General features: G+C 67.5%; 61 protein-coding genes (1 of these 61 only partly in view). 26 read left to right on the top strand and 35 right to left on the bottom strand.

Features of this window, described 5'->3' with window-relative positions; genetic code table 11:
* The 10 genes from RX333_RS13255 to trpA all read left to right on the top strand — a co-directional run.
* Positions 1-370, top strand: a 370-nt coding sequence (locus tag RX333_RS13255; protein WP_316015429.1) for a (d)CMP kinase, incomplete at its 5' end; no start/stop codon positions are given.
* A 252-nt stretch (positions 371-622) separates the two neighbouring features.
* Positions 623-2,305: a 30S ribosomal protein S1 gene (gene rpsA, locus RX333_RS13260; protein WP_316015430.1), complete on the top strand. Its 1,683-nt coding sequence runs from the start codon at positions 623-625 to the stop codon at positions 2,303-2,305.
* Between the two features lie 244 nt (positions 2,306-2,549).
* Positions 2,550-2,855, top strand: coding sequence for an integration host factor subunit beta (gene ihfB / locus RX333_RS13265; RefSeq protein ID WP_316015490.1), 306 nt, complete (start codon positions 2,550-2,552; stop codon positions 2,853-2,855).
* A 26-nt stretch (positions 2,856-2,881) separates the two neighbouring features.
* Entirely contained in the window at positions 2,882-3,217 is a 336-nt protein-coding gene (locus RX333_RS13270) for a LapA family protein (RefSeq protein WP_316015431.1), read from the top strand.
* Complete coding sequence (locus tag RX333_RS13275; RefSeq protein WP_316015432.1) at positions 3,214-3,864, top strand: phosphoribosylanthranilate isomerase; 651 nt, start codon at positions 3,214-3,216, stop codon at positions 3,862-3,864. Before RX333_RS13270 ends, RX333_RS13275 begins: the two co-directional genes overlap by 4 nt.
* A 336-nt stretch (positions 3,865-4,200) precedes the next feature.
* Positions 4,201-5,421, top strand: a complete 1,221-nt coding sequence (gene trpB, locus RX333_RS13280; RefSeq protein WP_316015433.1) for a tryptophan synthase subunit beta — start codon at positions 4,201-4,203, stop codon at positions 5,419-5,421.
* A gap of 87 nt (positions 5,422-5,508) precedes the next feature.
* Positions 5,509-6,093, top strand: a complete 585-nt coding sequence (locus RX333_RS13285; protein ID WP_316015434.1) for a hypothetical protein — start codon at positions 5,509-5,511, stop codon at positions 6,091-6,093.
* Positions 6,094-6,199: 106 nt separating this feature from the next.
* The gene (locus RX333_RS13290) at positions 6,200-6,577 is read left to right on the top strand and encodes a hypothetical protein (RefSeq protein WP_316015435.1); all 378 of its coding nucleotides are present in this window, start codon (positions 6,200-6,202) and stop codon (positions 6,575-6,577) included.
* Positions 6,578-6,646: 69 nt separating this feature from the next.
* On the top strand, positions 6,647-6,973 hold the full coding sequence (locus tag RX333_RS13295; RefSeq protein ID WP_316015436.1) for a hypothetical protein: 327 nt from the start codon (positions 6,647-6,649) through the stop codon (positions 6,971-6,973).
* Between the two features lie 133 nt (positions 6,974-7,106).
* Complete coding sequence (trpA, locus tag RX333_RS13300; RefSeq protein ID WP_316015437.1) at positions 7,107-7,895, top strand: tryptophan synthase subunit alpha; 789 nt, start codon at positions 7,107-7,109, stop codon at positions 7,893-7,895.
* 75 nt (positions 7,896-7,970) lie between these two features.
* On the opposite strand, the gene lpdA is transcribed toward trpA, so the two are convergent.
* The 19 genes from lpdA to irr all read right to left on the bottom strand — a co-directional run bounded on the left by lpdA (position 7,971) and on the right by irr (position 25,543).
* The gene (lpdA, locus tag RX333_RS13305; RefSeq protein WP_316015438.1) at positions 7,971-9,356 is read right to left on the bottom strand and encodes a dihydrolipoyl dehydrogenase; all 1,386 of its coding nucleotides are present in this window, start codon (positions 9,354-9,356) and stop codon (positions 7,971-7,973) included.
* 110 nt (positions 9,357-9,466) lie between these two features.
* Complete coding sequence (locus RX333_RS13310; RefSeq protein WP_316015439.1) at positions 9,467-9,844, bottom strand: MAPEG family protein; 378 nt, start codon at positions 9,842-9,844, stop codon at positions 9,467-9,469.
* Entirely contained in the window at positions 9,841-10,221 is a 381-nt protein-coding gene (locus RX333_RS13315) for a hypothetical protein (RefSeq protein ID WP_316015440.1), read from the bottom strand. Before RX333_RS13315 ends, RX333_RS13310 begins: the two co-directional genes overlap by 4 nt.
* A 189-nt stretch (positions 10,222-10,410) precedes the next feature.
* Positions 10,411-11,958 (bottom strand): 2-oxoglutarate dehydrogenase complex dihydrolipoyllysine-residue succinyltransferase, encoded by a 1,548-nt coding sequence (gene odhB, locus RX333_RS13320; RefSeq protein ID WP_316015441.1) that lies wholly within the window; start codon positions 11,956-11,958, stop codon positions 10,411-10,413.
* 1 nt (position 11,959) lies between these two features.
* A complete protein-coding gene (locus RX333_RS13325; protein WP_316015442.1) occupies positions 11,960-14,914 on the bottom strand; it encodes a 2-oxoglutarate dehydrogenase E1 component in 2,955 nt (984 codons plus the stop codon).
* Positions 14,915-14,984: 70 nt separating this feature from the next.
* On the bottom strand, positions 14,985-15,680 hold the full coding sequence (locus RX333_RS13330; protein ID WP_316015443.1) for a hypothetical protein: 696 nt from the start codon (positions 15,678-15,680) through the stop codon (positions 14,985-14,987).
* An 83-nt stretch (positions 15,681-15,763) separates the two neighbouring features.
* On the bottom strand, positions 15,764-16,648 hold the full coding sequence (gene sucD / locus RX333_RS13335) for a succinate--CoA ligase subunit alpha (RefSeq protein ID WP_316015444.1): 885 nt from the start codon (positions 16,646-16,648) through the stop codon (positions 15,764-15,766).
* Positions 16,649-16,717: 69 nt separating this feature from the next.
* Positions 16,718-17,023, bottom strand: a complete 306-nt coding sequence (locus RX333_RS13340; protein WP_316015445.1) for a hypothetical protein — start codon at positions 17,021-17,023, stop codon at positions 16,718-16,720.
* 90 nt (positions 17,024-17,113) lie between these two features.
* Positions 17,114-17,665 (bottom strand): hypothetical protein, encoded by a 552-nt coding sequence (locus tag RX333_RS13345; RefSeq protein ID WP_316015446.1) that lies wholly within the window; start codon positions 17,663-17,665, stop codon positions 17,114-17,116.
* Between the two features lie 5 nt (positions 17,666-17,670).
* Positions 17,671-18,864: an ADP-forming succinate--CoA ligase subunit beta gene (sucC, locus tag RX333_RS13350; RefSeq protein WP_316015447.1), complete on the bottom strand. Its 1,194-nt coding sequence runs from the start codon at positions 18,862-18,864 to the stop codon at positions 17,671-17,673.
* Between the two features lie 205 nt (positions 18,865-19,069).
* Entirely contained in the window at positions 19,070-20,647 is a 1,578-nt protein-coding gene (gene lnt / locus RX333_RS13355) for an apolipoprotein N-acyltransferase (RefSeq protein WP_316015448.1), read from the bottom strand.
* On the bottom strand, positions 20,644-21,576 hold the full coding sequence (locus RX333_RS13360) for a hemolysin family protein (RefSeq protein WP_316015449.1): 933 nt from the start codon (positions 21,574-21,576) through the stop codon (positions 20,644-20,646). Before RX333_RS13360 ends, lnt begins: the two co-directional genes overlap by 4 nt.
* A 42-nt stretch (positions 21,577-21,618) precedes the next feature.
* On the bottom strand, positions 21,619-22,113 hold the full coding sequence (gene ybeY, locus RX333_RS13365; protein ID WP_316015450.1) for an rRNA maturation RNase YbeY: 495 nt from the start codon (positions 22,111-22,113) through the stop codon (positions 21,619-21,621).
* On the bottom strand, positions 22,110-22,265 hold the full coding sequence (locus RX333_RS13370; protein ID WP_316015451.1) for a hypothetical protein: 156 nt from the start codon (positions 22,263-22,265) through the stop codon (positions 22,110-22,112). Before RX333_RS13370 ends, ybeY begins: the two co-directional genes overlap by 4 nt.
* Before the next feature lie 72 nt (positions 22,266-22,337).
* Positions 22,338-22,652, bottom strand: a complete 315-nt coding sequence (locus RX333_RS13375) for a hypothetical protein (RefSeq protein WP_316015452.1) — start codon at positions 22,650-22,652, stop codon at positions 22,338-22,340.
* Positions 22,649-23,593, bottom strand: coding sequence for a PhoH family protein (locus RX333_RS13380; protein ID WP_316015491.1), 945 nt, complete (start codon positions 23,591-23,593; stop codon positions 22,649-22,651). Before RX333_RS13380 ends, RX333_RS13375 begins: the two co-directional genes overlap by 4 nt.
* 144 nt (positions 23,594-23,737) lie before the next feature.
* Positions 23,738-24,064 carry a P-II family nitrogen regulator gene (locus RX333_RS13385; RefSeq protein ID WP_316015453.1) on the bottom strand — a complete coding sequence of 109 codons (327 nt, stop codon included), beginning with the start codon at positions 24,062-24,064 and terminating at the stop codon, positions 23,738-23,740.
* 1 nt (position 24,065) lies between these two features.
* Positions 24,066-25,040 (bottom strand): sodium-dependent bicarbonate transport family permease, encoded by a 975-nt coding sequence (locus RX333_RS13390; protein WP_316015454.1) that lies wholly within the window; start codon positions 25,038-25,040, stop codon positions 24,066-24,068.
* A 71-nt stretch (positions 25,041-25,111) separates the two neighbouring features.
* The gene (gene irr, locus RX333_RS13395; protein ID WP_316015455.1) at positions 25,112-25,543 is read right to left on the bottom strand and encodes a Fur family transcriptional regulator Irr; all 432 of its coding nucleotides are present in this window, start codon (positions 25,541-25,543) and stop codon (positions 25,112-25,114) included.
* A gap of 94 nt (positions 25,544-25,637) precedes the next feature.
* Between irr and RX333_RS13400 the strand changes: the two genes are divergently transcribed.
* From RX333_RS13400 to fabB, 3 genes are all read left to right on the top strand, one after another.
* Entirely contained in the window at positions 25,638-26,690 is a 1,053-nt protein-coding gene (locus tag RX333_RS13400) for a DUF5671 domain-containing protein (protein WP_316015456.1), read from the top strand.
* Positions 26,691-26,773: 83 nt separating this feature from the next.
* Positions 26,774-27,283, top strand: a complete 510-nt coding sequence (gene fabA, locus RX333_RS13405; RefSeq protein WP_316015457.1) for a 3-hydroxyacyl-[acyl-carrier-protein] dehydratase FabA — start codon at positions 26,774-26,776, stop codon at positions 27,281-27,283.
* A 37-nt stretch (positions 27,284-27,320) separates the two neighbouring features.
* Complete coding sequence (gene fabB / locus RX333_RS13410; RefSeq protein ID WP_316015458.1) at positions 27,321-28,547, top strand: beta-ketoacyl-ACP synthase I; 1,227 nt, start codon at positions 27,321-27,323, stop codon at positions 28,545-28,547.
* Here fabB and RX333_RS13415 read toward each other — a convergent pair.
* Positions 28,544-29,116, bottom strand: a complete 573-nt coding sequence (locus RX333_RS13415) for a ferric reductase-like transmembrane domain-containing protein (protein ID WP_316015459.1) — start codon at positions 29,114-29,116, stop codon at positions 28,544-28,546. The genes fabB and RX333_RS13415 overlap by 4 nt on opposite strands.
* A 1-nt stretch (position 29,117) precedes the next feature.
* Positions 29,118-29,618, bottom strand: coding sequence for a twin-arginine translocation signal domain-containing protein (locus tag RX333_RS13420; RefSeq protein WP_316015460.1), 501 nt, complete (start codon positions 29,616-29,618; stop codon positions 29,118-29,120).
* Between the two features lie 151 nt (positions 29,619-29,769).
* Between RX333_RS13420 and RX333_RS13425 the strand changes: the two genes are divergently transcribed.
* From RX333_RS13425 to RX333_RS13440, 4 genes are all read left to right on the top strand, one after another.
* Entirely contained in the window at positions 29,770-30,558 is a 789-nt protein-coding gene (locus RX333_RS13425) for an enoyl-ACP reductase (RefSeq protein WP_316015492.1), read from the top strand.
* A gap of 83 nt (positions 30,559-30,641) precedes the next feature.
* Positions 30,642-31,322 carry a haloacid dehalogenase type II gene (locus tag RX333_RS13430; RefSeq protein ID WP_316015461.1) on the top strand — a complete coding sequence of 227 codons (681 nt, stop codon included), beginning with the start codon at positions 30,642-30,644 and terminating at the stop codon, positions 31,320-31,322.
* Complete coding sequence (locus RX333_RS13435) at positions 31,319-32,149, top strand: alpha/beta hydrolase (protein WP_316015462.1); 831 nt, start codon at positions 31,319-31,321, stop codon at positions 32,147-32,149. Before RX333_RS13430 ends, RX333_RS13435 begins: the two co-directional genes overlap by 4 nt.
* A complete protein-coding gene (locus tag RX333_RS13440; RefSeq protein ID WP_316015463.1) occupies positions 32,146-33,105 on the top strand; it encodes a threonine/serine dehydratase in 960 nt (319 codons plus the stop codon). Before RX333_RS13435 ends, RX333_RS13440 begins: the two co-directional genes overlap by 4 nt.
* Before the next feature lie 51 nt (positions 33,106-33,156).
* Here the strand turns inward: RX333_RS13440 and RX333_RS13445 are convergent, their stop codons facing one another.
* The 3 genes from RX333_RS13445 to RX333_RS13455 are packed head-to-tail and all read right to left on the bottom strand — an operon-like array spanning position 33,157 to position 34,863.
* The gene (locus tag RX333_RS13445) at positions 33,157-33,342 is read right to left on the bottom strand and encodes a hypothetical protein (protein ID WP_316015464.1); all 186 of its coding nucleotides are present in this window, start codon (positions 33,340-33,342) and stop codon (positions 33,157-33,159) included.
* Positions 33,339-33,854 carry a hypothetical protein gene (locus RX333_RS13450; protein ID WP_316015465.1) on the bottom strand — a complete coding sequence of 172 codons (516 nt, stop codon included), beginning with the start codon at positions 33,852-33,854 and terminating at the stop codon, positions 33,339-33,341. Before RX333_RS13450 ends, RX333_RS13445 begins: the two co-directional genes overlap by 4 nt.
* A gap of 22 nt (positions 33,855-33,876) precedes the next feature.
* The gene (locus RX333_RS13455; protein ID WP_316015466.1) at positions 33,877-34,863 is read right to left on the bottom strand and encodes a D-glycerate dehydrogenase; all 987 of its coding nucleotides are present in this window, start codon (positions 34,861-34,863) and stop codon (positions 33,877-33,879) included.
* Between the two features lie 125 nt (positions 34,864-34,988).
* Between RX333_RS13455 and RX333_RS13460 the strand changes: the two genes are divergently transcribed.
* Complete coding sequence (locus RX333_RS13460; RefSeq protein ID WP_316015467.1) at positions 34,989-35,435, top strand: SH3 domain-containing protein; 447 nt, start codon at positions 34,989-34,991, stop codon at positions 35,433-35,435.
* 3 nt (positions 35,436-35,438) lie between these two features.
* On the opposite strand, the gene miaB is transcribed toward RX333_RS13460, so the two are convergent.
* Entirely contained in the window at positions 35,439-36,770 is a 1,332-nt protein-coding gene (gene miaB / locus RX333_RS13465; RefSeq protein WP_316015468.1) for a tRNA (N6-isopentenyl adenosine(37)-C2)-methylthiotransferase MiaB, read from the bottom strand.
* A 91-nt stretch (positions 36,771-36,861) separates the two neighbouring features.
* Positions 36,862-37,275, bottom strand: a complete 414-nt coding sequence (locus RX333_RS13470) for a MucR family transcriptional regulator (RefSeq protein ID WP_316015469.1) — start codon at positions 37,273-37,275, stop codon at positions 36,862-36,864.
* 208 nt (positions 37,276-37,483) lie between these two features.
* Between RX333_RS13470 and RX333_RS13475 the strand changes: the two genes are divergently transcribed.
* Positions 37,484-38,332, top strand: coding sequence for a glycosyltransferase family 2 protein (locus tag RX333_RS13475; RefSeq protein ID WP_316015470.1), 849 nt, complete (start codon positions 37,484-37,486; stop codon positions 38,330-38,332).
* On the opposite strand, the gene RX333_RS13480 is transcribed toward RX333_RS13475, so the two are convergent.
* Positions 38,333-39,694 carry an MATE family efflux transporter gene (locus RX333_RS13480; RefSeq protein ID WP_316015471.1) on the bottom strand — a complete coding sequence of 454 codons (1,362 nt, stop codon included), beginning with the start codon at positions 39,692-39,694 and terminating at the stop codon, positions 38,333-38,335.
* Positions 39,691-41,682: a M3 family metallopeptidase gene (locus RX333_RS13485; RefSeq protein ID WP_316015472.1), complete on the bottom strand. Its 1,992-nt coding sequence runs from the start codon at positions 41,680-41,682 to the stop codon at positions 39,691-39,693. The genes RX333_RS13480 and RX333_RS13485 overlap by 4 nt, the downstream gene beginning before the upstream one ends.
* Before the next feature lie 175 nt (positions 41,683-41,857).
* On the opposite strand from RX333_RS13485, the gene RX333_RS13490 reads away from it, so the two are divergent.
* Positions 41,858-44,350 (top strand): FAD-dependent oxidoreductase, encoded by a 2,493-nt coding sequence (locus tag RX333_RS13490; protein WP_316015473.1) that lies wholly within the window; start codon positions 41,858-41,860, stop codon positions 44,348-44,350.
* 78 nt (positions 44,351-44,428) lie between these two features.
* On the opposite strand, the gene RX333_RS13495 is transcribed toward RX333_RS13490, so the two are convergent.
* The 6 genes from RX333_RS13495 to RX333_RS13520 form a co-directional block, all read right to left on the bottom strand.
* Positions 44,429-45,190 (bottom strand): HesA/MoeB/ThiF family protein, encoded by a 762-nt coding sequence (locus RX333_RS13495; protein ID WP_410056081.1) that lies wholly within the window; start codon positions 45,188-45,190, stop codon positions 44,429-44,431.
* A complete protein-coding gene (locus tag RX333_RS13500) occupies positions 45,187-45,894 on the bottom strand; it encodes a GNAT family N-acetyltransferase (protein WP_316015474.1) in 708 nt (235 codons plus the stop codon). Before RX333_RS13500 ends, RX333_RS13495 begins: the two co-directional genes overlap by 4 nt.
* Positions 45,891-46,394, bottom strand: coding sequence for a dUTP diphosphatase (dut, locus tag RX333_RS13505; RefSeq protein ID WP_316015475.1), 504 nt, complete (start codon positions 46,392-46,394; stop codon positions 45,891-45,893). Before dut ends, RX333_RS13500 begins: the two co-directional genes overlap by 4 nt.
* Complete coding sequence (coaBC, locus tag RX333_RS13510; protein WP_410056082.1) at positions 46,391-47,581, bottom strand: bifunctional phosphopantothenoylcysteine decarboxylase/phosphopantothenate--cysteine ligase CoaBC; 1,191 nt, start codon at positions 47,579-47,581, stop codon at positions 46,391-46,393. The genes dut and coaBC overlap by 4 nt, the downstream gene beginning before the upstream one ends.
* A 32-nt stretch (positions 47,582-47,613) precedes the next feature.
* Positions 47,614-48,417 carry a ChaN family lipoprotein gene (locus RX333_RS13515; RefSeq protein ID WP_316015477.1) on the bottom strand — a complete coding sequence of 268 codons (804 nt, stop codon included), beginning with the start codon at positions 48,415-48,417 and terminating at the stop codon, positions 47,614-47,616.
* An 85-nt stretch (positions 48,418-48,502) separates the two neighbouring features.
* The gene (locus tag RX333_RS13520) at positions 48,503-49,381 is read right to left on the bottom strand and encodes an RNA polymerase factor sigma-32 (protein ID WP_316015478.1); all 879 of its coding nucleotides are present in this window, start codon (positions 49,379-49,381) and stop codon (positions 48,503-48,505) included.
* Between the two features lie 91 nt (positions 49,382-49,472).
* On the opposite strand from RX333_RS13520, the gene cobU reads away from it, so the two are divergent.
* The 3 genes from cobU (at position 49,473) to RX333_RS13535 (ending at position 51,492) form a co-directional block, all read left to right on the top strand.
* Positions 49,473-50,009: a bifunctional adenosylcobinamide kinase/adenosylcobinamide-phosphate guanylyltransferase gene (gene cobU / locus RX333_RS13525; RefSeq protein ID WP_316015479.1), complete on the top strand. Its 537-nt coding sequence runs from the start codon at positions 49,473-49,475 to the stop codon at positions 50,007-50,009.
* Positions 50,006-50,569 carry a histidine phosphatase family protein gene (locus tag RX333_RS13530; protein WP_316015480.1) on the top strand — a complete coding sequence of 188 codons (564 nt, stop codon included), beginning with the start codon at positions 50,006-50,008 and terminating at the stop codon, positions 50,567-50,569. The genes cobU and RX333_RS13530 overlap by 4 nt, the downstream gene beginning before the upstream one ends.
* Before the next feature lie 77 nt (positions 50,570-50,646).
* Positions 50,647-51,492 carry a glutathione S-transferase gene (locus RX333_RS13535; RefSeq protein ID WP_316015481.1) on the top strand — a complete coding sequence of 282 codons (846 nt, stop codon included), beginning with the start codon at positions 50,647-50,649 and terminating at the stop codon, positions 51,490-51,492.
* Here the strand turns inward: RX333_RS13535 and truA are convergent.
* The gene (truA, locus tag RX333_RS13540) at positions 51,480-52,268 is read right to left on the bottom strand and encodes a tRNA pseudouridine(38-40) synthase TruA (RefSeq protein ID WP_316015482.1); all 789 of its coding nucleotides are present in this window, start codon (positions 52,266-52,268) and stop codon (positions 51,480-51,482) included. The two genes, RX333_RS13535 and truA, sit on opposite strands and share 13 nt — an antisense overlap.
* Positions 52,269-52,364: 96 nt before the next feature.
* Between truA and RX333_RS13545 the strand changes: the two genes are divergently transcribed.
* The 3 genes in view from RX333_RS13545 to RX333_RS13555 are tightly spaced (at most 56 nt apart) and all read left to right on the top strand, a layout consistent with a single transcriptional unit that may run on beyond the window.
* The gene (locus RX333_RS13545; protein WP_316015483.1) at positions 52,365-53,780 is read left to right on the top strand and encodes a YcjX family protein; all 1,416 of its coding nucleotides are present in this window, start codon (positions 52,365-52,367) and stop codon (positions 53,778-53,780) included.
* The gene (locus RX333_RS13550) at positions 53,777-54,757 is read left to right on the top strand and encodes a TIGR01620 family protein (protein WP_316015484.1); all 981 of its coding nucleotides are present in this window, start codon (positions 53,777-53,779) and stop codon (positions 54,755-54,757) included. The genes RX333_RS13545 and RX333_RS13550 overlap by 4 nt, the downstream gene beginning before the upstream one ends.
* Positions 54,758-54,813: 56 nt before the next feature.
* On the top strand, positions 54,814-55,038 hold the 5' portion of the coding sequence (locus RX333_RS13555; protein WP_316015485.1) for a GNAT family N-acetyltransferase. 201 nt of this gene lie beyond the right edge of the window; 225 of the gene's 426 nt are visible here — the first part of the coding sequence; its start codon is at positions 54,814-54,816; its stop codon lies off the right edge, out of view.

Below are 55,038 nucleotides of genomic sequence, written 5' to 3' on the forward strand. Positions count from 1 at the left end.
GGCGCTGCCGCGCGTGCGGGCGGCACTGCTCGACTGGCAGCGCGCCTTCGCGCGGCGCGGCGGCGGGGCCGTGCTGGACGGGCGCGATATCGGTACGGTGGTCTGTCCCGATGCGGAGGTGAAGCTGTTCGTCACCGCTTCGGACGACGAGCGCGCGCGGCGGCGCCATGCGGAACTGGTCAAGACCCGGCCCGATCTGACGGTGGACGAGGTGCTCGACGACCTCAAGGCGCGGGATCGGCGCGATGCCGGGCGCGACACCGCCCCGCTGCGCCCGGCCGAAGATGCCGTCCTGCTCGACACCACCCACATGAGCATCGAGGCCGCCGTCGCCAAGGCCATCCGCCGGGTCGGGATGGTGCGCCGCTGACGGCCTGGCGCCCCGGCTGCTCTTCTGCTTCGTCAAAATAGCCCCGCCGGAGGCTCCGTCAGCAGCGAAAGGCGGCTCGGGTTGCCTCCTCGCACCAAAGGGCGTATAGCCCCGCCTGTCGCCCGGACTCCGGCAAGCGGCGCGATTCCCTATGGCATCGTGCGGTGTCCGCCACCGGACGGCATCCAGCGAAAGACCGGCGGAGCCAACCGCCTGGCCAGTGAAATCGACCCCTTAGGAGAAACTGCCAGTATGGCTACTGAAACAAGCATGGAAGATTTCGAAGCCCTCCTGAACGAGAGCTTCGAGCTGACGACCCCCGAAGAGGGCACGGTCGTCAAGGGCACCGTCATCGCGATCGAAGCGGGACAGGCCATCATCGACATCGGCTACAAGATGGAAGGCCGCGTCGAACTCAAGGAATTCGCAAAGCCCGGTGAGGAAGCCGAGCTCGCCCCCGGCGACGAGGTCGAGGTCTATCTCGAGCGCGTCGAGAACGCGCGTGGCGAGGCCGTCATCTCCCGCGACAAGGCCCGCCGCGAAGAGGCATGGGACCGTCTGGAAAAGGCCTACGACAAGGAAGAGCGCGTCGAGGGCGCCATCTTCGGTCGCGTCAAGGGCGGCTTCACCGTCGATCTCGGCGGTGCCGTGGCCTTCCTGCCCGGCTCCCAGGTCGACGTGCGCCCCGTGCGCGATGCGGGCCCGCTGATGGGCCTGCCCCAGCCGTTCCAGATCCTCAAGATGGATCGCCGTCGCGGCAACATCGTCGTGTCCCGCCGCGCCGTTCTGGAAGAGAGCCGCGCCGAGCAGCGCGCCGAGATCGTCGGCAAGCTGACCGAGGGTGACGTCATCGAGGGCGTCGTCAAGAACATCACCGAGTACGGCGCCTTCGTCGATCTGGGCGGTGTGGACGGCCTGCTGCACGTGACCGACATGGCCTGGCGCCGCGTCAACCACCCCTCCGAGATCCTGTCGATCGGCGAGACCGTGAAGGTCCAGGTCGTCAAGATCAACAAGGAGACGCAGCGCATCAGCCTCGGCATGAAGCAGCTGCAGGCCGATCCGTGGGACGATGTCGAGAGCAAGTTCCCGATCGAGTCCAAGCACACGGGCCGCGTCACCAACATCACCGATTACGGTGCGTTCGTGGAGCTGGAGCCGGGTGTCGAGGGACTCGTCCACGTCTCCGAGATGTCCTGGACCAAGAAGAACGTCCATCCGGGCAAGATCGTCTCTACCTCCCAGGAGGTCGAGGTCATGGTGCTGGAGATCGACACCGCGAAACGTCGCGTGTCGCTCGGCCTCAAGCAGACCCAGGGCAACCCGTGGGAGAACTTCGAAGCCGCCTTCCCGCCGGGAACCGAGGTCGAGGGCGAGGTGAAGAACATCACCGAGTTCGGCCTGTTCATCGGTCTCGAAGGCGACATCGACGGCATGGTGCACCTCAGCGACATCGACTGGGACCGCCGTGGCGAGGATGCGATCGAGGACTACAAGAAGGGCGACATCGTCCGCGCGAAGGTCACCGAGATCGACCCGGACCGCGAGCGGATCTCCCTCTCGATCAAGGCGCTCGACGACAGCTTCGACGGTGCCGTGGACGGCATCAAGCGTGGCCAGGTCGTGACCGTGAATGTCACCTCGATCGAGGATGGCGGGATCGAGGTCGAGTATGACGGCATGAAGGCCTTCATCCGCCGCTCCGACCTCAGCCGCGACCGGTCCGAGCAGCGCCCCGAGCGTTTCTCGGTCGGCGACAAGGTCGATGCGCGCATCACCCAGATCGACAAGAACGCCCGCCGCCTGGGCCTGTCGATCAAGGCGCGCGAGATCGCAGAGGAGAAGGAAGCGGTCGAGCAGTACGGCTCCTCCGACTCCGGCGCGTCGCTCGGCGACATCCTCGGTGCAGCCCTGAAGGGCCGCGACGACGAATAAGTCGTCGCTTCGATGAACTGAACGGCGTCGCCAACCAACTGGCGGCGCCGTTTTTCATTCTGCGGGATAGGAGGCGGTCGACGGGTCGTTTCGGCCCGAAACCCCCTTGTTTTATTGCATTGGCAGCGTTCGAGCGGTCGTTTGCGGGTTGCCCTCGGCGCGCTGCGCCCTATCCTGCATTGCAAATTCGGTTTGCCACGCAGGTTCGTGACATGCCAAAAAGAGAGATCGGCTTAAAGCGGGCATCCGGCCCGAAGGAAATAAAACAGTGATCAAGTCCGAACTGATCCAGAAGATCGCCGACGAAAATCCCGAACTCAGCCACGCTGAGGCCGAGCGGATCGTCAACACGGTATTCGATATGATCACCGATGCATTGGCACAGGGGAAGCGGGTGGAGCTGCGCGGCTTCGGCGCCTTCTCGGTCAAGAAGCGGGACGCGCGCCTCGGTCGCAATCCGCGGACGGGCGAAGCGGTTGACGTTGACGAAAAACACGTACCTTTCTTCAAGACGGGCAAATTGCTGCGGGATCGCTTGAACGGCAAGTGAGCCCTGCCGAAGGAAAGGGTTCTTCCATGAGATTCGTGAAACTGGTGCTCCTCGTGCTGCTGGCGATCATCGTGATCTTGCTGGCCATCGCGAACGGTCAGCTGGTGACGGTGCAGCTGATGCCGAGCCAGTTTGCCTTCCTGACCGACTGGTCGATCCAGATGCCGCTCTTCGTCGTGATGATCGGGATGGCGACCGCGGGCTTCGTGATCGGCTATTTCCTGGAATATCTGCGCGAATACCGGGTCCGGGCGATCGCCCGCCGTCGCAAGCGCGAGATCGGCAAGCTGGAGCGTGAGGTCTCGACCCTGCGCTCCGAGACCGGGCGGGAGGAGGACGAGGTCCTCGCCCTGCTGAAGTGATCCGCACCAAGATCTGCGGTCTGAGCGACCGCGCCGGGTTGGATGCCGCCATCGCGGCCGGTGCGTCCTATGTCGGCTTCGTCTTCTTCGAGAAATCGCCGCGCAACGTGGATGTGGAGACGGCGCGCGAGCTCGCGGCGTCCGTCCCGCCGGGTATCTGCAAGGTGGCGCTGACCGTGGACGCCGACGACGCGACGCTGGACGCCATTACCGACCGCGTCCCGATCGACATGCTGCAACTGCATGGGAGCGAGACGCCCGAGAGGGTGTCCGAGGTTCGGACGCGCTACGGTTTGCCGGTGATGAAGGCCGTGGGTCTGTGTGATCGCGACGACCTGCCCCGGATCGACCTCTATGCCGGGGTAGCCGACCAGATCCTCGTCGACGCGAAGCCTCCGAAGGGGACGGACCTGCCCGGCGGCAACGGTCTGGCCTTCGACTGGTCGCTGCTGTCGGGCCGCCGCTGGCCGGTGCCGTGGATGCTGGCCGGGGGACTGATGCCCGAGAACGCCCTGCGCGCGGCGAACCTGACTGGGGCGACCCAGCTCGACGTGTCGAGCGGGGTGGAGAGCGAGCCGGGGCGAAAGGATCCCGAGCGCATCGCGGCCTTTTTGAAGGCGACCGAAAGCCGGCCGGTCAGTCTCTGAAGCCCGAATTGGGGTGGCATGGTGCGGAATACCGGGCCGACCAAAAAAAAACGCCGCTCATTCCCGTGGAATGAGCGGCGTAAGGGTCATGCAGATAATCTACACGCAGCAGGACGCACCACCGACCTGCCTGTCGAACGATGAGGGTTGTTTCAGGGACAGATTGAAACAAGCGTCATGTGCCGTTCGATGCTTAAATAACTAGTGACGCCGGAAATGGTTTCATCCCCGCCTCACTTTTTTTTGTCCCGTGGTTACGGGGCGGTAAATTCGCCGTATCGACGCGGGGATCGCGGGGCGATAGACAGGGCCAAACGCCAAGCAGGATTGACCGAAATGACCGATCACACGCCCAACGCCTTTTCCGCAGGTCCCGACGCGCAGGGTCGGTTCGGCCAGTTCGGCGGGCGCTTCGTGTCCGAAACCCTGATGCCGCTGATCCTCGATCTGGAGGCGGAATACGAGCGGGCCAAGACGGATGACGGCTTCTGGGCCGAGATGGACGATCTTTGGACGCATTATGTCGGCCGCCCCAGTCCACTCTATTTCGCCGAGCGACTGACCGAGCGGTTCGGCGGCGCGAAGATCTACCTCAAGCGCGACGAGCTGAACCATACCGGCGCGCACAAGATCAACAACGTGCTCGGCCAGATCCTGCTGGCACGCCGCATGGGCAAGAAGCGCATCATCGCAGAGACGGGCGCGGGCCAGCATGGTGTGGCGACCGCGACGGTCTGCGCGCGCTTCGGTCTGGAATGCATCGTCTTCATGGGCGCGACGGATGTGGAGCGGCAAAAGCCCAACGTGTTCCGCATGAACCTGCTGGGCGCCAAGGTCGTGCCCGTGACATCGGGTCGCGGCACGCTGAAGGACGCGATGAACGAGGCGCTGCGCGACTGGGTCACCAATGTGGACAGCACGTTCTACTGCATCGGCACGGTCGCCGGGCCGCATCCCTACCCGGCGATGGTCCGCGACTTTCAGTCGATCATCGGCAAGGAGGTGAAGGCCCAGATGCAGGAGCGGGAGGGCCGCCTCCCCGACAGCCTGGTCGCCTGCATCGGCGGCGGGTCGAACGCGATGGGCCTGTTCCACCCGTTCCTCGACGACGAGAGCGTGCGCATCATCGGGGTCGAGGCCGGGGGCCACGGCGTCGACGAGAAGATGGAGCACGCGGCCTCCCTGACCGGGGGGCGCCCCGGCGTGCTGCACGGCAACCGTACCTATCTGCTGCAGGATGCGGACGGGCAGATCATCGAGGGGCATTCCATCTCCGCCGGGCTCGATTACCCGGGCATCGGGCCCGAACATGCCTGGCTCAACGATATCGGTCGGGTCGAGTATGTCTCCGCCACCGATCGCGAGGCGCTCGACGCCTTCCAGATGTGCTGCGTGACCGAAGGGATCATTCCGGCGCTGGAGCCGTCGCACGCGCTGGCGCACGTGGCCAAGATCGCGGGCGATCTGCCCTCCGATCACCTGTTGGTGATGAACATGTGCGGGCGCGGCGACAAGGACATCTTCACCGTCGCCGATGCGCTGGGTGTCGATATCTGACCGGAAATTTGCTTCCGGAGACTGGTCATCCGGCGCCCGCGCGTTAACTATTCCTAATGTGAGGAAGTGTGGAACGTTCGGGGTCTCGTGGGAGTCGCGAAGAACATCGCAATTTGTCTGCTGCTTTGCATCGGATCCGGTGCGGTGCAGGCCGAGACGTCGCCTGACGTCGCGGCGGCATTCCTGCGTGGGCAGGGCTACGAGGTAGTCTCAGTCCAGCGCACCTGGCAGGGGCACACCGTCATCATCTCCACCGATGAACACGGCACGCGCGAGACGCTGTTCGGCGCGGGCTCGGGCATGATCCTGCGCGATCGCTACACCCGCTTCGGTGACGAGATCCGGCCCGTCGCGCGCCCCGACGAGATCGAGCCGGCCCCGCGCCGCCAGACCAGCAGCGCCGTTACACGCAGGCTCGACTCCGCGTCGCAGCGCCTCGGGGGCAGTTCGGCCCAGACTACCTCCCGCGGCAATGCTGGTTCGAGCGGAAACAGCAGCGATCGCGGTGCCGAGAACGGCAACCGTGGCGGCAACGGCGGCGGCAACGGCGGCGGCAATGGCAATGGCGGCGGGAACGGCAACGGCAACGGCGGCGGCAACGCCGCATCGTCCGCGCGGGACGCAGTCGACCGCGCCGCGGGTGCCGCCAGCGACGCCCTGTCGCGCGACTGACGCCGCGAAGCGATCCACGAAACAGCTTGCGCCCGGACGGAATTGAGCGCAAAGCACGCCCGATCCGGTGGAGACGCCACCGGCATGGATACAGGATTCTACCGATATGGCTGACTATTCGATTGGCGACATCGTCGTGCTCACCGCAGGCTCGATGCGCATGGCGGTCGAGGCGACCGACGGGGACATGATCTCTACCGTCTGGTGCAACGAGGGCGTAATCGGGCGCGACACGTTCGACGCGCGCCTGCTCAAGAAGTGGGAGCACCGCGAGGACAATCGCGGCGGCGACCGTGGCGGCTTCAAGGGCGGCGATCGCGGCGGCAAGGGCGGCTTCGACAAGCGTGGCGGCGGCGGTGATCGTGGTGACCGGGGCGATCGCGGTGGCTACCGCGGGGATCGCGGCGACCGTGACGACAAGCCTCGGGGCAAGCCCGGCTGGGACGGCAAGCCGCGCGAGAACAAGTTCTTCCGCAAGGACTGAGCCGGAACCGGCGTCTGCTCCGGATCGTTGGTCTCGCCAGAACGCGTAAACAACCTGATGGAGTCGAACATGCGTATCCTCATCGCTACCGCCATCGCGGCGACCGCTCTCGGCGGTGCCGCGACCGCCCAACCCGACCATTGCCCGCCGGGCCACGCCATGAAGGGCTGGTGCGAACTCGGGGAAGGACGGGTCGGCAACCGCGACCACGACCGCTATGACGATCATGACGGCGAGCGCGATGTCGTGATCCTCCAGAACCTGGAGGATTACCGCCTGCCGCCGCTGCCCGCGGGCGAGCGCTACGCGGTCGTCGACGACCGCATCGTGCGGGTGTCGAGCGATACCTACGCGACGATCGCCGTCGTCGGCGCGCTGTCCGACCTGCTGCGCTGAGGCGACGCATCGCGCGAACCATGACGGGCCGCATCCTCATCGGGTGCGGCCCGTTTGCTGTCCGGCACCCACGCCGACTGGTCAAAGCGACGGAGCTTCGCTAGACCGGGGCGAGCGCAAGACAGGACTTCCCATGACCCGCATCGACGCCAGATTCGCCGAGCTTTCGCGTGAGGGCCGCACGGCCTTCGTCTCCTTCATCATGGCGGGTGATCCCTCGCCCGAGGCCAGTGCCGAGGTGCTGGCGGGCCTGCCCGGCGCGGGCGTGGACGTGATCGAGATCGGGATGCCCTTCACGGACCCGATGGCCGACGGCCCGGCGATCCAGCTCGCCGGTCAGCGCGCGCTCGAGGCGGGCATGACGCTCGACAAGACGCTCGACATGGTGCGGACCTTCCGGCAGGGCGACGATACCACGCCGATCGTGCTGATGGGCTATTACAACCCGATCTTCTCCAAGGGGGTGGAGCGGTTCCTGGCCGAGGCGTCGGAGTCCGGTGCGGATGGGTTGATCGTCGTAGACCTGCCGCCCGAGGAGGATGCGGAGCTCTGCATCCCCGCGCAGGAAGCGGGGCTGAACTTCATCCGTCTGGCCACGCCGACCACCAACGACAAGCGCCTGCCGACGGTGCTGCAGAACACCTCTGGCTTCGTCTACTACGTCTCGATCACCGGGATTACCGGCTCGGCCGAGGCCAATGCGGCCAGCGTCGGGCCGGAGATCGCGCGCATCAAGTCGGCGACCGACCTGCCGGTCTGCGTCGGCTTCGGCATCAAGACGCCGGAGGCCGCGGCCGAAATGGCGAAGGTCGCGGATGGCGTCGTCGTCGGCTCGGCCATCGTCGAGCGGCTGGCGCGTGGGGACGATGCGGCCTCGGTGCTGGCATTCGTCAAGGACTTGGCGGACGCGGCGCACGGCTGATCCGAGATCTTCGCTTCGACATGCAAAGGGCGTCCCGATCGGGACGCCCTTTCTCGTTCTGTCGCCTTGAGTGAGTCAGGCGTGGATCGCACCGTCGCCGCAGGCGAGCGCCGCCTCCCGCATCGCCTCCGAGAAGGTCGGATGCGCGTGGCAGGTCCGGGCAAGATCCTCTGCCGAGGCCCCGAATTCCATCGCGACGCAGACCTCGTGGATCAGGTCGCCCGCCATCGGGCCGATGACGTGGCAGCCGAGGATGCGGTCGGTCTCCGCATCGGCGAGCAGCTTGACGAAGCCGTCGCCTTGGAAATGGCTCTTGGCGCGCGCGTTGCCCATGAACGGGAACTTGCCGACCTTGTACTTGCGGCCTTCCTCCTTCAGCTGCTGTTCGGTCTTGCCGACATTCGCGACCTCGGGATGCGTGTATATCACGCCCGGAATTACCGAGTAGTTAACGTGGCCTTTCTGGCCCGCGATGGTCTCGGCCACGGCCATGCCCTCGTCCTCGGCCTTGTGCGCGAGCATCGGGCCCGCGATCACGTCGCCGATGGCGTAGATGCCGTCCAAGTTGGTCTTCCAGTGCGCGTCGGTCTTGACCATGCCGCGCTCCATCTCGACGCCGAGCGCGTCGAGGCCCAGCTTGTCGGTATAGGGGCGGCGGCCGGTGGCGAGCAGGACGATATCGGCGTCGAGGCTGTGCTCGCTGTCATCCTTGCGGCTCTTGTAATTGACCTTGGCCTTGCCGTTCTTGACCTCGGTGCCGGAGACGGCGGCGTTCAGCTCGAACTTAAGGCCCTGCTTCTTCAGCATTTTCAGGAAGGTCTTCTGAACCTCGGCATCCGCGCCGGGAATGATGTGGTCCATGTACTCGATGACCGTGACCTCGGCGCCGAGGCGGGAATAGACCGAGCCGAGCTCCAGCCCGATCACGCCGCCGCCGATGACGATCATCTTGCCGGGCACCTTCTTGAGCTCGAGCGCGCCGGTGGAGGTGACGACGACCTTTTCGTCGATCTCGACGCCGGGGAGGCTTGCGGCTTGCGAACCTGTTGCAATCACGATGTTTTTCGCGGTGTGGACCTCGTCACCGACCTGGACCTTGCCCTTTTCGGGGATCGAGCCGTGGCCCTTGAGCCAGTCGATCTTGTTCTTCTTGAACAGGAACTCGATGCCTTGCGTGTTGCTGTCCACGGTGGACTGCTTGTACTCGAGCATCTTGGGCAGATCGACCGACGGGCTCTTGCCCATCAGGCCCATTTTCGCAAAGTTCTCAGTGGCTTCGTGGTAGAGCTCGGAGGCGTGCAGCATCGCCTTCGACGGGATGCAGCCGACGTTGAGGCAGGTGCCGCCGAGGGTTTCGCGGCTTTCGACGCAGGCGGTTTTCAGGCCCAGTTGCGCGCAGCGGATGGCGCAGACATAGCCGCCGGGGCCTGCTCCGATAACGATGACGTCGTAGTCAGCCATGGGGGTCTCCTGAATTGGTTAATGCCCGAATTTGGGGGCTGCGATGCGTATGGCAAGCGTATGGCACGCGTATGGCACCTGTCGGGCCTGCCCGATTTGGTTAACGCCGCTCACGGCAGCACCGCGAGAACGAGAAGGAGGAGCGTGGCGACGAAGCCGACGCCCCAGACGAGGCTGCGCAGGCCCGGAATGCCCGAGAGATAGGCGGGCAGGTAGGCCACGCGCGCGGCGAGGTAGATCCAGCCGAGATTGGCGGTCAGGCCGCTGGTCCGGTCGGCGAGGTAGAGCGCGACGGTCGCGGCGGTGAACAGGATCAGACTGTCGAGATGATTGCGCTGCGCCCGGTCCGCCCGCGCGGCGAGGCCGTGCAGCCGCATGTCGTCGCGGGGGCCAAGGGTCTTGCTCATGCCGACCTGCGCGGTGGCGAGCCCCGCGAAGGTCGCGAGGTAGACGGTCCAGAGCAGGGCGGAGAGGGCTAGGGGGGTCATCGTCCTTCAATCCCAGCCACGACTGCATGGACCCCGGAGAAGAATAACGCGGTCGAACCAATGGCGACGACGAGGTTCAGAGGAATGATCCACTCAGCCCAGAATATCGACCATTTTTGACCCGGCGCACTTGCCGTATATGAGTAAGACAGCGCCAGCGCTATCAGTACGAGAGCAGTCCCCACTGAGAAATATGTTATTGCTGAGATAATCGCTTCAGTTTGGATCGCAATCGCACTTTCCCGTGAATTGCCGCCAATATAGGTAAGCATCGCGAGCATCGCTCCGCTATGTAGAACGATGAGAGTTCGCGCAGTTGCCAAACCTAGGGCATCAGCCCTTTCAAGGCGCGAGTCTTCTGAGATCTCGTTAGACATGCGCTCTCCACCTTACATCTTCGTTGCTTGGTAAGCGTCGCCCGGCATCGCCGGGCAGCCCCCTACCGCCCCCCCGGGCGGGGGCTTCACCCCCACCCGCGGTCGGGGGCTGCCCTATGTGGCGAGGGGCTTTCATCGCGGTCTCCGGTTCGGCGCGGCCCCGGATCAAGTCCGGGGCGGGGCTCGGCTTTAGAGGTCCATCAGCAGGCGGCGGGGGTCTTCCAGCGCTTCCTTGACGCGGACGAGGAAGGTCACGGCGCCCTTGCCGTCGACGATGCGGTGGTCGTAGCTGAGCGCGAGGTACATCATCGGGCGGATCACGATCTCTCCGCCGACGACGACCGGGCGGTCCTCGATCTTGTGCATCCCCAGGATCCCCGATTGCGGCGGGTTGAGGATCGGCGAGGACATGAGCGAGCCGTAGACGCCGCCGTTGGAGATGGTGAAGGTGCCGCCCTGCATCTCGGCCATCGAGAGCTTGCCGTCGCGGGCCTTGCGGCCCTTCTCGGCGATGGCCTTCTCGATCTGGGCGAAGCTCATCTCGTGCGCGTCGCGGATCACCGGCACGACGAGGCCGGTGGGGGTGCCCGCCGCAACGCCCATGTGGACGAAGTTCTTGTAGACGATCTCGTCGCCGTCGATCTCCGCGTTGACCTCGGGCACTTCGTTCAGCGCGTGGACGCAGGCCTTGGTGAAGAAGGACATGAAGCCGAGGCGCACGCCGTGCTTCTTCTCGAACTCGTCCTTGTACTGCTTGCGCAGGTCCATGACCGCCTTCATGTCCACCTCGTTATAGGTGGTGAGCATGGCGGCGGTGTTCTGCGCGTCCTTGAGGCGGCGGGCGATGGTCTGGCGCAGGCGGGTCATCTTCACCCGCTCCTCGCGCGCCGCGTCGTCGGCGGGGGAGGGGGCGCGCTTGGCCTGCGCGGGCGCGGGCGCGGCGGCGGATTTCGCCACGTTGGTGCCGCCATAGGACCCGGCCTTGAGCACGTCCTCCTTCATGATGCGGCCGTCGCGGCCCGAGCCCTGGACCTGATCCTGGCTGAGACCCTTCTCCGCCATCAGCTTGTTGGCAGAGGGGGCGTTCTCGACGTCCTTGCGGCCCGCGCCGTCGGTGGAGGTCTCGACCTCCTCCTTGGGGCTGTCGGGCGCCGGGCCGGGCACGGACGCGCCCTCGGCGGACATCTCGGCGAGGATGCCGCCGGCGGCGACGGTCTCGCCCTCCTGGACGTGGATCTTGGAGATGGTGCCGGCCTCGGGTGCGGGGACCTCGACCGAGACCTTGTCGGTTTCGAGCTCGGCGATCATCTCGTCGGCGGCGACCTGATCGCCGACCTTCTTGTACCAGGTGGCGACGGTGGCCTCGGTCACGCTCTCGCCCAGCGAGGGGACGGGGACGTCGATATGGCCCTTCGGAGCCTCGGCCCCGTCGGCATTGTCCTCGGACTTGGCGGGGGCTTCCTCGCGCGGCTTCACGTCTTCGGCCCCGGCGGAGGCGGCGCCCGCCTCGATGGTGGCGAGCAGGGCGTCTGGCGCGACGGTCTCGCCCTCGGCGGCCACCAGTTCACCCAGCGTACCGGCGGCGGGGGCGGGGACCTCCACCGTCACCTTGTCGGTTTCCAGCTCGCACAGCATCTCGTCGACCTCGACGGCATCGCCGGGCTTCTTGAACCAGGTGGCGACGGTCGCTTCGGTCACGGATTCGCCCAAGGCGGGGACGCGGACTTCGGTGCTCATGTCAGTTTCCTTCTCCGGTCAGCGCGTCGTTCACCAGCGCTTCCTGTTCGTGTTTGTGCTGCGAGGCCAGGCCCGTCGCGGGCGAGGCGGAGGCGGTGCGGCCCGCGTAGCGCGGACGCTTGGTCGCGGCGTTGTTGCGGCTCAGCACCCATTCGATGTTGGGCTCGATGAAGGACCAGGCGCCCTGGTTCTTCGGCTCTTCCTGGCACCAGACGATCTCGGCCTGCGGGAAGCGGGCGAGCTCCTTGCTCAGCGACTGGGCGGGGAAGGGGTAATATTGCTCGACCCGCAGGAGGTAGACATCCTCCAGCCCCTGCTCGTCGCGGGCGGCGAGCAGGTCGTAATAGACCTTGCCCGAGCACAGGACGACGCGCTTGATCTTGTCGTCCGGCGCGAGGGTGAAGTCGGAATTGCCCTGCTGCGCATCGTCCCACAGCACGCGGTGGAAGGAGGAGCCCTCGCCCAGCTCCTCCAGCGTCGAGACCGCCTGCTTGTGGCGCAGGAGCGATTTCGGCGTCATCATCACCAGCGGCTTGCGGAAGCTGCGGTGCAGCTGGCGGCGCAGGATGTGGAAGTAGTTGGCGGGCGTGGTGCAGTTGGCGACGATCCAGTTGTCGCCGCCGCACATCTGCAGGAAGCGTTCGAGCCGGGCGGAGGAATGCTCCGGCCCCTGACCCTCGTAGCCGTGGGGCAGCAGCATCACGAGGCCGGACATGCGCAGCCACTTGGACTCGCCGGAACTGATGAACTGGTCGATCATGATCTGCGCGCCGTTGGCGAAGTCGCCGAACTGCGCTTCCCACATGGTCAGGGCATTGGGTTCGGCGAGGCTGTAGCCGTATTCGAAGCCGAGCACCGCGTATTCCGACAGCATCGAGTCCACGACCTCGTACTGGGCCTGGTCGTCCTGGATGTGGTTGAGCGGGAGGTACCGCTCCTCCGTCTTCTGGTCGATGATGCCCGAATGGCGCTGGGAGAAGGTGCCGCGCGTCGAGTCCTGACCGGACAGGCGCACCGGGTAGCCCTCGGCGAGCAGGGAGCCGAAGGCAAGCGCCTCGCCCGTCGCCCAGTCGATGCCCTTGCCGGTCTCGATCATCTCGGCCTTGGCCTTCAGGAGGCGCTCGACCGTGCGGTGCGGGGTGTAGCCGTCGGGCAGGCGGGTGAGGGCCTCGCCGATCTGGCGCAGCTTGTCCACGTCGACGGCGGTGGTGCCGCGCTGGTATTCGTCCTTGCGGCGTTCCAGATGGCTCCACCGTCCGTCGAGCCAGTCGGCCTTGTTCGGGCGGTATTCCTTGCCGGCCTCGAACTCCTCGTTCAGGCGGGCCTGGAAGGCGGCCTTGGCGTCCTCGATCTCTCCCTCGGGGATCAGGCCGTCCTCGACCAGACGCTCGGTATAGAGTTGCAGGGTCGTCTTCTGCTTCTTGATCTTCTGGTACATGAGGGGCTGGGTGAACATCGGTTCATCCCCCTCGTTGTGACCGAAGCGGCGATAGCAGAACATGTCGATGACGACGTCCTTGTGGAATTTCTGCCGGAACTCGGTCGCGACCTTGGCGGCGTGGACCACCGCCTCCGGGTCGTCGCCGTTCACGTGGAAGATCGGCGCCTCGACCATCAGCGCGATGTCGGTGGGGTAGGGCGAGGAGCGGGAGTTGTGCGGCGAGGTGGTGAAGCCGATCTGGTTGTTCACCACGATATGGATGGTGCCGCCGGTGCGGTGGCCCTTCAGCCCCGACAGGCCGAAACATTCCGCGACGACGCCTTGCCCTGCGAAGGCCGCGTCACCGTGCAGCAGCACGGGCAGGACTTGCGTGCGGTCCTCGTCGCCGAGCTGTGCCTGCTTGGCGCGGACCTTGCCGATCACGACCGGGTTCACCGCCTCCAGATGCGAGGGGTTCGCGGTCAGCGACAGGTGCACCTCGTTGCCGTCGAACTCCCGGTCGGAGGAAGCGCCGAGGTGGTACTTGACGTCGCCCGAGCCTTCGACCTCGTCCGGTTTGAAGCTGCCGCCCTGGAACTCGTTGAAGATCGCCTTGTAGGGCTTGCCCATCACGTTGGCGAGCACGCTGAGGCGCCCGCGGTGCGGCATGCCGATGACGATTTCCTTCACGCCCAGATTGCCGCCGCGCTTGATGATCTGCTCCATCGCGGGGATCAGGCTTTCGCCGCCGTCGAGGCCGAACCGCTTGGTGCCGGTATACTTGACGTGCAGGAACTTCTCGAAGCCCTCGGCCTCCACCAGCTTGTTCAGGATCGCCTTGCGGCCCTGCTTGGTGAAGGCGATCTCCTTGCCGTAGCCCTCGATCCGTTCCTTGAGCCACTGGGACTCCTCGGGGTTCGAGATGTGCATGAACTGGAGCGCGAAGGTGCCGCAATAGGTACGCTTGAGGATGTCGAGGATCTTGCGCAGGGGTGCTACCTCCAGCCCCAGCACGTTATCGATGAAGATCGGGCGGTCGTAGTCGGACTTGGTGAAGCCGTAGGTCTTGGGGTCGAGCTCGGGGTGGTCCTCCGGCTCGCGTAGATCGAGCGGGTCGAGATCGGCGGCCAGATGCCCGCGGATGCGGTAGGCGCGGATCAGCATGATGGCGCGGATCGAGTCGGTGACGGCCTGGCGGACCTGCTCCTCGCTCAGTTCCACACCCTTGTCGGCAGCCTTCTTCGCGACCTTCTTGGCTAGATCGGCGGGTGGCGTCTCGTCCCATTCGCCGGTCAGCGCGGCGACGAGCTCGCCGGTCGGGACCGGCGGCCAGTCGGTGCGCGCCCAGGAGGGGCCGGAGGCGGCGGCCTGCGCGCCCTGATTCTCGTCGAGTGCGGCGAAGAAGTCGGCCCAGTCCTGATCGACGCTGGACGGGTCGTCCGCGTAGCGGGCGTGAAGCTGCTCGACATATTCCGCGTTGTGCCCCTGCAGGAAGGAAGAGGCCTGGAACTGGTCGTTGTTCGACTGGTCGGTCATTGATGGTCCTCTCGACGGCAGGGCGTCCGGAGACAAGGAGGAGATGGTTCGTTGGCGTAGGAGGCAGCCGTCATCGGCTTTCTCCTCGAATGCGGACGACGTTCGTATCCAAGATCATCGGCGATACGAGTGCGACATCGGCGAGATCGAGAAATCTATCCGGATTAACGATCATCCCCGAGCTCCATTCCTGGAAGGGCTCGGGGATAAGAGTTGGAAGGGTGAAATTGATGGGAATGGTCGCCGGCACAGCCGCCATGGAGCCGCCGACCTGTTGGCGAATTTGAGAAATGACGGGTGCGACGCCGATCTCGCTCACGATGGCCCTGCACGATACGGTGGTCGTGTGTTCGGTGTTCTGAACGCTCACGACCATCGCCAGCACTTCATCGCCAGGCGCGCGGAAGATACCGATCCCACCGCCATCGACCGCTACACGGTTCTGCAGCCCGCGAACGGCGTTTCGTCTCAGATTGAGGTCGCTGCGCACTCTGGCCGGAGTTGGCGAAAACCCGAGCGTTTCGGTCGCGAGCCGACCTTGGGCCACGATCTCGATCGTATCATCGGACAGATCGTCGAGAGGCGCGCGTCGCCAACCAGCCTTCACAATCTCTTGCTCGATGGCTGCGAATGTCGGCTGGGGTTCGCGACAAACCTTCCACGAACGGTCCATATCCTGAGCGTGAAGGGCGGCAGTACTGATCGTCAGAACCGCCGCTGCAAGAGCGTAGCACCATGACGCCGCGGGACTGCCGAGCGCCCGCATCGCAGCGAGCACGTGAGCAAGGCTCGCAAGCCCTGCGTCATGTGCATCGCCTTGGGACGCGAAACTGGGGCGCTCTGACATCGTTACTTCCCGATCGCCTTCAGGACCGCCTCGCCCAGGCCCGCGGGGCTTTCGGCGATGACGAAACCGGCGGAGCGCATGGCTTCGATCTTGTCCTCGGCGCCGCCCTTGCCGCCCGAGATGATGGCGCCCGCGTGGCCCATGCGGCGGCCCGGAGGCGCCGTGCGGCCCGCGATGAAGCCCGCGATCGGCTTGCCGCGGCCGGCCTTGACCTCGTCGGCGTAGAATTGCGCGGCGTCTTCCTCGGCGCTGCCGCCGATCTCGCCGATCATGATGATGCTCTCGGTCTCGGGGTCGCCCAGCAAGAGTTCGAGCGCGTCGATATGCTCCATGCCCTTGATGGGATCGCCGCCGATGCCGATGCAGGTGGACTGCCCCAGGCCCGCCGCGGTGGTTTGGCCCACCGCCTCGTAGGTCAGGGTGCCCGAGCGGGACACGACGCCGACCGAGCCGCGCTTGTGGATATGGCCGGGCATGATGCCGATCTTGCACGCGTCGGGCGTGATGACGCCGGGGCAGTTCGGGCCGATCAGGATGGAGGAGGAGCCTTCGAGCGCGCGCTTCACCTTCATCATGTCGAGCACGGGGATGCCTTCGGTGATGCAGACGATCAGCTCCATCTCCGCGTCGATCGCCTCCAGGATCGCGTCGGCGGCGAAGGGCGGGGGGACGTAGATCGCGGTGGCGTTGGCATCGGTCGCGTGCTTGGCCTCGGCCACGGTGTCGAAGACGGGCAGGCCGATATGGTCGGTGCCGCCCTTGCCCGGCGTCACGCCGCCGACCATCTTGGTGCCGTAGGCGATGGCCTGCTCGGAGTGGAAGGTGCCCTGGCTGCCGGTCAGGCCCTGGCAGATCACCTTGGTGTTTTCGTTGACGAGTACGGCCATTGGGGCCTCCTTGCTGTGTCGTTCCGGGGGGCGCGGGGGCCCGCGCCGGTGTTCAGGTGAGGCGCGGGGTCAGTCCGCCGCCTCGTCTATGGTGTCGATGCCGCGGACCAGCGCCAGAAGCACGCCCGCGATGATCAGCCCGCGCCCGACGCTGTCGGTCACGTTGCCGGGAGAGACCTCCGCCGCCGCCTCGCGCAGCTCGCGCCGGATGGAGGTGGCGGAGCGGAAGTCGGGAAGCTTCGGCGCGCGGGTCGCGCCGGGCAGGTCGAGCGCACCGGGCCGCCAGCGCAGGAGCGCCACGCCGAGGCCGACGAGCCCCGCCGCGGCGAGACCGGCGACGGCCCAGTCAGGGAGTTTGTGGACACGGAATGGCATCATGGAACTCCTAAATCCTGCTCTGCGAGACGGGCTACCCTGGCTAAATCGTTCCAAGTATTTTGGATCAATTCATTGGGTCACGAATGCTCAGCTTGTTTGTACTACGGATCCAATTCGTTGACCTGCTTGACGAAGACGGCTGAGGATCTCCGAGATATTCTGCTCTGCCGAACCCTCATTGGCTAATTTTAAGCGGGTCACAGCCATGAACGCTTCGGAGAATTGAGCTGTGTAGGGTGTCGCGATCGTTTCCGAGAATACGATTGAGCCGTTCGCATCGCGTAAATTGTATTCTACTGTCGTTGTGACGGTCAGAGCGATACCGATCATCGGCTGTTCTACTGAAACGAGCCTCGCTTCTAAGCTATAGTCGCCGTCTGGTGCGTACATACCCGCGTCAGCGAGTGCTGACTGGAGTGCTGTACCAAAATCTTGCCCAGAAATTTCGGATGTCCAGAGCGGATTGGTAGACTGACCGCCTTCTACCGGTGCCACGTAAACATTCGAGGCGAACGCATTGGACGCTTGAACAGACACTACGCCGGCCGGCGTCATCGCCTCGGACGACGCTCCACTGGCACAGGCACCAAGCGTTCCGAGGAGTGCAAATGCGGCGACGGCGCGAACAATGAATGACATTTGTCTCACCCCTTCACCGCCTTCACGATCTTCTCGGCGGCGTCGGCGAGGTTGTCGGCGGCGATTACGTCGAGGCCGGAGGTGTTGATGATCTCCTTGCCCTTCTCGACATTCGTGCCTTCGAGGCGGACGACCAGCGGGACCTGGAGGCCGACTTCCTTGACCGCGGCGACCACGCCCTCGGCGATCACGTCGCAGCGCATGATGCCGCCGAAGATGTTGACCAGGATGCCCTTCACGTTCTCGTCGGAGGTGATGATCTTGAAGGCCTCGGTCACCTTCTCCTTCGTCGCGCCGCCGCCCACGTCGAGGAAGTTGGCGGGCTCCGCGCCGTAGAGCTTGATGATGTCCATCGTCGCCATGGCGAGGCCCGCACCGTTCACCATGCAGCCGATCTCACCGTCGAGCGCGATGTAGTTCAGGTCGAACTTGGAGGCGGCGAGTTCCTTGGGATCCTCCTCCGTCTCGTCGCGCAGCGCCATCACGTCGGGGTTGCGGTAGAGCGCGTTGCCGTCGAAGCCCATCTTGCAGTCGAGGCACTTGAGGTCGCCCTTGTCGGTGACGATCAGCGGGTTGATCTCGAGCATCTCGAGATCCTTCTCGACGAAGAGCTTGTAGAGCGTGTTGATCAGCTTGACGCATTGCTTGACCTGCGGCCCTTCGAGCCCGAGGGCGAAGGCGACGCGGCGGCCGTGGAAGCCGGAGAGGCCCGAGGCCGGATCGACGTCGAAGCTCAGGATCTTCTCGGGCGTCTCGGCGGCGACCTCCTCGATATCCATGCCGCCCTCGGTCGAGCAGACGAAGGAGATGCGCGAGGTCTCGCGATCCACCAGCATGGAGAGGTAGAGCTCACGCTCGATGTCCGAGCCGTCCTCGATGTAGATGCGGTTCACCTGCTTGCCCGCCGGGCCGGTCTGGTGGGTGACGAGGGTGCGGCCCAGCATCTTCTGCGCCTCCTCCGCCGCTTCCTCGACCGATTTGGCCAGCCGCACGCCGCCCTTCTCGCCGGCGCTTTCCTCCTTGAAGGAGCCCTTGCCGCGGCCGCCCGCGTGAATTTGCGCCTTCACGACCCAGAGCGGGCCGTCGAGCTCGCCCGCGGCGGCCTTGGCCTCCTCCGCCTTCAGCACGACGCGGCCGTCCGAGACGGGGGCGCCATAGGCCTTGAGAAGCTGCTTCGCCTGATACTCGTGGATGTTCATGGCGCGATCCTTTGTCGTCTTCTGATGCCTGCCCTGCAGGCGGGTCGGTCGACGGGTGCGCACATGTGGGTGCGGCGACCCGGTGTCTTGCGGCGCAAGCTAGGCGGGTGGGCGCGCCTTTTCAAACGAATTGCCACGGAAACGCGGGGTCTGGCGCGGTTTTCGGCCGCATGTGATCACACGCAAAAATCTTGTGATCACATGTTTACGATGGTGTACCGAATCGCGCCGACCTCAGGGTCAGGGAAAGTCCGGCGAGCCCGGCCAGCAGCAGGACGAGACCGGGCAGGTCGCCGCTGCGCGAATAGGGAGGGCGCGAGATGGGGGCGGGCAGCACCTGCTCTAGCCAGCCCTGCTCGCCGATGCCGAGGGTCTGGGTCATCCGGCCATAGGGGTCGATGAAGCCCGAAATCCCGGTATTGGCCGAGCGGGCGACCGGCAGGCCCTGCTCGATCGCGCGGTAGCGGACCTGGGCGAGATGCTGCCACGGGCCGGAGCTGCGCCCGAACCAGGCATCGTTGGTGATCTGGCCGATCCATTCGGCGCGCGGGCCGTCGGGGTTCGCCTCGTGCGGGAAGATCGCCTCGTAGCAGATCAGCGGCAGCACGCGCGGCATGTCGGCGACGTCGAGCGTCGCGGGGCCGGAGCCGGGAACGTAGCCGCCCCGGCTCTCAGTCGCGATGGTGCGGATGCCGAGTCGCGCGAACTGGCGGTCGAAGGGCATGAACTCCCCCCCCGGCACCAGCGAGTGCTTGTCGTATTGCGCGAGGATCTCTCCGTTGCGGCCGACCACGGCGAGCGAGTTGAACCAGTTGAGCCAGTCGGGCTCCTCCTCCAGCCGCCGGGTGCCGATGATGGCGGGGCGGCCGCCGGTCGCGTCGGAGATGTCCTGCCAGCCGTAGAGATAGGGGCCGAACTGCACGACGGGCGTCTCGATGCGCTGGGGGACCGAGGTTTCGGGCCAGAGGATGACGTCGTAATCGCCGCCCCGGCTGGCATCGAGCGCGTTGTTGTAGAAGACGGGTGCGCGCTCCGGCAGCCATTTCTCCCGCTGGGGGGCGTTCGGTTGCACGACGCGGGCGGTGAAGCCGTCTTCGCGCAGCGGGGCCGGGCCGTCGGGCAGGCGGGCGGCGCCGATCTGCCAGCCGCCGAGGAGCAGCGCGGCGGAGACCAGCGTCGGCCAGCTCGCCCGACCCGCGCAGGCCAGAAGCGCGCCCATCAGCACGGTGACGAGGCCCAGCATGTGCGGGCCGATCAGGGCGGAGAGCTGGGCGAGCGGCGTCTCCATCCAGCCATAGGCGAGCAGGCCCCAGGGGAAGCCGGTGAGCACGTAGGTGCGCGCCATTTCCAGCAGGGTGAGCGACAGGGCGAGGGCGATGACGGAGATGACGCCGGGACGCGGGGCGAGGACGCGGGCCAGCGCGAAGGCGGCGGCCCAGAACAACGCCAGCCCCGCCGCCAGCCCGCCCACCGCGATGGGGATCAGCCAGCCGTGGCGGGCGATGTCGACGAGGAACGCCTCGGCGATCCAGTAGAAGGCGACGATCATCATGCCGAACCCGGCGGTCCAGCCGGTCCACGCCGCCTGTTTCCAGCCGAGGCGCGCCCACCACATCCAGACGATGACGGGCATGCCGAGCAGAAGACCGGGCCAGAAGCCCCACGGCTCCTGCGCGAAGGTCAGCAAGCCCCCCGCGATCAGCGTGACGAGGAAGCGCGGCCAGCGGCGCAGCCGGGCGAGCGCCGCGGCGGCGCGGGGAATGCTCGCGATGTCGTGGGTCATTCGGCGGCGGCCTGCTGGTCGCCTTGCGCGATGCGCACGCGCATGCGCTTCACACGGCGGGCATCGGCGTCGACCACCTCGAACTCGTGCCCGTCGGGATGGGCGATGACCTCCGCCCGTTCGGGGATCCGGCCGATCAGCATGAAGACGAGGCCGCCCATCGTGTCGACCTCCTCGTCGAGCTTGTCGGAGAGCAGGTCGACGCCCGCCACCTCCTCGAAATCGGTCAGCTCGGCGCGGGCGTTGACGATGTAGACGCCGGGGGATTCCTCGCGCCACATCTTCGCCTCCTCGGTGTCGTGCTCGTCCTCGATCTCTCCGACGATTTCCTCCAGCAGGTCCTCGATGGTCACGAGTCCGTCGACCCCGCCATATTCGTCGATGACCAGCGCGATGTGGATGCGGGTGTTCTGCATCCGCTGCAACAGCGCGCCGAGCGGCATGGAGGGCGGGACGAAGAGGATGCGGCGCAGGAGCGGTTCGATCTCCACCCCCTCGGAATCGGCGCCGAACCCGTAGCGCAGGGTCAGGTCCTTGAGGTGCAGGAAGCCGCGCGGATCGTCGAGCGTGTCATCATAGACCGGCAGCCGGGTGAAGCCGCTGTCGCGATAGACCTGCATGATCTCGTCAAGTGGGGCGTCCTGGCCGATGGCGACGATGTCGGCGCGCGGGACGGCCACGTCCTCGACCCGCATGTCGCGCATCTTGCCCAGGTTGATGAGCATCTCGCGCGCGCCGGCTTCGGAGACCTTTTCCATCGCGCTTTGCGGGGCGTCGGCCTCGGGCCGGGGGCGGGCCGAGAGGAAGCGGGACACCAGCGCGGACCAGCCGCTTTCGCCGGTCGAGGTGTCCGCCGGGGCGGGAGGGCTTGCCGGATCGGGCTGCGCGCGTTGCGCCGCGCCGGGCGATCCTTCGGAACTGTCGCTCATCGTCTCCGTGCTCGGGTGGGCGGGTCGAGATGCCCGCTGGGGTCAATATGGGTCCGCAACACCGATGCTGGCAAGGGCGCGGGTCTCGATTCCCTCCATCAACGCGGCATCTTCCGGCGTTTCGTGGTCGTAGCCGAGCAGATGAAGGGTGGCGTGCAGGATCAGGTGGGTCAGGTGATCCTCGACGGATTTGCCCTGTTCGCGCGCCTCGCCGATGCAGGTCTCGTAGGCGAGCGCCATGTCGCCGAGCGCGTCGTCGAACCCGTCGGGGGGCGGGGGCAGGGCGGGGGCCTCGCCCGGCGAGAGGGGGGCGAGGTCGTGGGCGGGCCAGCTGAGCACGTTGGTGGGCTTGGCCTTGCCGCGGAACTCGGCATTGAGGGCGGCAATGCGCGCGTCGTCGCAGGCCATCAGCACGATCTCGTAGCCCTCGGGCGCGCGGGCGGCGGTCAGCGCGAGCCGCGTGGCCGCGTCGGCGAGGCGGGCAAGGGGCAGCTTTTCCCAGCGGTCGTCCTCGATGACGATGTCGAGCGTGGTCATCGGTCGGGCGTGCGCACCCGCCGCCAGATCACGGCGGCGATGGCGATCAGGATCGCGCAGCCGATCAGGAGGAAGAAGGCGCGCAGGGCCATGCCGATCGCGAAAAGCAAGAGGGCCAGCGCCAGCAGGGTCCAGACGAGTTTCGATCCCATGTATTCTACCTCGTATAGCGGGGGGAGCGGAGCCGGCGGGCAAGCGCCTCCGCATCCGGTTCGTGCCGACGGCTACTCACCGGTCCGGTCCTCTGGGCGATCGGCCGGTCGCGGCGCATACATCCCTTCGTCATAGGGGGCGTGACGTCGCGCCGTTTCCCGGTTCACCGCGATCCAACCTGCGGTCTCGTCCCCGCGGATATGCCGCCGCCAGAGGATCGTAGCGCTGGCGATGGCGAAGGGGATCCCAGCCACGACGTAGAAGATATCGTGCGCGTCGCCTCCGACCGCCCCCCATAGAAGGAGTACGAACAGCAGACCACCGGCGAAGAGCACCCAGCTCGGGAGGCGGTAGCGGTGGACAATGTCATCAGTTTGATCGCTCACGTCGCCGGGTCCGCGTCGTAGGCCTTGATGATGCGGGCGACGAGCGGGTGGCGCACGACGTCCTCGGCGGAGAAGCGGGTGAAGGCGATGCCCTTGACGTCGCGCAGGACACGCTCGGCCTCCACCAGGCCGCTGGTGACGCCGCGCGGCAGATCGATCTGGCTCATGTCGCCGGTGATGGCCATGCGGGAGTTTTCGCCCAGGCGGGTCAGGAACATCTTCATCTGCATGGTCGTGGCGTTCTGCGCCTCGTCGAGGATGACATAGGCGTTCGAGAGCGTGCGCCCGCGCATGAAGGCGAGCGGCGCGATCTCGATGCGCTTGTCCTCCATCAGCTTCTGCACCTGCTTGCCGGGCAGGAAGTCGTTGAGCGCGTCGTAGAGCGGCTGCATGTAGGGGTCGACCTTCTCCTTCATGTCGCCCGGCAGGAAGCCGAGCCGCTCGCCCGCCTCCACCGCCGGACGGGACAGGATGATCTTGTCCACCGCCCCGTCGAGGAAGAACTGCATGGCGGCGGCGACGGCGAGGTAGGTCTTGCCGGTGCCCGCGGGGCCGAGGCCGAAGACCAGCTCATGCTCGATCAGCTGGGCGACATAGGATTTCTGTGTCGCGGTGCGCGGCTCCACCACCTTCTTGCGGGTGCGCAGCTCGACCTTGTCGGAGGTGCCGGGGAACATCTCGACCTGGTCGCCGGGCTGCGGTTCGGTCCCTTGCGCGGAGCGGCCCATGCGGATGGCGGCGTCGACATCGCCGCTCTCGACGCTCTTGCCCTGTTCGAGCCGGTCGTAGAGGGCGGCGAGCGCCTCGGCCGCGCGCTGGATGTCGGGCTCGTCGCCGGTGATCGCGAACTCGTTGCCGCGATGGTGGATGGCGACGCCGAGCAACTGCTCGATCTTGGCGAGGTTGACGCCATGCGGGCCGATCAGCTCGATCAGCAGCATGTTGTCGGGGAAGTCGAGCACATGCTCGGCCACGCGGGCTTCGGTCGAGGGCGGGGTGGTCACGATCTCGGACGCCAAGGGAATCCTTTCGGGATGAAGGGCCTGAGACGGAAGGTGGCCCGGCACGCGGCCTTCGGCAAGGGGTCAGCCGTCGCGCGCGGCGAAGCGGTCGGGACGGACGACCTCGCAATCGGTCATGGAAACGATGCCGATATGGCGCTCGACCAGCGCGAAGGCCTGTTCCAGCGCGCGTTCGGCCAGTTCGGCCTCGGCGATGATGGTCACGCAGGCCATGCCGCCCGCCGCACTCACCTGCCCCTCGCGCGTCCAGGGGCCGGAGCGGCCAGAGCCGCCCCAGACCGGCAGCACCGTGTAGCCGGGCAGGCCGGTGCTATCGAGGGCCGCGGTCAGGCGGCGCAGCAGCGGGCGTTCGATGACGATCTCGATGCGTTTCGCGGGATGGGTCTGCATCTCAGCCTCCGATCATCTGGGCGAGCGTCAGGTAGAGCGCGAGCCCGACCGTCAGGTTGAACGGGAAGGTAACACCCAGCGAGAGCGTGAGGTAGATGCCCGGATTGGCCTGCGGCAGCGCCACGCGCATCGCGGCGGGCACGGCGATGTAGGAGGCGGAGGCCGAGAGCGTCGTCAGGATGGCGATGCCGCCGGTGCTGAGGCCCAGCAGCCAGCCGGTGACGAGGCCGAACGCCGCGCCGATCAGGGGCATGAGAATGCCGAATGCGATGACGCGGCCGCTGAGCGATTTCGCGGAGCCGCGCAGCCCGCGCGCCGCGATCAGGCCCATGTCGAGCAGGAAGAAGCACAGCACCCCCTGGAAGGGTGCCACGATGAAGGGGGCGATCCGCTCCAGCCCCGCCTCGCCCGTGATCCAGCCGATCGCGAAGGCGCCGGTCAGCAAGACGATGGAGCCGTTGAGCATGACCTCGCGCATCAGCTCGCGGTCCATCGGCTTGTCGGCGCTGCCCGCGCGGGCGGTGATGAAGAGGGCGGAGAGGATGGCGGGTGCCTCCATCGCGGCGGCGACGGCGACCATGTAGCCCTCGTAGGCGATGCCGCGCCCGTCGAGCAGCGAGGTCATGGCGACGAAGGTGACGATGGAGATCGAGCCGTAATGCGCCGCGACCGCCGCCGCGTTCGTGGCGTCGAGCCGGGTCATCGCGCGCAGCAGCGCGTAGGCGACGAAGGGGATCGCGGCGGAGAGGATCACGCCCGCCAGCAGGCTCGCCGCCAGACGTGCGTCGAGCCCGGAGGCGGCGACGCCGGCCCCGCCCTTGAAGCCGATGGCGAGCAGGAGGTAGAGCGAGATCCCCTTGGCCACCGCCTCGGGCACCGACAGGTCGCTGCGCGCCAATGCTGCGGCGAAGCCCAGCACGAAGAAGAGGACGACCGGCGAGGTCAGGTTGGTCGCGGCGAGGGCGAGCATTTCCATCGGCAGATCCCGTCAGGTCACGTCTGCGCGAGATATGCCGTGGCGGCGCGGGTCAGGCAACCGAAACCGGATCAGCCCTTGCGCAGGCGGATGACGACCTCGACCTTCGCGATCTCGGCCCCCTCGGGCGGTTCGGGCAGACGTTCGAACTTCACCGAGTCGGAGGGCGCGTCGGTCAGCGTGCCGTCCTCCTCCCAGTAATAGTGGGGATGGTCGTCGATGCGGGTGTCGAAATAGGAGCGGGTGCCGTCCACCGTGATCTCGGCCATCAGGCCCGCATCGCAGAAGGCGCGCAGCGTGTTGTAGACGGTCGCGAGCGAGACCGACACGTCGGCGCGCGAGGCGGCGTGGTGCAGGCTTTCGGCCGTGACGTGCCGGTTCTGCCCGTCGCCGATCAGCAGCTCCGCCAGGCTCAGCCGCTGGCGCGTCGGCCGCAGGTCGGCCTGCGCCAGCCAGTCGCGGGCGCGGCGGGAGGTCAGGTCGGTTGTGGCAGTCTGCGTCATGAGTGCTTAGCTTTCCGTTTCCGCTCTCTACTATATGGGGAATGCGGTGAAATACCAGTGTAACGCCGCTTCACGACAGGGGAATGACCACAGAATGGCCGAGAATCGACCGATCGAAACCTATGTCGAAGCGGGCGCGCGCGCGGGCTTGAGCCATGCCCAGATGCGGGCCGATCTGGCCCGCGCGGGCTGGCCGGAGCGGGAGATCGCGGGCGCGCTGGCCGGATGGGCGGAACGGGAGGGCGGGGCACAGGGCCTGCCGCCGATCCCGCGGCCCCGCGCGCGGTTCTCGTTCCTCGACCTGCTGGCCTATCTGCTGCTGCTGGGCGCGATGGCGGTGACGGCGTTCTACCTCGTGTCGCTGACGCACGGGCTTCTGGAGGTCATGTTCCGCGACCCGTTCGAGACGGTGCAGGGCTGGCGGGCGGACAGCGCGCGCTGGGGGCTCGCCACGCTGATCGTGGCCGCGCTGCTCTACGGCGTGCTGACCCGGTGGCTCGACCGGCGGATGCGGGCGGCGCCCTATAAATGGGATTCGCCGGTCCGGGTCGGCGCGCTGGGCCTGACGATCCTGATCGCGGCGATCGTGCTGGCGGGCGACGCGGTCGTGACGATCTATGCGCTGCTGAGCGGGGATGCGACGGTGGAATTCCTGCTGAAGGCGCTGACCGTCGCCGTGGTGGCCGGTGGCATCGTCATGGTGGCGCGCGACGACCTGACGGCAGGCCATGCCGCGCGTGTGAAGCCCGTGCTGCACTGGATCGGGGCGCTCGCGACGATCGGACTGGTCGCCTGGACGGTGATGGCGCTCGGCTCTCCGCCGCAGGTCCGTGCGGGGGCGCAGGACGAGGAGCGGCTGCGCGACATCGGACGCATCGCCGAGCAGCTGCGCTGCCGCGCGACCGACGAGGTCCTGCCCGAGACCTTGTCGCTGTCGAGCGCCTCCGCCTATTGCCGGGGCAGCCTGGTGATCGATCCCGACTGGCGCGATCCGGTGACGGGGGAGCCCTATCGCTACGAGCGGGTGGACGACACGCGCTTTCGCATCTGCGCCGATTTCGCCGACCGGCAGGTGGACGGGCGGTTGAGCGGGGCCAACTGGGTCTATGACGCGGGATCGGGCTGCGTCGCGGGCAACAGCCGCTGAGCGGCCCATTGCAGCCACCTTGCCGTGGATGATAGGACGGCCGTGATATATATGTCAGATCTGACTTATTCGGAGAGCAGCCAATGACCGATCGCCCCACCAGCATCGACTATGACGGCCTGATGCAATGCGCGCGCGGCGAGATGTTCGGCCCCGGCAACCCGCAGCTGCCCGCGCCGCCCATGCTGATGATGGACCGCATCCTCGAGATCAGCGCCGACGGGGGCGAGCACGGCAAGGGCCACGTCGTGGCCGAGTTCGACATCAAGCCGGACCTGTGGTTCTTCGAGTGCCACTTCATCGGCGACCCGGTGATGCCGGGTTGCCTCGGGCTCGACGCCATGTGGCAGCTGACGGGCTTCAACCTCGGCTGGCGCGGCATGGAAGGTCGCGGCCGCGCGCTGGGCGTGGGGGAGGTCAAGTTCACCGGCATGGTGACGCCCAAGACCGAGCTGGTCACCTACCACATCGATTTCACCCGCGTCATCGACCGCAAGCTGAAGCTCGGCATGGCCAACGGGGTGATGAAGGCGGATGGCGAGACCATATACACCGCATCCGACATGAAGGTCGGCCTGTTCAGCGACGACTGATCGCGGGCAGAACGCAACCAACAAGGGGGGAAGCGCCATGCGTCGCGTCGTCGTAACCGGGCTGGGCATCGTCTCGTCCATCGGAAATTCGGCCGAGGAGGTCGCGGCCAGCCTGAAGGCCGGCAAGTCGGGCATCGCCGCCGATGCGGAAATGGCCGAACGCGGCTTTCGCAGCCAGGTCTCGGGCGCGCCGAAGATCGACGTGGCCGAGCATATCGACAAGCGGGCGCTGCGCTTCATGGGGCCGGGGGCGGCCTATGCGCATATCTCCATGCAGCAGGCTATCGCCGATGCGGGGCTGGAGGAGAGCGACGTCGTCAATCCGCGCACGGGCGTGATCGCCGGTTCGGGCGGGCCGTCGACGCAGAACCTGTTCGCGGCGCACCAGATCGTGCTGGAAAAGGGCAGCCCCAAGCGGATCGGGCCGTTGATGGTGCCGCGGGGCATGTCCTCGACCGTCAGCGCGAACCTGTCCACGGCCTTCAAGATCAAGGGGATCAACTACTCGATCACCTCCGCCTGCTCGACCTCGCTGCATTGCATCGGGGCCGCGGCGGAGCAGATCCAGTGGGGCAAGCAGGACGTGATGTTCGCCGGCGGCGGGGAGGAGCTGGACTGGACGCTGTCCTGCCTGTTCGACGCGATGGGGGCGATGTCCTCCAAGTACAACGACACGCCCGAGAAGGCCTCGCGCGCCTTCGACGCCGATCGCGACGGCTTCGTCATCGCGGGGGGCGGCGGCATGGTCGTGCTGGAGGAGCTGGAGCACGCCAAGGCGCGGGGTGCCAAGATCTATGCCGAGGTCACGGGGTTCGGCGCGACGTCGGACGGCGCGGACATGGTGGCCCCCTCGGGGGAGGGTGGCGAGCGGGCGATGCGCATCGCGCTGGAGACGCTGGGCGAGCGCAAGGTCGGCTATATCAACGCGCACGGCACCTCGACCCCCGTGGGCGACGTCGGCGAGATCGAGGCGGTGCGCCGCGTCTTCGGCCAGGGTTCGACGCCGCCCGTGTCCTCGACCAAGTCGATGACGGGTCACAGCCAGGGCGCGACCGGCGTGCAGGAGGCGATCTACTGCCTGCTGATGCTGCGAGACGACTTCATCGCGCCCTCGATCAATGTCGAGACGCTGGACCCGGCACTGGAGCCGCGCGAGATCGCGACCGAACTGGTCGAGGATGCGGGGCTGGAGACGGTGATGACCAATTCCTTCGGCTTCGGCGGCACGAACGGGTCGATGCTGCTGAGCCGCTACGAGGACTAGGGGCGGGGCCTGAGGAGGCTGAGGCAGGCGGCCAGCAGGGCTGCCGCCAGAACCCATTTCGTCCAGACCGCCATCGTGCCGGTGATCAGCAGCGCGTGCACCGCCGTTCCGGTGACGGCGGTCAGGGCCAGAGGGACGTGCAGCGCGCGCCAGCGGCGCCAGCGCAAGTGTCCGCGCAGACGCAGCACGGCCAGCAGGGCGGAGATCAGGATCGCCCACATGGCCACGACGCCCCACGGGGCGAAGGGCGTGGGCGAGGTGAAGGTCAGCGCGTCGATCACGTCGGGCGGGCTGGTGATCCAGAGGCCCGCGACATGGATCAGGACGCCGAGGGTGATGGCCGCGCCGGTCCAGCGGTGCAGGCGGCGGGACGTGAGCGGGCGCAGTCCCGGCAGTCGATCCCGGATCGCGAGCGGTTGTAGCACCATCAGCGCCATTGCTGCGATCCCGGCGAAGCCCGCGACGACATAGGCGGGGCCGCGCCATTGCAGCAGCGGGCTGGTCGCCGCGACGACGAGCGGACCGAGCAGCACCGCCGCGAGGCCGATCCAGACGGCGGCCGTCTTCATCTCAGACCGGGACGAGCACGAACTCGACGTCGAGCGTGGACTGGGAGGCGCTCGCCATGACGGGACGCAGGAACACGGTCTCGAACTCGCCACCGCCGAAGGCCGCGTCCTCGCCTGCATCATAGGCGAGATGCCCGTGCGGCTGGCCGAAGGCTGGCACGATCTGCGGCATGTCCATGACGAAGCGCCCGTCCGCATCGGTCAGCGTCGCGCCGTGGGAACGCTGGTCGCGCTCGTGCCCCTCGGTCGTGTGGGCCCAGATCTGGATGCGGCGACCGGCCAGCGGCGCGCCGTCGCCCGCGCGCCGGACGCTGCCGGTCATGCGAAACCCGCCGCCGCCGATCCGCTCGACGATCGGAGCGCCGGGACGGTAGTTGTTCGCCCCGCCGCGCATGGTCGGCGTGGGGGCGAGACCCTGGGCCTGCGCGGGAATGCCGAGCAGCGCGCCCGTGGCCAGCGAGCCTGCAAGAAAACCGCGGCGGGTCGGACGGATCAGGGGCATGGGGATACTCCAACAGTTCACGCTATGAGCCGATCGAACGGCGACAGTCGCAATATAGCCGCGATCGGTTTCGAAAGAACCGTGGCAGATTGATCCGCTCGCGTTAACGTGTTCAAAAGCGGAAATGACCGAGACGGACGAGAGGCCCCCGATGACCCAGTTGATGCAAGGAAAGCGGGGCCTCGTCATGGGTGTCGCGAACGACAAGTCCATCGCCTGGGGTATCGCCAGGACCTTGGCCGAGCATGGGGCCGAGATGGCCTTTACCTATCAGGGCGAGGCGTTCGGCAAGCGGGTGCTGCCGCTGGCGCAGAGCCTCGGGTCGGACATGATCGTCGATTGCGACGTGACGGACGAGGCGTCGATGGACGCGGCCTTCGCGCAGATCAAGGAGGAGTGGGGCACGCTCGATTTCGTCGTGCACGCCATCGCCTATTCCAACAAGGACGAGCTGACGGGGCGGTTCATCAACACCAGCCGTGCGAACTTCCTCAACTCGCTCGACATCTCCTGCTATTCGCTGATCGACGTCAGCCGCCGGGCGGCGCCGCTGATGAAGCAGGGCGGCTCGATCATCACGCTCAGCTATCTCGGCGCGCAGCGGGTCACGCCGAACTACAACGTTATGGGCGTGGCGAAGGCGGCGCTGGAATCGACGGTGCGCTACCTCGCCAACGACCTCGGCCCCGACGGGATCCGGGTCAACGCGGTGTCGCCCGGTCCGATGCGGACGCTGGCGGGCGCGGCCATCGGCGGGGCGCGCAAGGTCTATCGCAACACGGAGGCCAACAGCCCGCTGCGCGCGAACGCGACGCTGGATCATGTCGGTGGGGCCGCGCTCTACATGCTCAGCGACATGGGCGGTTCGACCACGGGCGAGTGCCTGTTCGTCGATGGCGGCTTCCATGTCACGGCGATGGCGCAGCCGGAGAACCTGTAAGCCCGCCATATCGTATCGGTGACGATCCGGGCGTTGCCCCTCCGCCGCGCAGCGCGCAAGCTCACGCGCGAAAGGGAGGGGACATGACGATCACGACCTATGTGTTCGATGCCTATGGCACGCTGTTCGACGTGGCCGCGGCGGCGCGCGTCGCGGCGGGCGAGCCGGGGCAGGAGCAGCTGGCGGAGAGCTGGCCGAAGCTGGCCGCCGACTGGCGCGCGAAGCAGCTGGAATATTCCTGGCTGCGCGCGGTGGCGGGGCGGCATGTCGATTTCTGGCAGGTGACGCAGGACGGGCTCGACTGGGCGCTGGAGGCGGCGGGGCTGGCCGAGCCCGCGCTGCGCGAAAGGCTGCTGGCGCTCTACTGGGAACTGGCCGCCTATCCGGAGGTGCCCGCGATGCTGGAGCAGCTGAAGCAAGCAGGCCACGCGACGGCGATCCTGTCCAATGGCTCGCCCGATATGCTGGAGGGGGCCGTGTGCTCTGCCGGGATCGGAGGGCTGCTCGACGCGCTGCTGAGCGTGGAGGAGGTCGGCGTCTTCAAGCCGCATGACCGGGTCTACGACCTGATCGGCGCGCGGTTCGGCTGCGCGCGCGAGGAGGTGCTGTTCGTGTCCTCGAACGGATGGGACGTGTGCGGGGCCGCGGGCTACGGATTCCGCACGGCTTGGGTCAACCGCGCGGGCGCGCCGCTCGACCGGCTCTGGGCCGCGCCGGAGCGGGTACTGGACGACCTCACGACGATACCGGAGATCACGACATGAAACGGTTTACCACCTCGGACGGGCTGAGCCTCGCCTATGACGATCAGGGCGAGGGGGTGCCGGTGCTGTGCCTTCCGGGCCTGACGCGCAACATGGAGGATTTCACGCCGCTCGCAGGCAACCTGCCGCGCCCCTGCCGATTGATCCGGCTGGACCTGCGCGGGCGCGGGGCGTCGGACCACGATCCCGATCCGGTCGCGAACTATACGGTGCCCGTGGAATCACGGGACGTGATCGAATTGCTCGACCATCTAGGGCTCGATGAGGTTGTGATCGTCGGCACCTCGCGCGGGGGGATCATCGCGATGGTGCTGGCCGCGATGGCGAAGGAGCGGCTGGCGGGCGTGCTGCTCAACGATATCGGGCCGGAGATCGACGCGAAGGGGCTCGGCAACATCATGACCTATCTGGGCCGGACGCCAGCGGCCAAGACGCTCGACCAGGCGGCGCGGGGGCTGGCGCGGTTCTACGGGCCGAGCTTCGCGGGCGTGGACGAGGCTGCGTGGCGCGTCTGGGCGGCGCGCTGGTACGAGGAGCGGCCCGACGGGCTGCACCTGCGCTATGACCCGGCCTTGCGCGACGCGGTCGAGGCCGGCGGTGCCGCCCCCGACCTGTGGCCGTTCTTCGAGGCGCTGGACGGCGTGCCGCTGGCGGCGCTGCGCGGGGCGAACTCCGATCTGCTGAGTGCGGAGACCTTCGAGAAGATGAAGGGGGCCCGGCCCGACATGATCGCGGCCACGGTGCCGGGGCGGGGGCATGTTCCGTTCCTGGACGAGGAGGAGAGCCTCGACGTCTTCGCCAGGCTGCTCGACGCGGTGACGGCATGAGCACAATCGAACGGATCCACGCGGCGGCGACGGTGCTCGACGGCGTGGCGCGACGCACACCGATGCTGACTTCCCCCTTCCTCGACGAGATCGCCGGGCGGCGCGTGCTGGTGAAGGCGGAATGCCTGCAGCATACCGGCTCGTTCAAGCTGCGCGGGGCGTGGTTCGCCCTGTCGCAACTGCCGGAGGCGGATCGGGCGCGCGGAGTCATCGCCTTCAGCTCGGGCAACCACGCGCAGGGCGTCGCCTTCGCCGCGCGGGAGGCGGGGGTGCCCGCGGTGATCGTGATGCCCGAGGATGCGCCGCGACTGAAGATCGCCAATACGCGGGCGCTGGGGGCGGAGGTCGTGCTCTACGATCGGGAGACGGAGGACCGTGACGAGATCGGTGCGCGGCTGGCCGAGGAGCGGGGGCTGAGCCTCATCAAGCCGTTCGACAACAGGGACGTGATCGCCGGGCAGGGGACCACGGGGCTGGAGATCGCGGCGCAGGCCACGGACCTGGGCGTGAGCCGCGCGGATGTGCTGGTCTGCTGCGGCGGTGGCGGGCTGACGGGCGGCATCGCGGTCGCGCTGGCGGAGACGGATCTGACCGCGCGCCCGGTGGAGCCCGAGGGCTTCGACGACGTGGCCCGCTCGCTGGCCGCCGGGCGGATCGAGCGCAACGACCGACTGACCGGCTCGATCTGCGACGCGATCATCACGCCCGCGCCGGGCGAGCTGACCTTCCCGCTGATGGCGCGCCATTGCGGCGCACCGTTGCAGGTCAGCGATGCGGAGTGCCTGTCGGCGATCGGTCACGCCTTCCAGCGGCTGAAGATCGTCGCGGAACCGGGCGGTGCCGCGGCGCTGGCGGCGGCGCTGCACCGGGGCGATCAGATCACCGGCGATGCGGTGATCTGCGTGGTCACGGGCGGCAATGTCGACAAAGAGATTTTTCTGAAAAGTTTAGCTTGATGTAAACCAAATTGGGAGCGCCGTTATCTGGCACTCCCAATATACTGTAAGTTAACAGCACGCAATCTTCTCAACCGAATGAGTGTACTGCTCATCGTCTGATTCCAGATGTTTGATGCGTTCCCTCAACATCTGATTTGCACGAGTGTTTTGATTCCACACTGAGATCCGTTCATTCAAGCGGCTCTGAGCATTTTCCATAAGCTCAATTTGTTCGTCACGATTGAAGACTTTCATGTCGCCTCCTCAAGTTCATTGCGACGCACCATGATCCACATAGCCTGCTTGCGGTACGAATCAGCAGCACCAGCTTCATAGCCTGCTCTGCGAGCAGCGTCACATACAATATGGTATTTCTCTAACGCTTTATCAGGCAGATTCGTCTCATAAGCGCACATCTCTACCCGCCTAGGGCGGTGAGAGTCTAACAAGTTATTTGTTAACATACCAAAAATGGCGATCGCCTTTTCGCGCTCGCCCGGCGGGATGAGTTTTCTCCCTCTATAGCTATCGAGAATGCGCTCCGCATCCGCATCCGCCCGTTCCTCGTCGAGACATGTGATGACAAAAGTCAGCGTGTATGTATCCGGGTCAAATCCTGGCGTGGGAGAAATACTAACCTCACAAAAATAAAATTCAGATCCCCGGCATCCCAACAAAACACTGGCGGAGTGGGTTGATTCTTCAGATAGAAAGTCAACTCGGACCGGTGATCCCTCATTCACGAACGAGCGATAAGTCAATTTCATACTCCTTTTTTTCGCACCATAACTACAGCATCGACGGCACCACCAGATCGGGTGGGCGGTGGCCGTCGGCGAAGGTCTTGATGTTGAGGATCACCTTCTCGCCCATCTCGGTGCGCCCCTCCACGGTGGCGGAACCCATATGCGGCAGCAGCAGGACGTTCGGCAGGTCGCGCAGGCGGGGGTTCACGCTGGCCCCGTGCTCGAACACGTCGAGTGCTGCGCCGGCCAGTTCACCGCCGCGCAGGGCGCGGGTCAGGGCGTTCTCGTCGATCACTTCGCCGCGCGAGGTGTTCACGATGAAGGCGCTGGGCTTCATCAGCTTCAGCCGCCGCGAGTTGATCAGGTGGAAGGTGGCGGGCGTGTGCGGCGCGTTAATCGAGAGGACGTCGACGCGGGCGAGCATCTGGTCGAGGCTTTCCCACCAGCGGACGCCCAGCTCCTCCTCGGTCTCGGGGCGCAGGCGGCGGCGGTTGTGGTAGTGGACGGACATGCCGAAGGCCGTGGCGCGGCGGGCGAGCGCCTGACCGATCCGGCCCATGCCGAGGATGCCGAGCCGCTTGCCGCCGATGCGGTGACCCATCAGGGCCATCGGGCTCCACCCCTGCCAATCGCCCGACTGCATCAGGGTGACGCCCTCCTTGAGCCTGCGCGACACGCCGAGGATCAGGGCCATCGTCATGTCGGCGGTGTCGTCGGTCAGCACGCCGGGCGTGTTGGACACGGTGATCCCGCGCCTGCGGGCGGTCTCGACATCGATATGGTCGACGCCCGCGCCGTAATTGGCGATCAGTTTCAACCGATCGCCCGACCCGGCCAGAAGGCTCGCATCGACCTTGTCGCCGAGGGTCGGGACCAGCACGTCGGCCTCCGACATCATCCGCGCCAGCGCCTCGCGGTCCAGCGGCAGGTCGCTGTCGCTGAGCTCGACGTCGAAAAGTTCGGCCAGTCGCGTCTCCACCGGTTCGGGCAGGCGGCGCGTGACGGCGACCTTCAGTCTCGATCCGGGCATGGCGATGGTCCTTTCGACGTGATTTCCCTGCCGGTCGACCTTATGGTCCGGGGCAGACGAACTGAACCCGGAAATGCCGCCCGATGCCTGTGACCCGACGTGTTGTCTGCCTTGGACTGGGGGCCATGTTCGCGCGTCCCGCGATGGGGCAGGAGGTGGGGCAGGTCACGGGGCTGCCGCTGCCGCGCTTCGTCAGCCTGAAGGCGGGGCAGGCGAACATCCGGCGCGGGCCGGGGACGAGCTATCGCATCGACTGGCGGTTCGTCCGGCGCTCGATGCCGCTGCGGGTGGTGGCGGAATACGAGAACTGGCGCAATGTGCGCGACCGCGACGGCATGGGCGGCTGGGTGCATTTCGCGCTGTTGTCCGGCGTGCGCACGGTGATCGTCGAGGGCGCTACGGCGGAGATGCTGAGCGAGCCTGTCGAGGGCGCGCCCATCGCCGCGATGGCCGAGGCGGGTGTCGTCGCGCGGCTGGGCGAATGCACGGGCGGCTGGTGCCGGATCGAGGCGTCCGGGCACGAAGGCTGGGTGCGCGAGGACGCGATCTGGGGGACCGATCGCGACCTGTGAGGCTCAGGCGCCGATGCGCCGCGCGGCCAGCGAGTTGGGGTTGGAGGCGACGATCTCCACATCGACGACCTGCCCGATGCTGTCCGCGGGCGCGTCGAGATGCACGGCGTGCAGCCAGGGCGACTTGCCCACGAGCTGACCGGCCTCGCGCCCCGGTTTTTCGACCAGCACGGACATGCGGCGGCCGACCTGCGCTTCCTGGAATTCGCGCTGATGACGGGTCAGCAGGGATTGCAGCCGCGCCAACCGGTCGGAGGCGGTGGCGTCGTCCACGAAGTCGCGCCCGGCCGCCGGGGTGCCGGGGCGGGGGGAATACTTGAACGAGAAGGCGGAGGCGTAGCGAACCTCCTCGCAGAGCGCGAGCGTGTCGGCGAAATTCGCCTCGCTCTCGCCCGGAAAGCCGACGATGAAGTCGCCGGACATGGCGATGTCGGGGCGGGCGGCGCGGATGCGCTCGATCAGGCGCAGGTATTGCTCCGCCGTGTGGCGACGGTTCATGCCCTTGAGCACCGCGTCCGAGCCGGATTGGACGGGCAGGTGCAGGTAGGGCATCAGCTTGTCGATCTCGCCATGCGCGGCGATCAGGTCGTCACTCATGTCGTTGGGGTGCGAGGTGGTGTAGCGGATCCGCTCCAGCCCATCGACCTTGGCAAGCTCGCGGACCAGCCGGGCGAGCGTCCAGTCGCCGCCGTCCCCGGCGCCGTGATAGGCGTTGACGTTCTGGCCCAGGAGCGTGATTTCGCGCACGCCGCGTTCGACCAGGTCGCGCGCCTCGGCCATCAGGCGGGCGGCGGGGCGGGACACCTCGGCCCCGCGCGTATAGGGCACGACGCAGAAGGCGCAGAACTTGTCGCAGCCTTCCTGCACGGTGAGGAAGGCGGCCGGCGCGCGGCGCGCCTTCGGCCCGCGCGGGGCGGGCAGGTGGTCGAACTTGTCTTCCTCGGGAAAATCGGTGTCGAGCGCCTTTTCCCCCTGCCGCGCCCGTGCCTCCATGTCCGGAAGGCGGTGATAGGCCTGCGGGCCGACGACGAGGTCGACCAGCGGCTGGCGGCGCATGATCTCCTCCCCCTCGGCCTGCGCGACGCAGCCTGCGACGCCGATCTTGAGGTCGGGATTGGCCTCCTTGAGCGGGCGCAGGCGGCCCAGCTCGGAATAGACCTTCTCCGCCGCCTTCTCGCGGATGTGGCAGGTGTTGAGGAGGATCATGTCCGCCTCGCCCATGTCGTCGGTCTGCTCATAGCCCGACTGGCCGAGCGCACCGGCCATCCGTTCGCTGTCATAGACGTTCATCTGACAGCCATAGGTCTTGACGAAGAGCTTTCTGGGCGCGGACATCGGACATACCTCGAAACGAAAACGGCGCGACCTTCGTCCCCGGAAGGTCACGCCGTCATCTAACGGGCGGCGCGGATCGCCGCAACACCGCTTACTTCTTGGGCTTGCGGCCCAGGCCGATCTTCTTGGCCAGTTCCTGACGCTTCTGCGCATAGGCCGGGGCGACCATCGGGTAGTCGGACGGCAGGCCCCATTTCGCGCGATACTCGTCCGGCGTCATGTCATAGGCAGTGGCGAGATGCCGCTTGAGCATCTTCAGCTTCCGCCCGTCCTCCAGGCAAATGATGTAGTCATTGGTGACCGATTTCTTGATCGGCACGGCCGGCACGAGCTCGACTTCCTGCTCGGCCTCGCCCGACGACAGCTCGTTGAGCTTGGTATAGACGCTCTCGATCAAACCGGGCAGTTCGCTCATCGCGACCGGATTGTTCGAAACATGCGACGATACGATATCCGATACGAAGCCCAGCAGCTCCGACTTGTCCACGATAGGTGTCTCGGTCATCTTGTTTTGCCCCTTTCCCAAAAACCCTGCTTAATGGCGTCCCTTCCATTGCCGCAGGCTTAATAAACGATGGACTGCAAATTGCAGTCATTCAAGGGAAAGACAAGTACGGTTTCGTAGTTCACACGCTTTTTTGCAGTTGATGGATCAAGAATACCGAGATCACGGGATGCTTCCCGCCGGGGCGGTGATCGGCTAGACGAAGGCGATGACCTATCCGACGCTCGATGCCTATCTTGGAAGTCCGGACCCGTCCAGCGGTCCGGTCGCGATCATCCTCGCCGAGGATCGCACCGCCATCGCGCGCACGTTGGAGCATCATGCGCGGTTGGGGTTCGGCCTCATCCTCGTGATCGGTCCCGGCGGGGTGCTGGAAGGCGATGCCGAGGGGGTCGTCCATATCGAGGAGCAGATCGGCGACCGGGACTTTGCAGTCGGCCTGCTCAACAGGCTGATCGACCGCTTCGCCGGGCGCTGGGTCTATTGGTGCTTCAACGCGGAGTTCCTCTATTTTCCCTTCATGGAAACGCGCGGTATCCGCGATTTCACGGGCTTTCTGGAAGAAGAGCGGCGCGATGCCGTCTTCAGCTACGTCGTCGATCTCTATGCGGGTGATCTCGACCGGTATCCCGACGGCGTGTCGCTGGACGCGGCGTATTTCGACGGATCGGGATATTACGCCTTCGACCGCTACCGCGATGGAGAGGCGCTCGACCGTCAGTTCGATGTCTTCGGCGGGCTGGCATGGCGGTTCGAGCAGTTCGTCCCGTGGGAGCGGCGGCGCATCGACCGGATCGCGTTGTTTCGTGCGACCGAAGGTCTGCGGATCGCGCCCGATCTGACGCTGAACGAGCCGGAGATGAACACGGTTTCCTGCCCGTGGCACCACAATGCGACCATCGCCGTCGCGTCCTTCCGCGTGGCCAAGAGCCTCAAGCGCAATCCCGGCTCCATGTTCGAGATCGACAGCTTCCTGTGGCGCCGGTCGCTGCCGTTCCGCTGGCATTCGGAACAGTTGCTGGAGGAGGGGATCATCGAGCCGGGGCAGTGGTTCTGATCAGCCTTTCAGGATGCAGGTCTGGCGCGCCTTTCGCACCGCGATGAAGGTGGCGAAGGCCGCGCCCGTCGCCGCACCGGCCGCCAGCGCGAACCAGATGCCGTTGACCCCGAGATCCAGCACCTCGACGAAGAGCAGGCAGAACAGGAACAGGCCCAGACCCAGCCGCCACAGGCCGATCGCGAGCGGCCATTCCGGCTTCTCCATCCCCTGAAGCAGGTTCTGAGCGATGAAGATCAACGCGAAGAAGGGCAGGGCGACGGACAGGATGCGCAGGTAGTCGACGGCGTAGTCGATCACCGCCTCGTCCGAGTTGAACAGGGAGACCAGCGGCTCACCCGCCGTCCAGATCACGATCGCGCCGACCACCATGACGCCGAGGGCGACGATGCCAGTCAGGCGCAAGGCCTTGTGGATACGGTCGGGCTCGTCCGCACCGAGGTTCTGCGCGGTCATCGGCAGCAGCGCGGTGGTCAGCCCGATCACCGGTAGCAGCAAAAGCTGTTGCAGGCGGAAGCCGACTCCGTAGGCCGCGACCGCGTCTTCGCCGAACTCGCGCAGGAAGTACTGGCAGATGACCCCGCCCAGCACGGTCACGTAGATCGTGGCGCAGGCGGGTACGATCTGGCGGAACAGGCGGATCTGCATGTCGAGGCGTGGGCGCAGGTTCGACCAGCTCAGCCCGTCGAGCGCGTCGGAGCGGGCGGTCTTGATGCCGATATAGACCATCACCCCGGTCTGCGCGAGCGCGGTGGCGACCGCGATTCCGTTCAGGCCGAACCCGTCCCAGAGGCCGGGGATGCCCCAGATCAGCAGCGGGTTCAGGCCGACATTCACCACCGTGGCGGCGAGTTGTCCGCGTTCCTGCGTGACGGTATCGCCCTGGGCGCTCAGCAATCCCGTCATCGCGTTGGTGATGATGAAGCCGGGGGCGGCGAGCAGCATGATCCGGCAATAGGTGGCCGCCGCCTCGGCATAGCCGCCATCCGCGGCGACTGCGTTGATCAGGGCGGGCAGGCCCCAGTAGCCCGCGACCATCGCGATCGCCGTCACGCCGATCGCTGCACCGATGCCTTGCGCCGAGGCGCGCGCCGCCCCGTCGCCGTCGCCCGAGCCGAGCGCGTTGCCAACGAAGGCCGACATGGCGATACGAAAGCCGATGCCGGTGGCGATGATCAGGAAATAGAGCTGCGAGCCGATGCCGAGCCCGGCCTGCGCCTCGGTCGAGATGCGGCCCGCGTAGAAGGTGTCGGTGATGTTGTAGAGCGTGACGAACAGCAGTTGCAGCGCCGCGGGAACCGCGACCGCGCGCATGTGCCCGGCGACCGAGCCGGTGGTGAGGTCGCGTTCCTTGCCGCTCATGCCCCGGTGAGGCCCCGGCCGCGCAGCAGCGCCTCCGGTCCCGGCATCCGGCCCCGGAAGGCGGTGTAGAGATCTTCCGGCGGGCGCGTGCCGCCTGCGGAATAGACATGGGTGGCGAGCTTCTCGGCCATCGTGGCGTCGAAGGCGTCGCCGGTTTCCTCGAACGCCTCGTAGGCGTCGGCATCCATGACCTCGGACCACATGTAGCTGTAGTACCCGGCGGAATAGCCGTCGCCCGAGAAGATATGCGCGAAATGCGGCGTCGCGTGGCGCATGGGGATCGCGTCGGGCATCCCGATGCGCGCGAGCGTCGCGGCCTGCGCCTCCATCGGGTCGGCGGGAGGCGTGCCGGTATGGAAATCGAGATCGACGAGGGCGGAGGCCACGTATTCGACGGTCGAGAAGCCCTGACCGAAGGTCTCGGAGGCCAGCAGCTTGTCGAGCATGTCCGCCGGAATCGGCTCTCCCGTCTCGTAGTGCCGGGCATGGCGTCGCAGGATGTCGGGGGTGGACAGCCAGTGTTCGTAGAGCTGGCTGGGCAATTCCACGAAGTCGCGTGCGACGGAGGTGCCCGAGACCATCGGGTAGGTCGCCTCGCTCAGCAGATGGTGCAACGCGTGGCCGAACTCATGGAACAGGGTGCGCGCATCGTCGAAGGTCAGCAGCGCCGGGTCGCCCTTGGCGAAGTTGCAGACATTGGTGACGACGGGGCGGACGTGCCCGGCCTGCGCGCGCAGGCGGGAGCACCATGCGCCGGAGCGCTTGCCCGGACGGGCGAAATAGTCGCCGAGAAACACGCCCATCTGGCGCTCGCCCTTCATCACCTCCCACCAACGGGCATCGGGATGCGGCGCGGGCGCGTCGATCGGGCGGAACGACAGCCCGAACAGCCGATCGGCCACCTCGAAGGCGGCGGCGATCATGCCGTCGAGCGTGAAATAGGGCTTCAGCGCCGCAGCGTCGAAATCATGCTCCCGCGCGCGCTGGCGTTCGGCGTAGAAGCGCCAGTCCCAGCCTTCGAGCGGGTGGTTGTGGCCCGCCTCGGCGATCAGGGCACGCAGATCGTCCGCCTCCGCCTCGGCCTTCGCCTTGGCGGGCTTCCACACCTGCATCAGCAGGTCACGCACGGCGTCCGGCGTCTTGGCCATCTCGGTCGCGAGCTTGAAGGACGCGAAATCGTCGAAGCCCAGAAGCTGCGCGCGCTCGTGGCGCAGCGACAGGATCTCCGCTGCGATGGCGCGGTTGTCGCTGTCGCCGCCATTGGCCCCGCGCGAGGTCCAGGCGCGCCAGGCCATCTCCCGCAGATCGCGGCGGGTGGAGCTTTCCAGGAAGGGCACAACGATGGAGCGGGCGAGCGTCAGCTGCCAGCCGTCCTTGGTCCGCATGGCGCGGCGCAGATCCTCGGGCAGACCGGCGAGGTCGTCCTCGGTCAGGTCTGCGGCCCACTCCCGCTCGTCCGCCAACAGGTTCTGCGTGAAGGCGGTGCCGAGCTCAGCCAGCCGCTGCATGATGGCGGCGAGACGGGTGCGCTCCGCCTCCTCCAGCGCGGCACCCGCGCGGACGAACATGCGGTGGTAGAGCTCCAGCACCCGCGCCTCCTCCGGCGCGAGGTCGAAGCGGTCGCGTTGCTGCCACAGCCGGTCGACCCGTCCGAACAGGGCCTGATCCTGCAAGGTCTCGGACGAGAAGGCCGCGAGGCGCGGCGAGAGGTCGCGCATCAGCGCCTCGATCTGGGGCGTCGCGTCGGTTCCGGCGAAGTGGAAGAAGACCGACGCCACCCGGTCGAGCAGCACGCCCCCGAACTCCATCTGCGCGATGGTGTTGGCGAAGCTCGGCTCCTCGGCATTGGCGGCGATCCTGGCGTTGATCGCCCGCGCCTCGTCCAGCGCGACGTCGAATGCGGGCGCGAAATGGTCGGTCTCGATCCTATCGAAGGGTGGCAGGCCGTGCGGGGACGTCCATTCGGCGAGCAGCGGATTGTCGGACATCTGGCCCCCTGGATGCGGTTCCCACTGCAATCTGGACGCCCTGCCCGATTGGGCAAGGGCTGCGGCGAGATGACAGGTCGGAAACGCCCCATCACCTGTCGCACCATCATGGAGAGCCACGGGGCAGGCGGCTAGAACGGGATCAGGTCTGGTTCGAGCTACGGGAACGGTCGGGATGAGAACACATGCACGCGCAGTCGTCGTCGGGGGCGGAGCGGTCGGGGCGTCGATCGCCTATCACATGGCCAAGGCGGGCTGGACCGACACGCTCCTGCTGGAACGGGACGAGCTGACGGCCGGCTCCACCTGGCACGCGGCGGGTCTGCTGCCCTATTTCAACATGTCCTACGCGACGACGTGGATCCACGACTACTCCATCAAGTTCTACAAGACGCTTGAGAAGGAGACGGGCCTCAACGCGGGCTTCTCGGTCGTGGGCAACCTGCGCATGGCGCAGTCCAAGGCCCGGATGGACGAGTACATGACCTACGCCACCACGGCGGAATCGGTCGGCGTGCCGTTCGAGTGGCTGACCCCGGCGCAGATCAAGGACCGCTATCCGCTGGTGCGGACCGAGGATCTGGAAGGCGCGATCTTCCACCCGACCGACGGCTACATCAACCCCGCGGACGTGACGCAGGCGATGGCCAAGGGCGCCCGCCAGCGCGGGGTGGAGATCATCCGCAAGGTGCAGGTCGACGGCTTCACCCGCCGCGGCGACGAATGGGTCGTGCACTGCCGCCGCATGGTCGAGAAGGGCGGCAACCTGATCGGCGGCGAAGAGCATTTCGACATCACCTGCGAGCATGTGATCACCGCCACCGGCAACCATGCGCAGCGCACCGCCGCGATGATCGGCTGCTACATCCCCGCGATCCCGGTCGAGCACCAGTACATCGTGACCGAGCCCGATCCCGCCCTGCAGGAGTGGCGCAAGACCAATGGCGAGCATCCCGTCCTGCGCGATGCCGACGCCAAGTGGTACGTGCGCGAGGAACGCGGCGGCTGGATCCTCGGCCCCTATGAGCGCAATGCGCCCGTCTGGGCCAAGTTCGGCGTGCCCGACAGCTTCCGCGCCGACCTGCTGCCCCTCGATCTGGAACGGATCGAGGAAGAATACATGTCGATGATCCACCGCATCCCGTCCTCCGAGGATTGCGGCCTGAAAGACGATTTCAACGGCCCGATCTGCTACACGCCCGATGGCAACCCGCTGATCGGCCCGGCGCCGGGCGTCGACAATTTCTGGTTCGCGGAAGGCTTCAGCTTCGGCATCACCGCGGCGGGCGGCGCGGGTCACTACCTCAGCCAGCTCATCACCGAGGGCGAGGCGGAGATCGACATGTGGTCGCTCGACCCGCGCCGGTTCGGCGGCTGGGTGAACCGCGAATACGCGACAAAGAAGAACGAGGAAGCCTACGAGCACGTCTACATCCTCCACCATCCCGACGAGGAGCGGCCCGCCGCGCGCCCGCTGCGCACCGCGCCCTGCTACGACCGGATGAAGGAGGCGGGCGCGCAGTTCGGCTGCGTCAACGGGTGGGAGCGGCCCAACTACTTCGCCGACCATCCCGATTTCGACGATCACGAGGCGCGCAGCTTCCGCCGGGGCGGCTGGTGGCAGTTCGCCAAGGCCGAGGCGCAGGCGGTGCGCGAGAGCGTCGGCATGTTCGACGCCACCGCCTTCACCAAGCACATGGTGAAGGGACCGGGCGCGACCGCCTTCCTCGACCGGCTGACCTGCAACAAGCTGCCCAAGGTGGGCCGCATCAACCTGACCTACGCGCTGAGCGTGAAGGGCACGGTGCGCACCGAGCTGACCATCGTGCGGCTGGCGGAGGACGAGTATTACTGCGTCACCGCCGGTGCGGCGCAGGGCTACGACCACGACTATCTGGTCAAGCAGGCCGCCGCGATGCGCGACGAGCTGGGCTGGATCGAGGTGCAGGACGTCACCACGCAATACGGCGTCTTCGCGCTCGCCGGGCCGCGCGCGCGCGACATCCTCAAGAAGCTGATCGTGGCGGCGGATCCCGCGGCGGAGCTGGTCAACAAGGCGTTCCCCTGGCTCAGCGCGCGCAAGATCGATCTCGGCATGGTGCCGACGCTGGCGATCCGCGTGGCCTATACCGGCGAGCTGGGATGGGAGCTGCACCACCCGATCGAGATGCAGAACCACCTCTTCGACAAGATCATGGAGGCGGGCGCCGAATACGGGCTGAAGCTCTGCGGCGCGCGCGCCCAGAACTGGCTGCGGCAGGAGAAGAGCTACCGCGCCTTCGGCTCCGACCTCGGGCGCGACGCGACCCCGCTGGAAGCCGGGCTCGACCGCTTCGTCGACATGGACAAGGACTATATCGGCAAGCAGGCCATGCTCGACACCGGCATCCGCGCGAAATGCGTGACCGTGCTGATCGACGGGCCGGAGGATGCCGATCCCTGGGGCCGCGAGGCCGTGCTGTCGGGCGACGAGGTCGTCGGGCGCCTGACCTCGGGCGGCTACTCGGTCCATTTCGGCAAGTCCATCGGCATCGGCTACGTGAAGCCGGAGCTGGCCGAGGTCGGCACGAAGCTCAAGGTGCGCATGTTCAAGGAGCTGTGGGACGCGGAGGTCGTCGAGGACAGCCCCTACGATCCGAAGAACGAGACCATCCGCGCCAACGGCTGAACGATCGGGGGCCGCCATCCGCGCGGCCCCCTCTTCTGCTTCGGGGCAAATATCCCGGGGTGAATGACCCGGCACGGGTCAGAGGGGCAGCGCCCCTTCGCCGCAGACCGAACAATCGTCCCGGCGGCTTATCTTCACGCGGCGCGTCTCGGCATCCAGCGCGTCGTGCAGCACCAACCGCCCGGCCAGGGTGCGGCCCGCGCCGGTCAGGTGCTTGATCGCCTCCATCGCCATCATCGCGCCCATGATACCGCCCAGCGCGCCGACGATCCCGGCCTCGGCACAGCTTGGCGCGAGGCCCTGCGCGGGCACGTCCGGAAACACGCAGGCATAGCAGGGCGCGCCGGAGGCGGGGTGATAGAGGGAAATCTGCCCTTCCCATTGCGTCATCGCCGCGGAGATCAGCGGGCGGCCCGCCGCGACGCAGAGGCGATTGACCAGATGCCGCGTCTCAAAATTGTCCGAGCCGTCGAGCACGAGGTCATAGGCGTCGATCAGCTCCGCGCCCGTCGCGTCGTCCAGCCGGGTCTCGTGCCCCTCGACCGCGACATGCGGGTTGAGCCGCGCCAGGCTCCGCGCGGCGCTGACGACCTTGGGCGTGCCGACTGCGCCCGTGTCGTGGATCACCTGCCGTTGCAGGTTGGACAGCGACACCACGTCGTCATCCACGATCCCGAGCGTGCCGACGCCTGCGGCGGCGAGATACATCGCGGCAGGCGCGCCCAGCCCGCCCGCGCCGACCAGCAGCACCCGCGCGGCGCGGAGCTTCTGCTGGCCCGGTCCGCCGATCTCGCGCAGGACGATGTGGCGGGCATAGCGTTGCAGCTCTTCGGGGCTCACAATGGTTTCTCCATAAAGAGACGCGCCTCACGGTCATAGGGCACGCTGCGCACGACCTCGAAGCCGAGCTCTTCGTAGAGCGGCTGCACCTCTCGCCAGGTGAACGTGTCGAGGATCGCGCGCCGTGCGCCGCGCGCGCGACATTCGGTCAGCGCGCCCTCGATCAGGTCGCGCCCGATGCCGCGGCTGCGCGCCTCGGGATGCACGTAGAGGGATTTCAACTCCGCGACGTCGTGGAGGATGATGCACCGCACGGCCCCCAGCACCGATCCGGCCTCGTCCTTCCACGCGACCGAGAAGGCCTCCCGCCGGAATCCGGGCGTCGCATGGTCCTCCGCCATCAGGGCGGCCCGCATCTCCGTATGCAGGGCGTCGTCGGCCTCGATCAGACGCAGGCCGGCAGGGGTTTGCGCGGCCCCCGGCGCCCGCGCGCGGCGGATGCGGCGCAGGAACAGCGCGTAGCCCGCGAAGGGCAGGACGATCAGGGCGAGCACCGCCACGGCCTGAAGGTTCGCGGCGAGCGCCTGCCGGAATCCCGCATCGAACAGGAGCAGCCCGGCGGCGGCGACGCTCACCAGCCCGGCAAGCGCCAGCGCGCGGCGGTGTGGCCGGTCGAGCACGCGGGCGAAGGCGTAAGCCAGCGCCGCGATGAGCATGAGGCTGGCCAGCCCGCCTGCTGCCAGCGTGCCGAGCGGCCCGGTCACAGCTTCGGACCCGACCGCCCCGTCGAGCCGAAGCCGCCCTCGCCGCGATCCGTCGGCTCCAGCGTGCCGGTCTCGGTCCAACGCACTTGCGTGACCGAGGCCAGCACGGCCTGCGCGATCCGGTCGCCATGCGCGACCTCGAACATCTCGTGACCCAGATTGATCAGGATCACGCCGACCTCCCCGCGATAGTCGCTGTCCACGGTACCGGGCGCATTGGCGACGGTCACGCCGTGGCGCAGCGCGAGGCCGGAGCGGGGGCGGATCTGCATCTCGAAGCCGCGCGGGATCTCCATCATCAGGCCCGTGGGGATCAGCGCGCGCCCCCCCGGCATCAGCGTGACGCCCCGGCTGCGGCGGGTCGCGCCGAAATTGGCGACGAGATCCATGCCGGCAGCCCCGGCGGTCGCGTAGCTCGGCAGGGCGAGCTCGGTATCCGAGCCGTCGGCGCGACGGACGCGGATCTCCTGATCGGGAACGGCGAGGCGCAGGCCGGTCATGCGAGTTCCTCCGCGATGCGGGCGGCGAGGCGGCGGGCGGTCTCGACCTTGCTGAGGCGCGGCCAGGGCTCGGCGCCCTCCGCCGTGACGAGGGTGACGGCGTTGTCGCTGCCGCCCATGATGCCGGTCTCGGGCCGCACGTCGTTGGCGACGATCCAGTCGCATCCCTTGCGCGCGCGCTTGGCCTCGGCGTGAGCGACGACGTCATCCGTCTCGGCGGCGAAGCCGACGACGAGCGCGGGGCGGTGCTCGCCCTGCGCGACCGACGCAAGTATGTCGGGGTTCTCGACCAGATCGAGGGCCGGAATCGTGCCGGAGCCGTCCTTCTTGATCTTCGACGCACCCGCATCGCGCATCCGCCAGTCGGCGACGGCGGCGCAGAACACGCCCGCATCGGCGGGCAGCGCGGCGGTCACCGCGTCGTGCATCTGGCGGGCGGTCTCGACCTCCACCACCTCCACCCCGTCGGGGCGCGGCGCATCCGCGGGGCCGGTCACGAAGACGATGTTCGCCCCCAGATCGCGCAGCGCCTCGGCGATCGCCGTGCCCTGCGCGCCGGAGGAGCGGTTGGCGATGTAGCGCACCGGGTCGATCGGCTCATGCGTGGGGCCGGAGGTGACGAGGATGCGCTTGCCGGTCAGCGGCCCCTCGGTCAGCCGCGCGCGGATCGCGTCGAGGATCGCGGCAGGCTCCGCCAGGCGGCCGGGGCCGTACTCGCCGCAGGCCATGTCGCCCTCGTCCGGGCCGACCACCGCGATGCCGTCGCCGCGCAAGGTGGCGAGGTTGCGCTGCGTCGCGGCGTGCTGCCACATCCGCACGTTCATCGCGGGCGCGATCATCACCGGCGTATCTGTGGCCAGCAGCAGCGTCGTGGCAAGGTCGTCGCATTGTCCCTGGGCCATCGACGCCATGATGTTCGCGGTCGCGGGCGCGACCACCAGCAGATCGGCGGAGCGGGAGAGCTGGATATGCCCCATCTCTGCCTCGGCCGTCAGGTCGAACAGGTCGCGATGCACGGCCTCGCCCGCCAAGGCCGACAGGCTGAGCGGCGTCACGAACTCCTCGGCCGCGCGGGTCATCACGGGCGTCACGGCGAAACCGGCGCCGCGCAGCAGGCGGACGAGTTCGAGGCTCTTGTAGGCCGCGATGCCCCCCGCGACGATCAGGAGAATGCGTTTCTGCATCATCTGCCCCTTCTTGCCTCTCGGCAGCTACGCCGTCAGCCGACCGGGTTCAAGCCGTCGCACGGGTCGCTGCCCGCGGGCAGCGGTGTGACGATGACCTCGTTGAACGGGGTGCTGTCGCCTTCTCCGACCTGGCCGATGGAGTAGCTGCGCAGCGCGGGCGTCGCGATATCGAGCAGGGCGGGGACGCCGTAATCGACGCGGGCATGGCCGTTGCCGGTGACGAGCAGGACGCGCCGGTTGTCCGTCCGCTCCCACGCGAGCAGCACCGCCTCGGCCAGGCGGGCATCGCGGAAGCGCTGTGCCTCGACGAAGCCGGAGGCGAGCCGCGCGGGAATCGCGCCGCAATGCACGTCGATCTGCAACTGCTCGCGGATCGCCCGTTCGGGGGCGGGAAGCGGGCTGTCGAGCCCGTAGCGCGCCGCGTTGGCGCCGAAGGCCGCGGCGGCGCCTTCCTGCCGGGCCCGGCGCACATCCGCGCGCGATGCCCCGCCGCCGACGATCAGCGCGTCGGGCGCGGCCAGCATGATCTGGTGGTAGAGCGCGAAATCCGGCCAGCCGGTCTCGTCCCAGGCCAGGCGGTCGGCGATGGTCGCCGCGTCCGCGCCATTTGCCAGCAGCCCGTTCACGAGCGCGGTGTCGGCGCTGTCGATCTGCTCGAAGACGATCGCCGCCGGCTGCATCTCCGCCGCGATCCGGGCCTGTGTCGCGTGATGCTCCGGCACGCCGTGCACCTCGCCGACGATGACGAAATCCGCCTCGGCGCGAAAATCGCGGGCCGGTTCGGCGGCGCAGGCGGTCAACAGGGCGAGGCAGAGGCAGGCGAGGCGAAGCGGCATGTCGGTCGGGGTCCCCGGTCGTGAAAATGCGAAACGCCCGGACCGCTCGGGTCCGGGCGTCGCATCATCGCGTCAATCGGCAGGGTCAGGCAAGGGCAAGCATTTCCGCCGTCGCGCCGTTATTGGCCTCGAGCCGCTTGCGCAGTTTCTTGAGCGCCTGCGCCTCGAGCTGGCGGATCCGCTCCTTGGACAGGCCAAGCTCGGTCCCGAGCGATTCGAGCGTGCGGGGATCGTCGCGCATCTTGCGCTCGATCACGATCATCCGCTCCCGCTCGGTCAGGGCGACCATCGCCTCGGAAATCCAGCCGCGCACGCGGATCAGGTCGACGTCGTTGCTGACCGTCTCCTCCGCGCGGGGGCCGTCATCCTCCAGCGCCTCGACCCATTCGCGGCCCTCGTCACCGGCCTGCTGGGCGTTGAGCGAGAAGTCGGAGCCGGAGAGCCGCGCCTCCATCATCTCCACGTCGCGCAGGGGGACGCCGACCTCGGTCGCGATCATTTCGCGCATCTGGTGGCTGGACACCTCGTCGCCCGATGCGGCCTCCCGCTCCAGCTTCGCCTTCACGCGGCGCAGGTTGAAGAACAGCGCCTTCTGGCTGGAGGTGGAACCGGTGCGCACCATCGACCAGTTGCGCATCACGTAATCCTGGATCGACGCCTTGATCCACCAGACGGCATAGGTGGAGAAGCGCACGCCGCGGTCGGGGTCGAACTTCTCGGCCGCCTTCATCAGGCCGACGCCGGCCTCCTGGATCAGGTCGGGCATGGAGGCGCCATAGCGGCGATACTTGGACGCCATGGACACGGCGAGCCGCATGTAGGCGTTGACCAGGCGGTGCAACGAGCGTTCGCAGCCCTCGTCCCGCCAGGCGCGTGCCAACATGAGTTCCGTTTCTGCGTCCAGCATTTCGGCCCCCATGGCCTGCCGGGTAACGGACCGCGCGATCGAGTCGTCGATTGCCATGTTCATACTCCCACTGTTGCGATTGCGGGTTCGGGCCCGCGATTGTTAGAACGCCCCGATGCCCCGGCAGTGGCCGTGACGAGGTGATCGGGTGAAAAGCTTAAGAAAGACCGAATTGATTCTCGGCGGCGCCCGCTCGGGCAAATCGGCATTCGCCGAGCGTCTGGCGCGAAGCGCGTCGGGACGACGCTGCTATGTCGCGACCGCTCAACCATTCGATGACGAGATGCGGCAGAGGATTGCGGCGCATGTGGATCGGCGTGGAGAGGATTGGACAACCATCGAGGAACCGATCGATCTGGCGAAGATCGTCGGCAGCTTCAATTCGGGTGATGTCGTTCTCATCGATTGCCTGACCCTGTGGTTGACCAACATTCTGTTGGCGGACCTTGATACCGATGCGGCCGGGGAGGACCTGGTGAGAGCCCTGAGCGCGTCCCGTGCGCACCTGATTTGTGTGTCCAACGAAACGGGCATGGGATTGGTTCCCGAAAATTTTCTGGGCAGGCGATTCCGCGATGCGCAAGGCACGCTGAACCAGCGGATCGCGGCCGTCAGCGACACCGTCGTCTTCGTGGCCGCGGGCCTGCCACTGGTGTTGAAAGGCAGCATCGAGGGTCGGGCGTGACGGTCGATTGGTGGTGGGTCCGCCACGGCCCCACCCATGCCGCCCGGATGGTGGGGCAGACGGACATCGCCGCCGACCTGTCGGACACGGCGCGGATCGGACGGCTGGCCAAGGCGCTTCCGCAGGGCGCGACCGTTCTGTCCTCCGACCTGCGACGGGCGGTGGCCACGGCGCGGGCCCTGGGCCTCGATCCCGTGCCGGAGCCGCGATTGCGCGAGTTCGATTACGGTAGGTGGGAGGACCTCGCCTTCGACGATCCGGCAGTCGATGCCGATCTCGCCCGCCGCTTCTGGGACGAACCGGGCGACGTTGCGCCGCCCGGCGGTGAAAGCTGGAACGAGCTGTCGGCACGGGTTCGCACTGTCGTGGCCGAGCATCGCGGCCCCGGCCCGATAGTGGCCGTCGCCCATATGGGCGTGATCCTCGCGGCCCTCGCCCACGCGACCGGGATGCCCGCGAAAAGCGCGCTGTCCTTCCGCATCGCACCGCTCTCGCTGACCCGGCTAAGCTGGCATGGCGGCGCCGACTGGTCCGTCGCTTGCGTCAATCACGAATTCTGAACGCCTGTGTGTCGAATGCTGATTGGACGTGCGCGGGTTCTCTCGGCCATCCTCCGCCGAAACGAGAGGATGACACGATGACCTGGACCCTGCTGATCGGCGACCGCACCTATTCGAGCTGGTCTCTGCGCGGATGGCTGCTCTTCGCCGCGTTCGACCGCGCGGTCGAGGTGGTGCAGCACCGCATGTATTCGGACGAGCTTGCCGAAGCCCTGCGCGGCATGGGGTCCGGCAGCAGGCTGGTGCCGCAGATGAAGCAGGGCGACACGGTCGTCTGGGACACGCTGGCAATGGCCGAGACGCTGGCCGAGGATAGCCCTGCCATGTGGCCCGCCGGTGCGGGCGACCGTGCACGGGCGCGCGCGATTGTGGCGGAGATGCATTCGGGCTTCACCGCGCTGCGCGCCGACTGCACCATGAACCTCGCCCATGTCTACGAAGGGTTCCAGCCGTCGGATGCGGTCCGCGCCGACCTCGCGCGGATCGAGGAGTTGTGGGGAGCGCCCGAGCGCTGGCTGTTTGGCGACTACTCCATCGCGGACGTGTTCTATGCGCCCGTCGCGACGCGGATCGTGACCTACGACCTGCCGGTGTCGGACGCCGCGCGCGCCTATGCCGAGCGGCACCTCGCCCATCTGCCATTCCGCCAGTGGCGCGCGATGGGGCAGGCGGAGAATTACGTGCAGCCGGGCTACGACCTCGACCTGCCCACGCGGCCTTGGCCCGGTGAGCGGCTGCCCGCCCGCGCGGTGGAGGGCGGCACGCCGGTCAACGAGACCTGCCCCTATTCGGGCAAACCCGTCCAGGCGGATTCACTGGGCGAATTCGACGGGCGGATCATCGGCTTTTGCAACCCGTTCTGCCGCGACAAGTCCGTCGCCGATCCGGGGGCCTGGCCGAAGCTCGCGCCCTACCTCGCGTAGCTTTCCGGCCGCAGGGCTACGGTCGCGAATAGATCCTCGGGATATTCGACCGACATCAGGTAGAGACCCTGCGGCGGTGCGACCGGCCCGCAGCGGGTGCGGTCGCGCGCCTCCAGCGCCGCGGTCACGTCCTCGGGCGACCAGATCCCCGCGCCGACCCGTTCGAGTGTACCCGCGAAGCTGCGGACCTGGTTGTGCAGGAAGGACCGCGCCTCGACATGCAGGTGCACCTCCGCGCCGTCGCGCACCACGTCGAGCCGGTCGAGCGTCTTGACCGGGCTCTGCGCCTGGCACTCGGTCGAGCGGAAGGTGGTGAAGTCGTGCCGGCCCAGCATCCGGTCGGCCCCGGCCTGCATGGCGGCGAGGTCGAGGCTCTGGCGCACCTGCCAGACCAGCCCCTCGTCGAGCGCCGCCGGGCTCTTGCGCGGCAGCAGGCGGTAGAGGTAACGCCGCGACAGCGCGCCGAACCGCGCGTGCCAGTCGTCCGCGACGCGCGACACGGCGGTGATCGCCACGGGCTGCGGACGCAGGTGGTGGTTGATCGCCTGTTGCAGGCGGTAGGGATCCCAGTCGGTGTCGAAATCGACATGGCCTACCTGCCCGCGTGCGTGGACGCCCGCATCGGTCCGCCCCGCGCCGGTCACGACGCTGGCATCCCGCGCGAACTTCGCCAGCGCCGCCTCGATCGCACCCTGCACGGAGGGCGCGTTCTCCTGCCGTTGCCAGCCGGAAAAGGGCGCGCCGTGATATTCGATGAGGAGGGCATAGCGGGGCATGGCGCACCGCCTAGCGCGCCGCGTGCGCCTTGCCAAGGCTCGCAATGCCGCGCGACCCGCCCCATATCACCCGCAGCCGCAAGGAGGGAGCGCCGCTTGGGACTGGGAGACATCGCCGACGGCATGCTGCGTCGGGTGGAGGACGCGCAGGCGAGCACGCGCGAGGCGTTGTTCGACCCGGTGATCCGGCTGGGCGTCACGGGGCTGAGCCGCGCGGGCAAGACCGTCTTCATCACCTCGCTGGTCGCGAACCTGCTGAACCGGGGGCGGATGCCGCAGCTTCAGGCCGCCGCCGACGGGCGGATCGAGACGGTGTTCCTGCAGCCGCAGCCCGACGACACCATCCCCCGTTTCGAGTTCGAACGTCACCTCGCGGCCCTCACGGGGCCCGAGCCGCACTGGCCCGAGAGCACGCGCGCCATCAGCCAGCTGCGCCTGTCGCTGAAGGTCCGGCGCGGCAGCTGGGTCAAGGGCCTCAGCGGCCCGCGAACCATCCATCTCGACATCACCGACTATCCCGGCGAATGGCTGCTGGACCTGCCCTTGATGAGCGTCGGTTACGACGACTGGGCGGCGGCGACCATCGAGACCGCGCGCACCCGGCCCGAGCTGGCGGGGCCGTGGCTGGCCGCGCTCGACGGCATCGATCCCGACGCGCCGCTGGACGAGAGTGTGGCGCAGGCGCAGGCCCACGCCTTCACCGACTACCTGCGCGGGGTGCGCGAGGCGGGGCTGTCGGGCTTCGCGCCGGGGCGCTTCCTGATGCCGGGCGATCTGGAGGGCTCGCCCGCGCTGACCTTCGCCCCGCTGCCGCCGGGGGCGGGACGCTCCGGCAGCCTGCGGCGCGAGTTCGCGCGGCGGTTCGAGGCGTACAAGCGGTTGGTCGTCAAACCCTTCTTTCGCGATCACTTCGCCCGCATCGACCGGCAGGTGGTGCTGATGGACGCGCTCGGCGCGATCCATTCCGGCCCCCAGGCGGTGGAGGATCTGCGGCTGGCGATGAAGGACATCCTCGACGCCTTCCGCCCCGGTCCGAATTCCTGGCTGACGGCGATCCTGGGCAAGCGGGTGGAGCGCATCCTGTTCGCCGCGACCAAGGCCGATCACCTGCACCATTCGCAGCACGCGCGCCTGGCCGCGATCATGGCGGCCCTGCTGTCTGACGCCCGGTCTCGGGCCGATTTCCGTGGAGCACGGACCGAGGCGATGGCCATCGCCTCCCTGCGCGCGACGGTGGAGCAGCAGGTCACGCATGAGGGCAAGCCGCTTGACGTCGTGCGCGGTCGGCTGATCTCGACCGGGCGGCAGGCGGCGCTGCACGCGGGCGACCTGCCGCTCGATCCCGCCCGCCTTCTGGCCCCGGCGCGCAAGGGGGCGCGGGCCTGGCTCGACGACGAATATTCCGTGATGCAGTTCGCCCCGCCCGAGATCGACCTCGCCCCCGGTGACGGCCCGCCGCATATCCGGCTCGACCGCGCGGCGGAGTTCCTGTTCGGAGATCGCCTGAGATGACCCGCCGCCCCATCCTGATCGAGGACGACCTGCCCGAGGCGCGCATCACCCCCGCCGACGCCCCCCCGGTGCCCGAGGCGCAGGGCCGCGCGATGGTGCAGGCGACCCGCATGGCGGCGAAGCGGCGCGGCTGGTTCGCCCGCATCTTCTGGGGGGCGCTCGTGTCGCTCCTGCTGGTGATGATGGGCGAGGCCGCCTGGTCCTTCGCCGCCGAGATGATCGCGCGCAATGTGTGGCTGGGCCGCTTCGTGCTGCTGCTGGTCGCCATCGTCGGCGCGGGTCTGCTGCTGGCCGCGCTGCGCGAGCTGATCGCCCTGTCGCGGCTCGCCAAGGTCGACGACCTGCGCCACCGGGCCGAGCGCGCGACCCAGCCCGACCGGGCGCGGGCGGTGGCCGAGGAACTGGCGACGCTCTACGCCGGTCGGTCTGAACTCGGCACAGCGGTCGCGCGGACCAAGACCGCCGCCGCCGACCTGATGGACGCGGACGCGATCCTCGCGCTGGCCGAGCGCGAGTTGCTGGCCCCGCTCGACCTCGCCGCGCGGGCCGAGGTGGAGGCGGCGACGCGCACCGTTGCGGGCGTCACCGCGCTGCTGCCGCTGGCGCTGGCCGATGTCGTCGCGGCGCTGTCGGCCAACCTGCGCATGATCCGCCGCATCGCGGAGATCTATGGCGGGCGCGCGGGCCTGATCGGCTCCTGGCGACTGTTCCGCACCGTCGCCGCGCATCTGATCGCGACCGGAGCCGTGGCCGTGGGCGACGACATGATCGGCGCGGTCGCGGGCGGCGGGCTATTGTCCAAGCTGTCGCGCCGCTTCGGCGAGGGCGTGGTGAACGGCGCGCTGACCGCCCGCGTCGGCGTCGCCGCGATCGAGGTCTGCCGCCCGCTGCCTTTCACCGCGCTGCGCCGCCCCTCGGTCACGAACCTGATGCAACGCTCGCTGACCGGCCTCTTCGCGGGCAAGCCCGAGGCTTGACGCCCCGGCGCGGCTGTGGCGATCTCGCGCAATCCCGAACCGCGAGGGCCGCCGCCATGCATATCCGCTTCGTCACCGACCCCGCCGACCTGGCCGAATGCCTGCGCCTGCGCCACGAGGTCTTCGTGCTCGAGCAGGGCGTCAGCCTCGCCGACGAGGCGGACGGGCGCGATGGCGAGGCGCTGCACCTGCTGGCCAGCGACGACCGGCGTAGCATTGGTGCCGCGCGGATCCTGATCGCGGACGGCACGGCCAAGATCGGGCGGGTCTGCGTGCTGCGC

Source organism: Roseobacter sp. HKCCA0434 (assembly GCF_032464675.1).
Lineage (GTDB): Bacteria > Pseudomonadota > Alphaproteobacteria > Rhodobacterales > Rhodobacteraceae > Pontivivens.

Bases quoted from the DNA above. Each gene is read 5' to 3' on its own strand.
- rpsA (WP_316015430.1), top strand. From the start codon at position 623: ATGGCTACTGAAACAAGCATGGAAGATTTCGAAGCCCTCCTGAACGAG.
- RX333_RS13270 (WP_316015431.1), top strand. From the start codon at position 2,882: ATGAGATTCGTGAAACTGGTGCTCCTCGTGCTGCTGGCGATCATCGTG.
- trpB (WP_316015433.1), top strand. From the start codon at position 4,201: ATGACCGATCACACGCCCAACGCCTTTTCCGCAGGTCCCGACGCGCAG.
- RX333_RS13290 (WP_316015435.1), top strand. From the start codon at position 6,200: ATGGCTGACTATTCGATTGGCGACATCGTCGTGCTCACCGCAGGCTCG.
- RX333_RS13295 (WP_316015436.1), top strand. From the start codon at position 6,647: ATGCGTATCCTCATCGCTACCGCCATCGCGGCGACCGCTCTCGGCGGT.
- trpA (WP_316015437.1), top strand. From the start codon at position 7,107: ATGACCCGCATCGACGCCAGATTCGCCGAGCTTTCGCGTGAGGGCCGC.
- lpdA (WP_316015438.1), bottom strand. From the start codon at position 9,356: ATGGCTGACTACGACGTCATCGTTATCGGAGCAGGCCCCGGCGGCTAT.
- RX333_RS13310 (WP_316015439.1), bottom strand. From the start codon at position 9,844: ATGACCCCCCTAGCCCTCTCCGCCCTGCTCTGGACCGTCTACCTCGCG.
- RX333_RS13315 (WP_316015440.1), bottom strand. From the start codon at position 10,221: ATGTCTAACGAGATCTCAGAAGACTCGCGCCTTGAAAGGGCTGATGCC.
- odhB (WP_316015441.1), bottom strand. From the start codon at position 11,958: ATGAGCACCGAAGTCCGCGTCCCCGCCTTGGGCGAATCCGTGACCGAA.
- RX333_RS13325 (WP_316015442.1), bottom strand. From the start codon at position 14,914: ATGACCGACCAGTCGAACAACGACCAGTTCCAGGCCTCTTCCTTCCTG.
- RX333_RS13330 (WP_316015443.1), bottom strand. From the start codon at position 15,680: ATGCGGGCGCTCGGCAGTCCCGCGGCGTCATGGTGCTACGCTCTTGCA.
- sucD (WP_316015444.1), bottom strand. From the start codon at position 16,648: ATGGCCGTACTCGTCAACGAAAACACCAAGGTGATCTGCCAGGGCCTG.
- RX333_RS13340 (WP_316015445.1), bottom strand. From the start codon at position 17,023: ATGCCATTCCGTGTCCACAAACTCCCTGACTGGGCCGTCGCCGGTCTC.
- RX333_RS13345 (WP_316015446.1), bottom strand. From the start codon at position 17,665: ATGTCATTCATTGTTCGCGCCGTCGCCGCATTTGCACTCCTCGGAACG.
- sucC (WP_316015447.1), bottom strand. From the start codon at position 18,864: ATGAACATCCACGAGTATCAGGCGAAGCAGCTTCTCAAGGCCTATGGC.
- lnt (WP_316015448.1), bottom strand. From the start codon at position 20,647: ATGACCCACGACATCGCGAGCATTCCCCGCGCCGCCGCGGCGCTCGCC.
- RX333_RS13360 (WP_316015449.1), bottom strand. From the start codon at position 21,576: ATGAGCGACAGTTCCGAAGGATCGCCCGGCGCGGCGCAACGCGCGCAG.
- ybeY (WP_316015450.1), bottom strand. From the start codon at position 22,113: ATGACCACGCTCGACATCGTCATCGAGGACGACCGCTGGGAAAAGCTG.
- RX333_RS13370 (WP_316015451.1), bottom strand. From the start codon at position 22,265: ATGGGATCGAAACTCGTCTGGACCCTGCTGGCGCTGGCCCTCTTGCTT.
- RX333_RS13380 (WP_316015491.1), bottom strand. From the start codon at position 23,593: ATGCTGCTGATCGAGCTGATCGGCCCGCATGGCGTCAACCTCGCCAAG.
- RX333_RS13385 (WP_316015453.1), bottom strand. From the start codon at position 24,064: ATGCAGACCCATCCCGCGAAACGCATCGAGATCGTCATCGAACGCCCG.
- RX333_RS13390 (WP_316015454.1), bottom strand. From the start codon at position 25,040: ATGGAAATGCTCGCCCTCGCCGCGACCAACCTGACCTCGCCGGTCGTC.
- irr (WP_316015455.1), bottom strand. From the start codon at position 25,543: ATGACGCAGACTGCCACAACCGACCTGACCTCCCGCCGCGCCCGCGAC.
- RX333_RS13400 (WP_316015456.1), top strand. From the start codon at position 25,638: ATGGCCGAGAATCGACCGATCGAAACCTATGTCGAAGCGGGCGCGCGC.
- fabA (WP_316015457.1), top strand. From the start codon at position 26,774: ATGACCGATCGCCCCACCAGCATCGACTATGACGGCCTGATGCAATGC.
- fabB (WP_316015458.1), top strand. From the start codon at position 27,321: ATGCGTCGCGTCGTCGTAACCGGGCTGGGCATCGTCTCGTCCATCGGA.
- RX333_RS13415 (WP_316015459.1), bottom strand. From the start codon at position 29,116: ATGAAGACGGCCGCCGTCTGGATCGGCCTCGCGGCGGTGCTGCTCGGT.
- RX333_RS13420 (WP_316015460.1), bottom strand. From the start codon at position 29,618: ATGCCCCTGATCCGTCCGACCCGCCGCGGTTTTCTTGCAGGCTCGCTG.
- RX333_RS13425 (WP_316015492.1), top strand. From the start codon at position 29,770: ATGACCCAGTTGATGCAAGGAAAGCGGGGCCTCGTCATGGGTGTCGCG.
- RX333_RS13430 (WP_316015461.1), top strand. From the start codon at position 30,642: ATGACGATCACGACCTATGTGTTCGATGCCTATGGCACGCTGTTCGAC.
- RX333_RS13435 (WP_316015462.1), top strand. From the start codon at position 31,319: ATGAAACGGTTTACCACCTCGGACGGGCTGAGCCTCGCCTATGACGAT.
- RX333_RS13440 (WP_316015463.1), top strand. From the start codon at position 32,146: ATGAGCACAATCGAACGGATCCACGCGGCGGCGACGGTGCTCGACGGC.
- RX333_RS13445 (WP_316015464.1), bottom strand. From the start codon at position 33,342: ATGAAAGTCTTCAATCGTGACGAACAAATTGAGCTTATGGAAAATGCT.
- RX333_RS13450 (WP_316015465.1), bottom strand. From the start codon at position 33,854: ATGAAATTGACTTATCGCTCGTTCGTGAATGAGGGATCACCGGTCCGA.
- RX333_RS13455 (WP_316015466.1), bottom strand. From the start codon at position 34,863: ATGCCCGGATCGAGACTGAAGGTCGCCGTCACGCGCCGCCTGCCCGAA.
- RX333_RS13460 (WP_316015467.1), top strand. From the start codon at position 34,989: ATGTTCGCGCGTCCCGCGATGGGGCAGGAGGTGGGGCAGGTCACGGGG.
- miaB (WP_316015468.1), bottom strand. From the start codon at position 36,770: ATGTCCGCGCCCAGAAAGCTCTTCGTCAAGACCTATGGCTGTCAGATG.
- RX333_RS13470 (WP_316015469.1), bottom strand. From the start codon at position 37,275: ATGACCGAGACACCTATCGTGGACAAGTCGGAGCTGCTGGGCTTCGTA.
- RX333_RS13475 (WP_316015470.1), top strand. From the start codon at position 37,484: ATGACCTATCCGACGCTCGATGCCTATCTTGGAAGTCCGGACCCGTCC.
- RX333_RS13480 (WP_316015471.1), bottom strand. From the start codon at position 39,694: ATGAGCGGCAAGGAACGCGACCTCACCACCGGCTCGGTCGCCGGGCAC.
- RX333_RS13485 (WP_316015472.1), bottom strand. From the start codon at position 41,682: ATGTCCGACAATCCGCTGCTCGCCGAATGGACGTCCCCGCACGGCCTG.
- RX333_RS13490 (WP_316015473.1), top strand. From the start codon at position 41,858: ATGAGAACACATGCACGCGCAGTCGTCGTCGGGGGCGGAGCGGTCGGG.
- dut (WP_316015475.1), bottom strand. From the start codon at position 46,394: ATGACCGGCCTGCGCCTCGCCGTTCCCGATCAGGAGATCCGCGTCCGT.
- coaBC (WP_410056082.1), bottom strand. From the start codon at position 47,581: ATGATGCAGAAACGCATTCTCCTGATCGTCGCGGGGGGCATCGCGGCC.
- RX333_RS13515 (WP_316015477.1), bottom strand. From the start codon at position 48,417: ATGCCGCTTCGCCTCGCCTGCCTCTGCCTCGCCCTGTTGACCGCCTGC.
- RX333_RS13520 (WP_316015478.1), bottom strand. From the start codon at position 49,381: ATGGCAATCGACGACTCGATCGCGCGGTCCGTTACCCGGCAGGCCATG.
- RX333_RS13535 (WP_316015481.1), top strand. From the start codon at position 50,647: ATGACCTGGACCCTGCTGATCGGCGACCGCACCTATTCGAGCTGGTCT.
- truA (WP_316015482.1), bottom strand. From the start codon at position 52,268: ATGCCCCGCTATGCCCTCCTCATCGAATATCACGGCGCGCCCTTTTCC.
- RX333_RS13550 (WP_316015484.1), top strand. From the start codon at position 53,777: ATGACCCGCCGCCCCATCCTGATCGAGGACGACCTGCCCGAGGCGCGC.